This window comes from Micromonospora lupini str. Lupac 08 (assembly GCF_000297395.2).
GTDB classification, from domain to species: Bacteria; Actinomycetota; Actinomycetes; order Mycobacteriales; family Micromonosporaceae; genus Micromonospora; species Micromonospora lupini.
On sequence record NZ_HF570108.1, the window covers coordinates 205,883 to 263,553 of the forward strand.

A 57,671-nucleotide genomic window follows, 5' to 3' on the forward strand; every position below is an offset into this window, starting at 1 on the left:
CGGCCAGGCCGGCGGTGGCCAGGCCGCGGTGGCCAGGCCGGCGGTGGCCAGGCCGGCGGTGGCCAGGCCGGCGGTGGCCAGGCCGGCGGTGGCCAGGCCGGCGGTGGCCAGGGCGAGGGTGGCCAGGGCGCCAGCGGCCAGGCCGGCGGTGGCCAGGGTGGCGGTAGCCAGGGCGAGGGTGGCCAGGGCGATGGCGGTCGGGGTGGTGGTGGCCGGGGTGGCGACCAGGGTGGCAATGGCCAGGCTCGGGGCGGGCAGGCCGGTGGTGGCCAGGGCGGTGGTGTTTCGAGTGGGGCGCAGGCTGCGGCTCAGACCGCGGCACAACTCGCCGAGCAGGCGGGGGAGACCCTGCGGCAGGCCGGGCGCAGCGTGTGGGAGGCGATCCAGGGCGGGATGGCCCAGCACCGTCAACAGGGCCGCCGCGACCAATGACCATCGCCCAGCGCGACCGACGCGGATGATCGACTCGGGTTCAGTGAAACCGCGGTATCGCAGCGACCGGGACACCCCGATTTCACCGAACGCGAGTCGATCAAGGACGGGCTGGACGATCACAGGCCGGCGCCGAGCAGGCCGGGCGGGCGGGAAAAGCAGAACGCCGACCGCGTTTCCGCTGGTCGGCGCTCCTGTAGCCCGGCGAAAGGCTATGTGGCCAGGGGCGGGGTCGAACCGCCGACCTTCCGATTTTCAGTCGGACGCTCGTACCAACTGAGCTACCTGGCCGTGTTGCTCGGCTCATGCTACCCGCCAACCGGATGAACCGCTGGCAGGGTCACCTGCGCCGATACGCAGAACGCCGCGCGAGGCGCGGCGTCAGCGCTGCGGTCCTGACGGGACTTGAACCCGCGACCTCCGCCTTGACAGGGCGGCGAGCACTCCAACTGCTCCACAGGACCTAGCTTGTGTTGCTCCGGCTTGCGCCGGTCGTGCCCCCAACGGGATTCGAACCCGTGCTACCGCCTTGAAAGGGCGGCGTCCTGGGCCGCTAGACGATGAGGGCGGCCCCGCCATCATTGCACATTCGCAACTTCAAGCGGACTTGCTCCCATCCGGCCCCGCCGGAGGCTTGGAAAGCATACGTGATGCCTGGCTGGTCAACAAAATCGGTATCGCCGGAGCCGTTGTGAACCGCATAACCGCAGGTCAGAGCCCCCATCTAGCGAAGTCGGGTGATGCCGAAGCGGTGCTTCAGGTCGGCGATCAGGCGCGGGCAGGCGGCGAGCGTCGCTCCCCGGTCACCGCCTCCGTCGTGCAGCAGCACGATGGAACCCGGACGTGCGGCGTTGTGGACCCGCCTGGCGATCGTGTCGGCGGTCGGCTTGTCCCAGTCCTGCGGGTCGACGGCCCAGTGCAGCGGGTGCATGCCGAGATCCTTGGCCACGGCCAGGACCTCGGGTGTCCACCGGCCGCCGGGTTGCCGGTAGAAGGACACCTGTGTGCCCGGGGAGGCCGCCTGGATGGCCTTGTTGGTGCGGACCAGGTCGGCCCTGATGTCGGCCTCCGGCCGGCGGGCGAGGTCGAGGTCGTGCCGCCAACTGTGGTTGCAGAGCTGATGCCCCTCCCGGACGATCCGTCGGATCAGCTCCGGGTGTCGCTGGGCTTCGAGGCCGACGACGCAGAAGGTGGCCGTCACGTGGGCCGACTTCAGTTGGTCGAGCACCTTCGGGGTCCAGGCCGGGCTGGGCCCGTCGTCGAAGGTCAACGCCACGGGGCGTACGCCTGTGGTGCGCCGCAGCCCGGTGGGGAGCTTCGCCGGCAGCGGTCGCAGCGGCGGCTTCGGCGCCTTAGTGTGGGTCGGGCTCGGCTTCGGGCTGGGCGTCGGGGTGGGCGGGGTGCTCTGGGTGGTCGACTCGACGGGTTGCGGGCCGCCAGCGGCGTGGACGGTGCTGTCTGGCTGAGCGCAACCGGACAAGACCAGCACCACGGCGAGGACGGACGCCAGGGCGGCGCGGGCTTGCATCTGTTCGCTCCCGGGGGTCGGGGCAGGCGGACCTCCCCGACGGTAGTGGAAGTGGCCCAGCTACCGACAGGCCGGTCACGCCTCCCGCGACTGGTCCAGCGAGTCACGGACCGCCACCGCGAGTGAGACGGCCTCGGCCAGGTCGACCGGCCGGACCACCCCGGCGGGCAGCGTGTCGGCCCGCCAGCCGGGGCCGGCGGCGAGGATCAGCAGTGGGCGGCGGGGTGCCGCGAGCAGTGCGCTGAGCTGGGTCGGGTCGGCCGTGGCCCGGGTGTGTGACCAGAGCACCACGGCGGCCGGGCCGGTGCGGTTGACCGCCTCGACGAGGGCGGCCACCGGCACCCGGGCACCCAGCATGCGATAGCTCACCCCGGCCTCGGCGAGCGCGGCGGCCAACGCTTCCAGGGGGAGGGTGTGCTGTTCCTCATCGGCGCAGGAGAGCAGGATCCGGGCCGGGCCGGCGGGCGCGTTGGCCTGGCTCGCTGCCGCGAAGGCCTCCGACACGCACCGGGAGACCAGGTGTTCGACCTCGATCAGGCCGGCGGTGGCGGCGTGCCGGTCGCCGATGCCGGCGAGCACGGGGCGCAGCAGGGTCTCCCAGGTGGCGATGATGCCGCTGGCGGCGATCGTGTGGGCGATGGTTTCGTTGATCGCCGCCGCGTCCAGGCGCATGGCGGCGCGGGCCAGACCCCGGGCGGCCGGGCCGGCGCGGCCCACCGGGATGGCGCCGCCGCCGTCGCGGCCGGGCGGACGGATCCGGCTCCGGCTGATGGTGTCGACGGGTGTGCGGTCCGGTGCCTGCCGTGCCCACCGGGCAGCCTCGGCGGGGCTCACGCCCTCGGCGGTCAGGCGCCGCATGGTTTCGAGGCGGGCCAGATCGGCGGGGGTGTAGCGGCGGTGGTGGCCGGGCACGTGCTCGCTGGGCCCGAGCCCGTAGCGCTGGTGCCAGGTGCGCAGCGTGGTGACCGCGACCCCCAGCCGGCGCGCGACGGCGCCCGCGCTCAGCGCCTCATCGGCCACCCGACCGCTCCGCCGCGTCATCCGCCGACGATCCGGACGGGGTCATGGTCGAGCCGGGGGCGCCCGACGAAGCCCCCGAGGGGCGCAGCAGACGGTTCACCACCCCGCCCAGCCAGGGTGCGTACGACCGGGGGTCGCGGTCGAGTTCGGCCTCCAGGGCGGCCGGGTCGGCCCAGCGCAGCTCGGCCACCTCGTCCGGGTCGGGTCGCAGCGGGGCGGCGGGCAGGAACTCGCCGCGCAGCACGTGGTCGTACTCGAACTCGACCCGGCCGGAGGTCGGATCCTCGGCGTAGTAGACGTAGACGCCCACCTCGGTCAGCTCGACCGGGCCGGTGCCCAACTCCTCCTTCAGCCGCCGGTTGGCCGCCTCGGTGAGCGATTCGCCGGGTCGTGGGTGGCCGCAGCAGGAGTTGGCCCAGCGCAGCGGGAAGCGGGTCTTGACCGCGGCCCGTCGTTGCAGCAGCACCTGGCCGTCCGGGTCGATCAGCAGCACCGAGAAGGCCCGGTGCAGTTGCCCCGGCGGCTGGTGGGCGGCGGCGACTGTGGTGTCGCCGCGGGCCTGACCGGCGTCGTCGACCAACTCGACGAGGTGGTCCTCGCGGCTGGTCATCGGCCTTCTCCGGTGATCCGGCCGGCGGCGAGCTTGCCGGAGATCAACACCATCGGTACGCCCACACCGGGTTGGGTGCCCGAGCCGACGAAGACCACGTTCGACAGGTCGCGGTGCAGGTTCGACGGGCGGAACGGCCCGGTCTGGAAGAGGGTGTGCGCGGCGGCGAACGGAGTGCCCGCGGCCATTCCCTGCTCGGCCCACTCGGCGGGGGTGATCGCCTGCAACACCTCGACCCCGGCGCCGAAGCCGACGTACCCGCGCTCCTCCAGCGTGCTGATCAACTGGTCGCCGTAGCGCCTGGTCAGGTCGCCCCGCCACTCGAACGGCGCCCGGTGGAGGTTGGGCACGGGCGCGAGCACGTAGTAGGTGTGCCGGTCCGGTGGGGCCACCGACGGGTCGGTCCGGCTGGGATTGGTCACCAGCAGCGACGGATCGGTCATCAGCTCGCCCCTGCGGATGACCTCATCGAAGGTGCCCTTCCACGCGCGTCCGAAGTGGATGTTGTGGTGGGCGATCTTCGCATATCCCTGTCGCGAGCCGACGTGCAGGACGACGCAGGAGGGTGAGTAGGTGAGGCGTCGCGCGGGCGCGGCGGGGAGCAGGTCCCGGTAGGCGACCGGCAGGTCCGGGTTGAGCACCACGACGTCCGCCGGCACCAGCTCGCCCTCGGCGGTGAGCACGCCGGTGGCCCGGCCGTTCGCGGTCTGGACCTGGGTCACCGTCGTGTCGTACCGGATCTGCACGCCGTGCTTCTCGGCCGCGCCGGCCATCGCCCGGGAGACCGCGTGGATCCCGCCGCGGGGGAAGTAGACCCCGGCCACCGAGTCGAGGTACGCGATGACCGCGTAGATGGCCAGCGCGTCGTGCGGGGCGAGCCCGGCGTACATCGCCTGGAAGGAGAAGATCCGCTGGGTACGCGGGTCCCGGAAGAACTGGTTGATCTTCGTTTGGAGGCGGCGGAAGGCCCCGCCGGTGAGCAGCTTGAGCAGGTTGCCGGTGATGAGGTCGGTGGGCGCGTCCAGGTTGCGCTCGATGAAGTCGGCCCGCTCCAGCCGCCACAGCTCCCGGGCGTAGTCGACGAAGCGCAGGTAGCCGTCGGCCTCCCGGGGCCCGCAGACCCGGGAGATCTCGGCCGCCATCCGGGTGGTGTCGGTGAGCACGTCGAGGGTCGAGCCGTCGGGGTAGTACGCCCGGTAGGCCGGGTCGAGCGGCGTCAGGTCGAGCCAGTCGTGCAGCTCCTCGCCGACCGCTCCGAGCGCCTCGGCGATGAGGTCGGGCATCGTGAGCACGGTCGGGCCGGTGTCGAACTCGTACCCGTCGACGGAGAGTCGGCCCGCGCGCCCGCCGGGGACCGGCTCGCGCTCGAGCACCGTCACCTGTCGGCCGCTGCCGGCCAGGTGCAGCGCACAGGCGAGCCCACCCAGGCCGGCGCCGACGACCACCACCCGGTCCGTCCGTCCCGTCACCGTCCGCACGTGACCACCTCCTCGAGAAGAACGCTCATCAGGCCCGCCGGCTGGTGGCGGCGGTGGCCAGCCCGGTCAGCGCGGTACGCGCCGTCCGGTCCACGGGCGCGCTGTCCAGCGCGGCCAGGGCGTCGCCCACCCGCTCGGCGATCATCCGCTCCACCCGGGCCACCGCGCCGGTCTCGGCGACCAGGTCGGCGAGCCGGTCGACCGGCTCGCCGTCGGCCTGCTCCAGCGCTCGGAGCTGACTGGGCGTGGCCAGTTGCCGCGCCAGCATGAGCAGCGTGGTCGGTTTGCCGGTGCGCAGGTCGTCGCCGGCCGGCTTGCCCGTGGCCGCCGGGTCGCCGTAGACGCCGAGCAGGTCGTCGCGGAGCTGGAAGGCCTCGCCGACGGCCAGGCCATAGCGGGTGTACGCGGTGACCAGCGCGGCGTCGGCGGTGACCCCGGCCAGGAACGCCCCGAAGAGCAGCGGTCGCTGCACCGTGTAGCTGGCGGTCTTGTAGCGGGCCACACGCAGCGCCCGGTCGACCGACCAGTTGGTCGGGTCGTTCTCACCGAGCACGTCCAGGTACTGCCCGGCGACGGTCTCGACGCGCATCTGGTCGTAGCAGCGGCGGACCTCGAACAGTCGGGCCGGGGTGATGGTGGCGCGGGCGAGCAGCTTGTCGGCCCAGACCATGCAGAGGTCGCCGATGAGCACGGCGGCCGCCTCGCCGAACCGGCCGGGGTCGCCCCGGTGGCCGGCGGCGACATGCTGCGCGGCGAGCGCGACGTGTGCGGTGGGCCGGCCGCGGCGGGTGGTGGAGGCGTCCATCACGTCGTCGTGCACAAGCGCGAAGGTGTGCAGCAGTTCGAGGGCGGCCAGCGCCGGCAGGACGGGTGGGAGGGGCTCGGTGCCGCCGACCGCTCCGCGCCAGCCCCAGTAGGCGAACGTGGACCGGATCCGCTTGCCGCCGGCCAGTACGGCTTCGCGCGCCGCGGACGCGAAGCCGCCCATGGCCGCGTCGATCTCGGTGAGTGCGTCGACCTCGGCGGCGAGGAAGGTGGAGAGGGTCTCGTCGACCGCCGTGATCAGGTCCTGGGTGTACGCGGCCAGGACGGCGCGGACCGGATCGTCCCTGTCGCTCGGGCCCGTCGGTGCCACACGGGTCGCGTTGTCCGCAACTGCGTCGTTGGCCATGTTGGCGAGCGTACCCTAGGGTACGAGTTGCGTCGATTGGTGCGTCGATAATTGAGGAGGGCCGGTGGACACGGATCTCACCGCTGCCTATGACCGGTGTCGTGAGCTGCACAAACGTCACGGTCGTACCTACTATCTCGCCACCCGGTTGCTTCCCGCGTGGAAACGACGACATGTGCACGCCCTGTACGGATTCACGCGGTACGCCGACGAGATCGTCGACCGCACCGAGGACCTGCCGCCGGCCGAGCGGGCCGCCCTCCTCGACGACTGGGCCAGCAGGTTCGTGGCCGGTCTGCGCGGCACGCCTGTCGACGACCCCCTGCTGCCGGCGGTGTTGCACACGATCGCCGTCTTCGATCTCGACCGGGACGACTTTGCGTCGTTTCTGAAGAGCATGGCGATGGACCTGACCGTCACCTCGTACGCGACCTACGACCACCTGCTCGACTACATGGAGGGCTCGGCGGCGGTCATCGGCACCATGATGCTGCCGATCCTGGGCAGCAGCGATCCGGCGGCCGCCCGCGAGCCGGCCCGGCAGCTCGGGTTCGCCTTCCAGCTCACCAACTTCATCCGCGACGTCGCCGAGGACCTGGACCGGGGTCGCACCTACCTCCCCGACGAGGACCTGGCGAAGTTCGGCGTCACCCGCGACGACCTGGCCGAGGCCAGCGCGCGCGGACGCGGTACGCCCCGGACGCGCGAGCTGATCGAGTACGAGGTGACCCGGGCCCAGGCGCACTACGCCGCCGCCGCGCCCGGCATCACCATGCTCGCGCCGGCGTCGCAGGCGTGCATGCGCACCGCGTACGCGCTCTACGGCGGCATCCTCGACGAGGTGGCCGCGCAGGACTACGACGTCTTCACCCGCCGGGCCCTGGTGCCGCAGCGGCGGCGGATGGCGGTGGCCGCCCGCGCTCTGCTCACCTCGACGGGTACCCCGGTCACGATCCCCGGGCCGACGGTCCAGCCGGCGGCCCGGTGACGGCGGGCACCGCGATCGTGCTCTTCACCCGCGACCTGCGGGTGCACGACCACCCGGCGCTGGCCACCACCTGCGCGGCGTTCGACCGGGTGGTGCCGCTGTACGTGCTCGACCCGGCGCTGGCCGGTCTGTCGGCCAACCGCACCCGGTTCCTGCACCAGGCCCTCGCCGACCTGCGCGACGCGCTGCGCGAGCGCGGCGGTGACCTGGTGGTGCGGCGCGGCGACCCGGTGGCCGAGACGATCCGGCTGGCCGGCGAGGTCGGCGCGACAGCCGTGGCGCTCTCCGCCGACGTCAGCAACCACGCCCGTCGGCGCGAGCGGCGACTGCGCGCCGAGTGCGAGCGGCACCGGCTGCGCCTGCGGCTCTTTCCGGGGCTGACCGTGGTCGAGCCCGGCGCGTTGCGCCCCGGGGGCGGAGGCGACCACTACCGGGTGTTCAGCCCGTACCACCGGGCGTGGGCGGCCGCGCGGTGGCGCGACGAGTTGGCCGCGCCCCGCCGGATCGCACTGCCCGACGGGGTACGCGTGGGTCGGGTGCCGGCGCCGCCGGCCGGGGAGTCACCGGACGCGGCTACCGGTGGCGAGCGGATCGCCCGGCAGCGGCTCACCGACTGGCTGCCCGAGCTGGGCCGGTACGACGACCAGCACGACGACATGGCCGGCGACGACACCTCCCGGCTCAGCCCGTACCTGCGCTTCGGCTGCGTGTCCCCGCTGTCGGTGGCCAACCGGGCCGGCGACCGGTCCGGGCCCTTCGTTCGGCAGGTCTGTTGGCGCGACTTCTACTACCAGGTCACCGCGGCGTTCCCGGAGATCTCGACGGCCGCCTACCGGCGGGGCGCCACCGAGCAGTGGCGCTACGACGACGACGCCCTGACGGCCTGGGCCGAGGGGCGGACCGGGATGCCGATCGTGGACGCCGGGATGCGGCAGATGCGGGCGCAGGGCTGGCAGCACAACCGGGCGCGGCTGATCACCGCCGGCTACCTGACCAAGCACCTGGGTCAGGACTGGCGGGCCGGGGTGGCTGTCTTCTTCCGCTGGCTGCTCGACGGGGACGTGGCAAACAACTCCGGCAACTGGCAGTGGGTCGCCGGCACCGGCAACGACACCAAGCCGTACCGGGGGTTCAACCCGGTCCGGCAGGCCGAGCGGTACGACCCGGCCGGCGACTACGTACGCCGCTGGGTGCCGGAGCTGTCGGCGGTGCCGGGCAAGGCGATCCACCAGCCGTGGAAGCTGCCCGAGGACGTCCGCCGCACGCTTGACTACCCGCCGCCGCTCTCCGTGCCGGGCACCGACCCGGTCTGGCTGCGCTGACCCCGACGATTGTCAGAGCACCGAGTGCAGGGCCTCGGCCAGCTCCTCGACGCGGTCGTGGTCGGCGAGCTGCGCCGTGACGTACCCGAGGGTGTAGCCGCGCTCCGGGTCGGCCCAGGCGCTGCTGCCGCCGAGCCCGCCCATGCCCCAACTGCCGTCGGGCTCCCACTGCATGCCCAGCGTCCACCGGACCTGGCGGTCCAGCAGCACGTCCGTCCCGTCGTACTGGACCCGGGTCGCCTCGGCCACCAACTCCGGGCTGAACAGCCGTACGCCGTCGAGGACGCCACCGGCCAGCAGGCCCGCGTAGAGCCGGCTCAGGCCGGCCGCGGTGGCGTGCAGGTTGACCGCAGGCATCTCGGCGCCCCGCCAGAGCGGGCTGTTCAGCACGGCGAGGTCGAGCCCGCCGGTCGGGTTGCCCATTGCCCGTGCCCGCAGCGAGCCGGGCTCGCCGAGCTTCCGGACCGGCCACTGCGGGTCGCCGTAGCGCAGGTCCGCGCAGCGGCGTTGGTCGGCGTCGCCCAGCCCGTAGGCGAGGTCGAGCTGCCACGGGCCGGCGATCTCGTCGGCCAGGAACCGGCCCACGCCGCGGCCGTCGACGCGGCGGACCAGCTCGCCCACCAGGTGCCCGTACGTCCAGGCGTGCTCTCCGGCCAGCGACCCCGGCGTCCACTCGGGGTCGGCGGCCGCCAGGTCGCCGGCGAGCAGCGCCCAGTCGGCGACCGCGGTGGCCGGCCGGGGCACCGGGAAGGCCGGTAGCCCGGCGGTGTGCGACAACACCTGCCGCACGGTGGCCGGGGTGCGGAACTCCGGCCAGTACCGCTCGACGGGCGAGTCGAGGTCGACCCGCCCCCGGTCGACGAGCAGCAGCAGACAGAGCGCGACCACCGGCTTGCCCACCGAGTAGACGTTGGCAAGCGTGTCCGGCCGCCACGGCTGGCTGGACGGCTCGTCGGCGGTCCGGGAGCCGCCGACCAGGTCGAGGACCGGTCGGCCGTCGTACCAGACGGTCAGGCTGGCGCCGGACTCCCGGCCGGAGGCGAGGAGGTCGTGGAAGCAGTCCCGGACGGGGTCGAAGCGTGCGTGCATCGGATCACCGTAGGCGGTGGGGCGCGGTGACGGTGCCGACTTTTCCGGACCCCGGTGGTCGGGGCGAGGCCGCTGGGGGATGCTGTTCTGATGGCGGAGCCGGAGCTGGTTGACGTGGTCGTGGTGGGGCTCGGGGTCGGCGGCGAGGAGGTGGCCGGGCGGCTCGCCGAGGCCGGCCTGAGCGTCGTCGGCATCGAACGGGACCTCGTCGGTGGCGAGTGCCCGTACTGGGGCTGCATCCCGAGCAAGATGATGATCAGGGCCGCGAACGCGCTGGCCGAGGCGCGTCGGGTCGACGGGCTCGCGGGCACGGCGCAGGTCCGTCCGGACTGGGCGCCGGTGGCGAAGCGGATCCGCGAGGAGGCCACCGACAACTGGGACGACAAGGTCGCGGTCGAGCGGTTCACCGGCAAGGGTGGCCGGTTCGTCCGGGGCAGTGGCCGGCTCGACGGTCCGGGGCGTGTCCGGGTCGGTGACCAGGTGTTCCAGGCCCGGCACGGCGTCGTCCTGGGCACCGGCACCCGGGCTTCGGTGCCGCCGATCGACGGCCTGGCCGGCACGCCGTACTGGACCAACCACCAGGCGATCGAGGTCGAGCAGCTGCCCGGGTCGTTGCTGGTGCTCGGCGGCGGCGCGATCGGGCTGGAGCTGGCCCAGGTCTTCGCGCGCTTCGGCGTCCGCGTCACGGTGGTGGAGGCGCTGGACCGGGTGCTGGCCGTCGAGGAGCCGGAGGCGTCCGAGGTGGCCGCCGCGGCGCTGCGCGCCGACGGCGTCGAGATCCACACGGGTGTACGTGCCGAACGGGTCGCGCACGACGGCGACCGGTTCACGCTGCACGGCGTCGGCGGGGCGCAGTTCACCGCCGAGCGACTGCTCGTGGTGACCGGCCGCCGGGCGCACCTGGAGGAGTTGGGGCTGGACACCGTAGGTGTGGACGCCACTCAGCGTTACCTGCCGGTGGACGACCGTCTGCACGTCACCGACGGCATCTGGGCGGTGGGTGACCTGACCGGTCAGGGCGCGTTCACCCACATCGCCATGTACCAGGCGGGGATCGTGGTGGCCGACGTGCTGGCCCACGCCCGGGAGGCGACGGCGGGGGCCGACGCCAGCGGGACCGCAAGTGTCGTCGGCGGTGCGATGGGGGCGTCCAGCTCGCTTGCCGCAAGCGGGTCGAGTGGGTCGGCCGGCACCGTGCCGCGCGCCGACTACCGCGCGCTGCCCCGGGTGACCTTCACCGATCCGGAGGTCGGTGCGGTCGGCCTCACCGAGCAGCAGGCTCGCGAGCGCGGCATCAACGTGCAGGTCGGGTTCACCAAGCTGGGCAGCTCGACCCGGGGGTGGATCCACCAGGTCGGTGACGAGGGCTTCATCAAGCTCGTCGCGGACGCCGACCAGGGCGTGCTGATCGGCGCGACGTCGGTCGGCCCGGCCGGCGGTGAGGTGCTGTCCGCGCTGGTGGTGGCGGTGCACGCGGCCGTGCCGCTGAGTCAACTGCGGCACATGATCTACGCGTACCCGACCTTCCATCGGGCCATCGAGGACGCGCTGCGCAACCTGTCCTGACGCGCGGGACGGCGTCAAGCCACAGCAGGCGGGACAGCAAGATTTAGCCGTCCGGCTGTTCATTTCTTTCATTCTGGTGACGTACGATTGCGACCGTGACCAAGCGGTTGACTGAAGTTGCCAAGAAGGCGGGCGTCAGCGAGGCCACCGTCAGCCGGGTGCTCAACGGTCGGGACGGTGTCTCCGAGACGACCCGGACGGCGGTGCTGACCGCGCTTGACGTGCTCGGCTACGAGCGGCCGACCAAGCTGCGCGGCGAGCGGGCCCGGCTGGTCGGGCTGGTGCTGCCCGAGTTGCAGAACCCGATCTTCCCGGCGCTGGCCGAGGTGGTCACCGGCACCCTCGCCCAGCGGGGCTACACGCCGGCGCTCTGCGCCCGCACCATCGGCGGCGTGTCCGAGATGGACTACGTGGAGATGCTCCTCGACCACCAGGTCTCCGGCGTGATCTTCGCGGGTGGCTCGTACGCGCTCGCCGACGCCCGGCACGACCACTACCGGCGGCTGACCGACCGGGGCCTTCCCGTGGTCCTGGTCAACGCCGGTGTGGACGAGTTGGGCTTTCCCCGGGTCTCGACGGACGACGCGGTGGCGGTGGAGCAGGCGTACGGGCACCTGCGTTCGCTCGGCCACGAGCGGATCGGGATGGTCCTCGGCCCGGAGGGGCACGTGCCGTCCCGGCGCAAGTTGGACGCGATGGTCCAGGTCGCGGGCTGGGGCGAGGCCGACGCCGAGTGCGTCGAGCGGTCCAGCTTCTCGATGGAGGGTGCGCGGGTCGCCGCGACGAAGCTTGTCGAGCGCGGCGTGACAGGCATCATCTGCGCCAGCGACGTGCTGGCGCTGGGCACCATCCGGGCCGCCCGGCGCCTGGGTCGCGCGGTGCCGGCGGACATCTCGGTGGTGGGCTTCGACGACTCCGCGTTCATGACCTGCACAGACCCGCCACTGACCACCGTCCGGCAGCCGATCGAGACGATGGGGCAGGCCGCGGTGGACCTGCTTGTCACCCAGATCGAGGGTGCCGGCGTCCTCCAGGACGAGCTGCTGTTCGAGCCGGAGCTGGTGGTTCGCGGCTCCACCGCGCCCGCACCCCGCCGCTGACCGTGCCCCTGCCGTACTGACCGACCGCCTCGACCGGCCGTCGACCGCTTCCTGCGGTCGGCGGCCGTTTTTTCGTGGTCGCCCGCAGCTTTTCGCGGTTGCCCGCACCGCGCGGACACCGCCGGATCGCCCGTGGACCAGATAGGACGGAAAGCCGTCAAACCCGGCGCGAATCACATCACTGTCGGTGTCTGCCGTAACTATGTCGTGTCTTTTCAAAACGCCGTCGACACCTTGCTGAAATGAGTCGCCCTCGTTACAGTGACTCCACTCACACCTGGCTCCGGCGCAGCTACAGGGCGTCAGGTCGCATCACCGCAGATCAGCGCATCTCATGGAGACACCCGTTCCCGAAGGGATGGACAGATGTCCGTACCGCAATACCGAAGGGCTGCGGCGCTGGCGCTCGTGGCCGGCCTGGGGTTCAGCCTCACGGCATGCTCCACGAAGAGCGACGACAAGGGCACGACCGCCGGCGGCAAGGTCACCATCACGGTCGACTGCCAGCCGGTCGGCGCCCAGAAAGAGCTGTTGAAGAACTGGAACGACGACGTCGTCGAGTTCCAGAAGCAGAACCCGGACATCGTCGTCAAGAGCGTGAGCGTCGGCGAGCAGTGCAACAACCCGCCGGACTTCACCGCCCGCCTCGCCGGCGGCACCGTGACCGACGTGTTCTACGGGTACATGACCGATCTCCAGCAGGTGCTCGACTCCGGTCAGGCGATGGACATCACCGGGGTCGTCAACAAGGACACGATCCCCACCTGGGACAGCGTCGACCCGGCGCTCAAGGGGGCCTTCACCGACGGCGGCAAGCTCTACGCCGTCCCGGTGAAGAACTACTCGATGGGCCTGGTCTACAACAAGGTCCTGTTCCAGAAGGCCGGGCTCGACGTCAACAACCCACCCAAGACCTGGGCCGACGTGCGGGCCGCCGCCAAGAAGATCTCGGCCCTCGGCAACGGCATCGCCGGCTACTCCGAGTACAGCGCCGGCAACACCGGCGGCTGGCACTTCACCTCGCTGCTCTACTCGCAGGGTGGCCAGGTGTTGACGCCGGACGGCAAGAAGGCCGACTTCAACAACGCGATGGGCAAGCAGGTCCTGCAGAACATCAAGGACATGCGGTACGGCGACAACAGCATGGGCTCCCGCCAGCTGCTCCAGTGGGGTGACCTGCTGACCAACGCCGGCGCGGGCAAGGTCGGCATGTTCATCGGCGCGCCGGACGCCACCCAGGCGATCGTCAGCCAGTTCCAGGGCAAGTTCCAGGACTGGGCGATGGCGCCGCTGCCCGGCCAGGACGGCCCGGCGAAGGGCACGCTCGGTGGCGGCGAAGGCTACTTCTTCAAGAAGGACCTCTCCCCGGAGCAGGTCAAGGCCGGTCTGAAGTGGATCGCGTACCAGAAGCTCACGCCGGGCAAGGGCCAGTTCGACTACGTCCGGGCCAAGCCGCAGAACTACCCGGTGGGTCTGCCCCAGCCGCTGCTGTTCGCCAACGGCAGCGAGGCGCAGAAGCAGGAACTCGAACTGCGCAAGGCGAACGCGAACGTCGACACCACCAACTTCGCGATCTTCGAGGCGACCCCGGTGCCGATCAAGGGTGAGCCGCGCAACGCGCAGGCGATCTACGCCGTCCTCGACGCCGCGATGTCCGGGGTGCTGACCAACCCGAACGCGAACATCGACGCGCTGCTCAAGACGGCCGAAGAGAAGGTCAACCAGCTCCTGGCCGCCGAGAAGTGACCGGCAGGTGTGGGGGCCGGCCCGACGGCCCCCACACCCCGCGTCGCACCGTCCGCGTCACTGACTTCCGCAGGAGTTGCCTTGGCGATCACCGCCGTCCCCCAGGCCCCCAGGAAACCGGGTCGCCCGATGTCGCCGTACGCGACAGGGCCGCAGCGCACCAGCCTCGGCCGCAAGGTACGGGACAACCTCACCGGGCACGCGTTCCTGATCGGCGCCGTGCTCTGCTTCGTGGTCTTCTCCTGGTACCCGATGATCCGCGGCATCGTCATGAGCTTCCAGCGGACCAGGCGCGGCGAGACGACCTGGGTGGGCTGGGACAACTACTCCCGTCTCATCGCCGACCCCAGCTTCTGGCCCGCCTGGAAGAACACGCTCTACTTCACGGTGCTCGCGCTCGTGCTCGGGTACGCGGTGCCGTTCTTCGTGGCGATCCTGCTCAACGAGTTCCGCCACGCCAAGGGTTACCTGCGGGTCCTGGTCTACCTGCCGGTCATGCTCCCGCCGGCCTCGGCGCTGTTCCTCTTCAAGTTCTACGCGTACGACCCCAGCGAGGCCGGGCTGTTCAACGCGATCCTCACGGCGCTGCACCTGCCCACGTCGCAGTGGATGCAGTCGCCGGACATGACGATGCCGGCAATGGTGATCGCGTCCACCTGGATGAACATGGGCGGCGCGGTGCTGATCTACCTGGCGTCGTTGCAGAACATCCCCGGTGAGCTGTACGAGGCGGCGGAGCTCGACGGCGCCGGGATCTGGCGGCGGATCCGGCACGTGACCATCCCGCAGACCCGGCTGATCCTCGCGCTCCTGGCGATGCTGCAGATCGTCGCCACGATGCAGCTCTTCATCGAGCCGCTGATCCTCGCCAACGGCGCGGGCGCGGAGGACTCCGCGACGTCGGTGGCGTACCTCATCTACCAGCACGGGTTCTTCCAGAACGACCTCAACGGCGCCGCCGCGCTGGGCGTGATCATGCTCGTCGTGCTGGCCGGCTTCTCCGCCGTGTACGTGCGGCTGACTGCGAAACAGGACTAGGACGGCGAGGAATGGCACAGGATTCCGGAACCCGGACCCTCATCTCCCACTCTCAGCTCAGCCGGGGGCGCGGCAAGGTCATCTACTGGACGCTGCTGATCGTCGTCGTCACGGGCTTCACGCTCGTCTTCCTCGGGCCGCTCTACTGGATGGTCACCGGCGCGCTCAAGTCCGGCCAGGAGATCGCGCAGACCCCGCCGTCGCTGTTCCCCAAGGACCCGCAGCCGCAGAACTACATCGACGCGTGGAACAACCTGGCCCTCGCCAAGCTGCTGTTCAACACGTTCTACTACGCCATCGGGGCGGTGCTGTTCCAGCTCGTCCTCGACAGCGCCGCCGCGTACTCGCTGTCCAAGCTGCGGCCGATCTTCGGCAACGTGATCCTCGGCCTGATGCTGGGGACGCTGATGATCCCGGCGATGGTCCTCATCGTGCCGCAGTACGTGACGGTGCTCGACCTGCCGATCCTGCACATCAACCTGCTCGACTCGCCGTTCGCGATCTGGCTGCCGATGGTCGCGAACGCGTTCAACATCTTCCTGTTGAAGCGGTTCTTCGACTCGATCCCGGAGGAGCTGATGGCCGCCGCCCTCATGGACGGGGCGTCGTCGCTGCGCACGCTCTGGTCGATCATCCTGCCGCTGTCGCGTCCCATCCTCGGCGTCGTCTCGATCTTCGCGGTGACCGCGGTCTGGAAGGACTTCCTCTGGCCGAAGCTGGTCATGCCGTCGCCCGAGACCCGGACGGTGAGTGTCGGCATCTACACCTTCGCGGGTGGCACCCCGATGAACGTGGTGATCGCCGCGTCGGTCATCGCCGCCATCCCGACTGTCATCATCTTCCTGATCTTCCAGCGGAACATCATGTCCGGTCTGACCACGGGCAGCATCAAGGGATAGCCCACGACCGCATACGACCGCGCGGCGAACAACGACCGTTCGCCCCGACACATAACCAGGTCCGGCGAACCCGCCGACGTACTGACGCAGAAAGCAGGTGCTCGTGTCCACAGCTGACAGAAGTCCGTGGTGGCGTGGAGCCGTGATCTACCAGGTGTATCCCCGGAGCTTCGCCGACGGCAACGGCGACGGCATCGGTGACATCGCCGGCATCCGGTCCCGGCTGAACCACCTGTCCGCGCTCGGCGTCGACGCGATCTGGTTCAGCCCCTGGTACCCGTCCCCGATGGCCGACGCCGGCTACGACGTCTCCGACTACCGCGACATCGACCCGGTCTTCGGCACCCTGGCCGAGGTCGAGGCGCTGATCGCGGAGGCACACGACCTCGGCATCCGGACCATCGTCGACGTGGTGCCCAACCACTGCTCCGACGCGCACCCGTGGTTCCAGGCCGCGCTGGCCGGCGGCCCGGGAGCGCCCGAACGGGACCTGTTCTGGTTCCGACCCGGTCGGGGCCCCAACGGCGACGAACGGCCCACCGACTGGATCGGCGAGTTCGGCGGCGAGACCTGGACCCGCACCACCAACCCGGACGGCACCCCCGGCGACTGGTACCTGCACCTGTTCGCCCCCCAGCAGCCCGACTTCAACTGGGAACACCCCCGGGTGCGGGCCGAATTCGAGGACATCCTGCGGTTCTGGTTCGACCGGGGCGTGGACGGCATCCGGATCGACTCCGCCGGCCTCCTGGTGAAGGACGGAGAGCTGCCGGAGGTCCGACCGGACCACCAGCACCCGTTCCACGACCTCGACGGGGTGCACGACATCTACCGGGGCTGGCGGCGGGTCGCCGACTCCTACCCGGGCGAGCGGGCGCTGATCGGTGAGGTGTGGTTGCCGGACCGGCAGCGGTTCGCCAACTACCTGCGCCCGGACGAGCTGCACGCCGCATTCAACTTCGACTTCCTTGGCTGCGCGTGGGACGCCGCGGCCCTGCGGGAGAGCATCGACGGGACGCTGAGCGCGCACGCGCCGGTCGGCGCGCCGGCCACCTGGGTGCTCTCGAACCACGACGTCACGAGGCACGTCACCCGCTACGGCCGGGCGGACACCACGTTCAGCTTCGCCGCCAAGCGCGAGGGGATCCCCACCGACCTGGAGCTGGGCACCCGCCGGGCGCGGGCCGCCGCGCTGCTGTCGCTGTCGCTGCCCGGCGCCGCCTACGTCTACCAGGGCGAGGAGCTGGGGCTCTGGGAGGTCGAGGACATCCCGTACGCGCTGCGTCAGGACCCGATGTGGGAGCGGTCCGGCCGGATCGACCCCGGTCGCGACGGCTGCCGCGTGCCGCTGCCCTGGGCCGGTGAGGAGCCGCCGTTCGGGTTCAGCCCGGACGGCGCGGCGGCGCCCTGGCTGCCGCAGCCGGCCGACTGGAAGGACCGGACCGCGCTGGCGCAGACCGGCGACGCGGCCTCGATGCTTGAGCTGTACCGGGCGGCGATCCACCTCCGGCGTGCCGAGGCGGCGCTCGGTGACGGTGAGCTGACCTGGCTGCCCGCCCCGGACGGTGTGCTGGCCTTCAGCCGGGGCAGTGGATTCCGCTGCCTGGTCAACCTCACGAACGCCGCGGTGCCGCTGCCCGCCGACGGGGAGTTGCTGCTGGCCAGCGGCCCACTCGACGACGGTCTGCTGCCCTCGGACACGGCCGTCTGGCTGCGTACCCCCGAAGCGGTGGACGGGCCGCGAGCGGACGCCCCCGCCCTGACCTGATCCGACCGACGTGGTGCCGGCGGTCCCGTCCCGGCCGCCGGCACCACCCACCCGCGCACCGCGCACCCCGCCCGACGAAGGAGGAACGAGGGAGAGACCGCTACACCGCACCGAAACGGGGGACCTGGCCTGCCTGACGAAAGGGAGAGCGCAGCTCATGGCCAACCACACCACCGCCACCCCGCACCACCTCCGACACCCGGCACGCGTCGGGCTGGCCGCGATCGCCGCCACCCTGCTCGCCGCCACCACGGTGACCGCCCTCGCGGTGACCGGCACCGCCACCCCGGCCTCGGCTGCCGGGTTGTCCCCCTTCGACATCTCCGGCCGTGGCGCGACAGTCCCGTTCGTCGAGCAGGAGGCGGAGAAGGCCGCGCACAACGGCACGAAGATCGGCCCGGACCGTCGCTACGGCACGCTGCCGTCGGAGGCGTCCGGCCGCGAGGCGGTCACCCTCGACTCCGTCGGCGAGTACGTCGAGTTCACGCTCACCGCACCGGCCAACGCGGTCACGTTCCGGCACAGCCTGCCGGACAGCTCGGCCGGCACCGGTCGGGACGCCGCCCTCGACCTGCGGGCCAACGGCACCCTGCTGAAGTCGGTGCCCGTGACGTCGCGGTACGGCTGGTACTACGGCGGATACCCGTTCAACAACAACCCGGGCGACACGAACCCGCACCACTTCTACGACGAGACCCGGGCGATGTTCGGCACCACCTACCCGGCCGGTACGAAGATCCGTTTGCAGGTCTCCTCGACCGCCCAGTCGCCGACGTTCACCATCGACCTGGCCGACTTCGAGCTGGTGGCCCCGGCGATCAGCAAGCCCTCCGGTGTCATCGACGTGGTCACCGACTTCGGCGCCGACCCGAGCGGCGCGACGGACTCCACAGCGAAGTTCCAGGCCGCGGTCGACGCCGGTAAGGCCCAGGGCCGGGCTGTCTGGATCCCGACCGGCACGTTCACCCTCTGGGACCACGTGGTGGTCGACGGGGTGACCCTGCGCGGCGCCGGTCCCTGGTATTCGGTGCTCGGCGGGCGGCACCCCACCGACCGCAAGCGGGCCGCCGGCATCTACGGCAAGTACGTCCCCGGCGGCGGCTACACGGGTGAGATCCGGTCGCACGAGGCCGGCGGACCGAGCCGCAACGTCACGCTGCGGGACTTCGCCATCATCGGCGACATCCGCGAGCGGGTGGACGAGGACCAGGTCAACGCCCTGGGCGGGGCGATGACCAACTCGGTGGTGGACAACCTGTGGTTGGAGAACACCAAGGTCGGGGCGTGGATGGACGGCCCGATGGACAACTTCACCATCCGCAACAGCCGGATCCTGGACCAGACCGCGGACGGGGTGAACTTCCACACCGGCGTCACCAACTCGACGGTGACCAACACGTTCGTGCGCAACACCGGCGACGACGCCCTGGCGATGTGGGCGCAGAGCGTGCCGAACGTCAAGAACTCGTTCACGCACAACACCATCGGTGTGACGCTGCTGGCGAACCACCTGGTCAGTTACGGCGGTCGGGACATCACGATCTCCGACAACGTGACCGCCGACTCGCTCACCAACGGCGGTGGCATCCACGTCGCCAACCGCTACCCGGGCGTGCAGGGCGACACCGCGGTCCGGGGCACCTGGACGATCGCCCGGAACACGTTGATCCGCAACGGCAACTCGGACTACAACTGGAACTTCGGCGTCGGGGCGATCTGGTTCTCCGCCCTCAACGAGGCGATCCAGCAGGCCACCATCAACATCACCGACACCGACATCCTGGACAGCTCGTACGCCGCGCTGCACTGGATCGAGGGCCAGAGCAGCGGGATCAATCTGAACAACGTACGGATCGACGGCGCCGGCACGTACGCGCTCCAGGTGCAGGCGCCCAGCCAGGTGTCCTTCACCAACGTGCGGGCCACGAACATCGCGCAGAGCAACCCGATGCACAACTGCGTGGGTGGCGGCTTCCAGATCACCCAGGGCAGCGGCAACTCGGGCTGGTACACGTCCACCCCGTACTGCGGGCCGTGGCCGGAGCCGCAGTGGGGTGGTGGCCCCAGCACCCCGCCGACCACCGGCCCCACCACCGCGCCGCCCACCACGGCACCCCCGACCACGGCACCCCCGACCACCGCGCCCCCGACCACGCCGCCACCCAGCGGCGGGAACCTGGCGCTGAACCGGTCGACGAGCGCGACCAGCACCAACCAGAACTACACGGCGGGCAACGCCGTGGACGGCAACGCGGGCACCTACTGGGAGAGCGCCAACAACGCCTTCCCGCAGTCCCTGACCGTGGACCTGGGCTCGGCCCGCCCGGTCGACCGGGTGGTGCTCAAGCTGCCCGCCGGCTGGGAACGCCGTACCCAGACCCTGTCGGTGCTGGGCTCCACCGACGGGTCGTCGTACGCCACAGTGGCGTCGTCCGCCGGCCGGGTCTTCGACCCGGGCAGCGGCAACACCGTCTCGATCGGGCTGCCCTCCGGTGACCGCCGCTACATCCGGGTCACGGTCACCGGCAACACCGGCTGGTCGGCCGCCCAGCTCAGCGAGATCGAGGTGTACGGCGGCACCGCCACCACGGCACCGCCGACCACCGCACCCCCGACGACGGCCCCGCCGACCACCGCCCCGCCGACCACCGCCCCGCCGACCACGCCCCCGCCCAGTGGCAACCTCGCGGCCGGACGGTCGGTCACCGAGACCAGCCACTCCGACGTGTACGCCGGGACCAACGCGGTGGACGGCAACGCCAACACCTACTGGGAGAGCGCCAACAACGCCTTCCCGCAGTCGCTGACGGTGGACCTCGGCGCAACCCGATCGGTCTCCCGGGTCGTGCTGAAGCTGCCGCCGTCGTCGGCGTGGCAGACCCGTACGCAGACGCTGGCGGTGCTCGGCTCCACCACCGGCTCGTCGTTCACCACCCTGAAGGCGGCCGCCGGGTACACCTTCAACCCGGCCAGCGGCAACACGGTCACCGTGACCTTCACGGCGACCAGCCAGCGGTACCTGCGGCTGACCGTCACCGGCAACACCGGCTGGCCCGCCGGTCAGCTCAGCGAGTTCGAGGTCTACTCCAGCTAGGCCGACGGCCCCCGCCCGAGCCGGGCGGGGGCCACCGGTCGGGCGCCCGGCGCAGCGCGGCACCGGGCCCGCCCGCACCCGTCCCACACCGCACCGTCCCCCACCTGTCGCGGCACGACGGGCGTACCCCTGCACCCGTCACCGGGCAACGCACCCACACCACCCCCGAAAGAGGTGTAGCCACCCATGTCGAGAAACGGCCCCACCCGAGGCACCCCGCGTACCGGCTCGCCCGGTCCCGCCCCCCGAGCCGACCGACTGCCGGTCCGTCGACGGATGCTGGCCGGCGCGCTCGCCGGACTGCTCCTCGCCGCCGTTCCCGCCCTCACCCCCGCGAGCGCGGCCCCGGCGGCGAAGCCGGCTCCGGCCCCGGCCGGCTCCGCCCGCGCGGCCCTGCTCGCCGGGCTCTCCGCCACCATGAGCGCCAGCAGCTACAACCAGAACTACGTGGCGAGCAACGCCAACGACGGCAACGCCTCGACCTACTGGGAGAGCGCCAACAACGCGTTCCCGCAGTGGATCCAGGCCGACCTCGGCGCCACAGTCAACGTGGACCGGGTGGTGCTCAAGCTGCCGCCGGCCTCGGACTGGCAGACCCGTACGCAGACGCTGTCGATCCTCGGCTCCACGAACGGCTCGACCTTCACCACCCTGAAGGCGTCCGGCGGCTACACGTTCGACCCGGGCACCGGTAACACCGCGACAGTCAGCTTCACCGCGGCCAGCACCCGCTACGTACGGGTGCAGGTCACCGGCAACACCGGCTGGCCGGCCGCCCAGCTCTCCGAGGTCGAGGTGTACGGCGCCAGCGGCAGCACCGACACCCAGGCCCCCAGCGCCCCCGGCAACCTGGCCTACACCCAGCCGGCCAGCGGCCAGATCCGGCTCGCCTGGTCCGCGTCCAGCGACAACGTCGGCGTGACCGGGTACGACGTGTACGCGAACGGCGGGCTGCGCGGCAGCGTCGGCGGCTCGACGCTGACGTACACCGACAGCCAGTCGGACAGCGCCACCGTCTCGTACTACGTGCGGGCCAAGGACGCGGCCGGCAACCAGTCGTCGAACAGCAACACGGTGACCCGGACCGGCACCGGCACCCCGCCGACCGGCACCAACCTCGCGGTCGGCAAGCCGATCACCGCCTCCGGGTACGTGCACACGTTCGTGGCCACCAACGCCAACGACAACAACGTGGCCACCTACTGGGAGGGCAACGGCAACCCGAGCACGCTCACCGTGCAGCTCGGTGCGAACGCGAGCCTCAGCCAGGTCGTGCTGAAGCTCAACCCGGACTCCTCCTGGGGCACGCGCACGCAGAACATCACAGTGCTGGGCCGGGACCAGGGCTCGTCGACCTTCACCACCCTGGTCGGCGCGGCGAACTACACCTTCAACCCGTCCAGCGGCAACACGGTGACCATCCCGGTCTCCGGCGCCGCGGCCGACGTACGGCTCTCGATCGCCTCGAACACCGGCGCACCGGCCGGGCAGGTGGCCGAGTTCCAGGTCATCGGCACCCCCGCGCCGAACCCGGACCTCACCGTGACCGGCATGTCGGTCAGCCCGTCGGCGCCCGTGGAGACGAGCACCATCACGCTCTCAGCCACCGTGCGCAACGCCGGCTCGGCAGCCTCCGGGGCCACAAACGTCAACTTCTACCTGGGCTCCACCCGGGTGGGCACCGCGTCGGTCGGCGGCCTGGCGGCCGGCGCCTCGACCACTGTCAACGCGAGCATCGGCACCCGCGACGCGGGCAGCTACCCGCTCAGCGCGAAGGTCGACGAGGCAAACGCCGTCGTCGAGCAGGACGACACCAACAACAGCTACTCCAACCCGAGCCCGCTGGTGGTGAACCCGGTCGCCACAAGTGACCTGGTCGCCTCGGCGGTGGCCTGGTCGCCGGGCAACCCGTCGGCCGGCAGCACCGTCAGCTTCTCGGTGTCGATCCGCAACGCCGGCAGCGTGGCGTCCGCCTCCGGGTCGCACGGCATCACGCTCACCGTGCTCAACGAATCGGGCACCGTGGTGCGTACCCTGACCGGCTCGTACTCCGGTGTGATCAACGCCGGGGCCACCGTCGGCCCGGTCAACCTGGGCACCTGGACGGCCGCGAACGGCAAGTACACCGTCCGGGTCGTGCTCGCCGCCGACAGCAACGAACTGCCTGTCAAGCAGGGCAACAACACAAGCGACCGTCCGCTCTTCGTCGGGCGCGGCGCCAACATGCCGTACGACATGTACGAGGCCGAGGACGGCGTGGTCGGCGGCGGCGCGGCGGTCGTGGGCCCGAACCGGACCGTCGGCGACGTGGCCGGTGAGGCGTCCGGTCGGCGCGCGGTGACTCTCAACTCGACCGGCAGCTACGTCGAGTTCACCACCCGGGCCAGCACCAACACGCTCGTCACCCGCTTCTCCATCCCGGACGCGGCGGGCGGCGGGGGCATCAACTCGACGCTCAACATCTACGTCAACGGCACGTTCCACAAGGCCATCGACCTGACGTCCCGTTACGCCTGGCTGTACGGCAACGAGACCGGCCCGGGCAACTCGCCGAGCGCGGGCGGGCCGCGGCACATCTACGACGAAGCCAACGTCATGCTCAACTCGACGGTCCCGGCCGGCAGCAAGATCCGCCTCCAGAAGGACGCGGCCAACACCACCAACTACGCCATCGACTTCATCAACACCGAGCAGGTCTCGCCGATCGCGAACCCGGACTCGGCCCGCTACGCGACGCCGGCCGGCTTCACCCACCAGGACGTGCAGAACGCCCTGGACCGGGTGCGGATGGACACCACCGGCAACCTGATCGGGGTGTACCTGCCCGCCGGCACCTACTCCACCTCGTCGAAGTTCCAGGTGTACGGCAAGGCGGTCAAGGTGACCGGCGCCGGGCCCTGGTACACCCGGTTCACCGCCCCCTCCGGCCAGGAGAACACCGACATCGGCTTCCGGGCCGAGAACTCGGCGGCCGGATCGTCGTTCGCGAACTTCGCCTACTTCGGCAACTACACCTCGCGCATCGACGGGCCGGGCAAGGTGTTCGACTTCGCCAACGTGTCGAACATCGTGATCGACAACATCTGGGCCGAGCACCAGGTCTGCCTCTACTGGGGCGCCAACACCGACTACATGACGATCAAGAACTCGCGGATCCGCAACCTGTTCGCCGACGGTGTCAACATGACCAACGGCAGCACCAACAACCTGGTCAGCAACAACGACGCCCGGGCCACCGGCGACGACAGCTTCGCGCTGTTCTCGGCGATCGACGCGGGCGGCGCGGACATGCGGGACAACATCTACGAGAACCTGTCTTCGACCCTGACCTGGCGGGCCGCCGGTGTGGCCGTCTACGGCGGCTACGGCAACACGTTCCGCAACATCTACATCGCGGACACGCTCGTCTACTCCGGCATCACCATCAGCTCGCTCGACTTCGGCTACCCGATGAACGGCTTCGGCGCGAGCCCGCCGACCCGTTTCGAGAACATCTCGATCGTGCGGGCCGGTGGGCACTTCTGGGGCGGGCAGACCTTCCCGGCGATCTGGGTCTTCTCCGCCTCGAAGGTGTTCCAGGGCATCCGGGTCAGCGACGTGGACATCGTCGACCCGACCTACAGCGGCATCATGTTCCAGACCAACTACGTCGGTGGGCAGCCGCAGTTCCCGGTCACCGACACGGTCTTCACCAACATCTCGATCAGCGGCGCCCGCAAGAGCGGTGACGCCTACGACGCGAAGTCCGGCTTCGGCATCTGGGTCAACGAGATGCCCGAGTCCGGGCAGGGGCCGGCCGTCGGGTCGGTCACCTTCAACAACCTGCGGTTGAGCAACAACGCGGTGGACATCAGGAACACCACCTCGACCTTCACCATCAACCGCAGCTGACCCACCCCGCACCGGATGCCGCCGGGAGGGTCACCCTCCCGGCGGCATCGCGCCGTGTCGGCCCTCGCCGGCCGCGAACCGGGCCGCCCCGGCCGCCGCGTCGGTGGCAAGCGAATCCATCCCGTACGCCAGCTCGGTCGCCAGCGCCTCCGCCTCGGGTCGGCCGGCGCCGGCGAGCACGGCCGCCCGGTCGTTGCGCAGGCAGGTCTGCGGATGCCTGGCGATCGCCGCCGCCAGTTCCTCGGCCGCCGCCCGCGCCTGGCCCGGCGGCACCACCCGGTTGACCAACCCCATGGCGTACGCCTCGTCGGCGGGCACCGCCCGCCCGGTGAGGATGAGGTCCAGGGCGCGGCTCTCACCGATCAGCCGGGGCAGCCGGACCGTTCCGCCGTCGATCAGTGGCACTCCCCAGCGTCGGCAGAACACTCCGAGCGTGGCGTCGGACTCGGCGACCCGCAGGTCGCACCAGAGCGCCAGCTCCAGGCCGCCGGCCACCGCGTACCCGGAGATCGCCGCGATCACCGGTTTGCTCAGCGCCATGCGGGTCGGCCCCATCGGGCCGTCGCCCTCCGGCTCGACCCGGTTGCCGCTCGGCGTGCCGATCGCCTTGAGGTCGGCGCCGGCGCAGAACGTGCCGCCGGCTCCCCAGAGCACTGCCACCGCCGCGTCCGGATCGGCGTCGAAGGCGCGAAAGGCGTCCGCCAGCGCCCGCGCGGTAGGCCCGTCGACGGCGTTGCGCGCGGCCGCCCGGTCGAGCACCACCGTGGTAACCGCACCAACCCGTTCCACGCGCACACCCATCGAACCAGCATGCCCGCCGGGCCCCACACCCCCACAATCCCCGCCGATCTTGCACTTCTGGTCGCCGGTTCGCGGCTTGTGCCCCGGATTGCCGGAGCAGAAAGTGCAAGATCGGCGTGGGTGGGCGCGGCAGGTTTGTCGTCGCCGACCGGTTTGCGACGGCGATCGCCGGGAAGTCGGTACCCGTGCGAGCACTTTTGACGAAAGTCGAGCAGGACTCCCGGCTGGACCGCGCGGGTGACCGGTTGCAGAAGGTCGTCCTCGGCACGCTGCGTCCGCGGCGGCTGCGGGACCTGCTGCACGGCGTGACGTTGGGGCATCCGCTGCACCCGGCGATGGTGCAGGTGCCGGTCGGCGCCTGGATCAGCGCCGCCGTGCTGGACCTGATGCCGGGCCAGCGCCGACCGGCCACCGTGCTTGTCGGCCTGGGCACCGTCAGCGCGTTACCGGCCGCGGTCGCCGGCCTGAACGACTGGGCGGTGCTGTCCCGGGACCAGCGCCGGGTCGGCCTGGTGCACGCCGCCGCGAACACCGTCGGCGTGGGCCTCTACGCCGGCTCGCTGGCGGCGCGGCTCTCCGGGCGACACGGCGTCGGTCGGGCACTCGGATTCCTCGGCCTCTCCGCCGTCAGCCTCGGCGCGTACATCGGTGGTCACCTGGCGTACAAGCAGGGCGCTCAGGTCAACCAGAGCGTGTCTGAGCTGCACCGGATGACCGACGGCTGGCACTCGCTTGCCGACATGGCGACCCTGCCGCAGCGCACCCTGATCACCCGGGAGGTCGACGACGACATCTCGGTGATCCTCTACCGCCACGGTGACGAGGTCACCGTGATGCTTGAGCGCTGCCCGCACCAGAGCGGACCGCTCGGCGAGGGCGAGGTCCAGGAGATCGACGGCCACGCCTGCGTGGTCTGCCCGTGGCACGGCAGCGCGTTCCGACTCAACGGCGGCGAGGTCGTGCAGGGGCCCTCCGGCAACGACCAGCAGATCCTGCCCACGCGAATCCAGGACGGCGTCCTCCAGACCCGCCTGCCCTGACACGCTCCGCCAAGCCCGACCGGTCGGCTTCGTCGGTGCCGACCAGTCGGCAGCTCTCTCGGCACGCGCCGTCGGCTGACAGGTCAGCCGCGTCGGTGCCGACCGGTCGACGGCTCGTCCGACGCGGCATCCCAGCCGGGCCCGCCGGCGGCCAGTCCGCGCTGGTCACCGCCGGTCCAGCCTTCCTCGCCGGTCCAGCCCTCGTCGCGGGCCCAGCCTTCGTCGCCGGTCCAGCCTTCCCTGCCGGCCCAGCCTTCGTCCCCGGTCGGGCCCGGCGCGCCGCTGACGGCTGGGCCTCCGGTCGGTGCTGCCGTGCTCTCGGTGGCGGCTGCCGCGCGGCCGGCGGCCCACGCGGCGCCGCTGCTCCGACGACCGCTGCGGGAGCTGCCACTGCTCCGACCCGCGCCGCCTCGGGGCACGCGGGTGTTCGTCGTCAACCGAGGGGCGGCACCGGCGGTGGCCGGCCGGCGGCGCAGCCCGAGAACCGCGCCGATCTGCGCGCCCACGATGCTCGCCACGGCCAGGACGGCGGAGACCGCCAGCGGTCGGTTCACCCGGTCGGTGGCCCCGGCCCGTGCCGCGCCGACGGTCATCGTGGGTTCCTGACCTGTCGACTCCGTACCGCCGGGGGGTGCCTGCTCCGTCCGCTCCGGCGCGGTCCGCTCCGGCGCCGGCCGCGGGGCCGGCGGCTTGGGCGCGGCGGGACGGCGGACGAGTTTGCCGGTGGCGTGCGTGCGGGCGCCCTGGTCGGTGGCCTCCGCCGGCAGCCGGAGCAGCTGGCCGGGGCGAATTCGATCCGGGTCGTCCAACCGGTTCAGCTTGGCGAGCTGTCGATAGTCGCCGAACTCGTCGAGGTACCGTTCGGCCACCTCGCCGAGATAGTCGCCCCGCGCCACCCGATACACCGGAGCGGCCTGGTCACCGCCGCCCGGCCCAGGTGGCGCGACCAGTCCGAGCGGCCCGCTGCCGGCCGCTCTGACCGGCCCGCTGCCGGTCGTCGCGAGCGGCCCGCTCCCGGCCAGTCCGAGCGGGCCACTTCCGGGCAGTCGGGCCGCGCTTGTCGACGCGCTCGACTGGGCGTACGCCGGACCGGTGTAGACCGCGGCGGCGCTGGCGGCGGCCGGGCTGGCCGCGAGGATCAGCGCGACCGAACTGACAAGCGCGGCGGCGGCCTTCTGCTGGCGGCTCATCCCCGGCAGCTTCGGCGCCGGCCGACGCAGGCTCTGCGCACCCAGTTCGACCACGACGGAGAAGGCGAACGTGGCCCAGCCGAACCAGCCGGCCAGCGCCAGGGCCCGCAGGAAGAGCTGCCCGTCGTCGCGGCTGGTCAGGGCGGTGCCCATCTCGGCGAGGGAGGGCAGATGGTCGGGCAGGGGATTGCCCGCGAAGGCGAGCAGCGCGACGGGCGCGCCCACCACCAGAGCGCAGAGCACGACGAGCGCGCCGACGCCGGTGAGGACGCGTCCGGTCCGCCGTACGACGGACCGACCCGATGCGGACATGGCGGCCTTCCTTCCTACGGTCCTGCGGTGATGGCCCGCGCGGTCGCCTCGCCGCTGACGGTGACCCGGTCGGCGAAGCCGAACAGCCCGAGCATCGAGCGGCGGTAGGTGATCGTGACGCGTACCCGGACGACGGTCTCCCCGGCGATCTGCGGGAAGCTGACGGTGTGGCCGGTGGTCCCGGCGGTGGAGAGGTAGTTGGCGACCGCGATGCGGGCCTGCCGCTGGTCGATCCGCGTCGGCCCACCCTCGATCGCGGTGGCCCGGTCGATGGCCTGCCCGCCCGCGCGGGCCGCCTCGGCGGCCAGGTTGTCGGCGTGCTGCAGCGTGCGCAGTTGCCCGGCGCCGTCGAAGGAGAGCCCGACGATGGCCAGTACGCCGACCATCGCCACCGCCAGGAAGATGCTGACCCTCCCGTGGTCGCCGGACAGCGGACGGCCGTTCATCCCCGGCTCCGGTAGCGGTCCAGTGGCGAGGTGAACCGTGCCACGATGCGGTTCTCGCTTGGCATCCCGGGCACGGCGGCGAGCCGCAGGTCGCGGAACGACACCTGACAGACGATCTCGACGGTGACCGTGGCGTCCTGCCCGAGCGCGCTGCGGTAGGCGTCGTCGAAGCTGGTGGCCGTGCCGCCGACCGAGCCGGTGAACCTCAGCGTCGGAGCGCCGGTGCAGGCCAGACCCCGCCAGTCCAACTGTTGGCGGGCCGCGTCCCGGGCCGCCTTCCGGGCGTCGCCCGCAGTCCGGGAGATCGAGGCGGCCCGGGACGCGTCGTGAGCGGCGGTGTCGAGCGCCTCGGCCGCCACCGCGCTGCGCCCGGCCACGCCGGCCAGCACCATCAACGCGATGAAGGCGGGCGCGAGCACCGCCACCTCGATGGAGACCGAGCCCCGCTCGGCGGCCCGGTTCACGGCGGGGTCACCCGCTCCACCGTCCCGTGCGCGGTCTGCCGCACCGCGAAGTCCACGCCGGGCACCACCGACAGGGACCGGCCGGTCACCGTGCAGGTCACCTCGATCGCGGTGGTCACACAGGCCGGACCGATCTTCTCCCAGCCCACCAACCAGCTGCCCGCGGCGGTCAGGAACCGGGTGGCGCTGGCCTTCCCGGCCTCGTCCGACGCGTTGTACACCCGCTGGGCGTTGACCCCGCTCTGCGCGGCGTTCAAAGCGGTGGAGCGGGCCAGGAACACGGCCGCGACCTGGATCGAGGCGAACAGGAGCACCAGGATCAGCGGCATCATCACGGCCAACTCCACCGGGTTGGCGCCCCGCTCCCGGTCACCGGCCGCGAGGCGGCACCGGACGGCGCGAACCGTCCGGCGCCACTTCGGGAACGCGGCTCGGCGCATGTCGGCTACTTCGGGTTCGCGTGGCCCGGAATGGCATTCATCCAGTCCCTGGCCTTGGTGAGGGCCAGGCCGGTGACGATTGTCGCCACGAAGACCAGACCGAAGATGATCACGGCGGTGGGTACCGGGCTGTCGCCGCGCTCGGCGTCCCGCCGCAGCTCGGCGAAGCGCGTCGTCACCACGACGTGCAGGTAGGTGAGGATGGACATGGCGTACTCCTTCTCGGGGTCGGATCAGACACGGGCGATGAACGGATAGACGACGAAGCCGAGCAGCACGAAGACGAGCAGCGCGCCCGGGATGTCGAGTCGGCTGGTCACGCCCTCGGCGCGGGCCAGGTTGTCGGTGCGGATCTGGTCGCGCAACGAGTCGGCCCGGCTGCGCAGGGTCTCGTGCACCTGCGCGCCCTCGCTGCCGGAGGAGCGCATGATCGCCCCGACGTCGCCCAGCTCCGGGATGCCGATCTTGTCGGCGAGGTCACGCAGCTCGTCCCAGGGCGCGTGCATCTGCATCTGGGCGATCTTCAGCGACTCCTGAAGCCTGTCGAACACCCAGCCGTCGCAGACCGCCGCGGCCCGCTCCAGCGACTGCACCGGCCCGTGCGCGGCGGAGAGTTGCAGGGCCACCAGATCCAGGTACGTGCAGACGGCCTGGCGGAACTCGTCGCGGGCGGCGTCCGCCTTGGCAAGCACCGAGCGGTGCGCCAGCAGGCCGGCGATCAGCGCCATGCCGAGGCCACCCAGCACCGGTACGACAAGCGGCAGTGACACGCCGAGCACGAACAGCGCCACCCCGAGCAGGGTCGGCGTGGCCAGTCCGATGAGCGCGGACAGCAGCACCGACAGCGCGTACTGCTCGGAGGTCTGACCGATCAGGGCGAGCTGCCGGTGCGGTGGTCGCAGCCAGCGGGACGGTCCGGTCAGCCAGTCCAGCCGGCGGGAGGCGGGAGCGGCCACCCGCCCGGTGCCCGGCGGCTGGTGCAGGCGGCGCAGCGCCGGCCCGAGCGCGGGGGTCGCCGGCACCAGCTCCCGGACCACCAGAAACAGGCCCAACCCGATCGTCGCCCCGCCACAGACCGCGACGGCGAGGTACCAGTTGAGGATCATCGCGACCGCCTTCCGGTGCCGCGCCGCACCGGGCTGCTCGCGCTCACGCGATCACCTCCTGGGGGTCGGGCGCCGGCAGGAACCGGGCCGGCCGCTGCGGCTGGCTCATCGACCGCACCCAGGCCAGCAGACCGATGAAGGCGGCGCCGAGCGCGGCCATCACCACCTGACCCGTCGGAGTGCCGTACGGCTTGATGTATTCGGTGTTGACCAGCCCGTACGCAAGCGTCGCCAGCGTCATCCCGGTCAGGAAGCGGACCGCGAACCGGGGCTGGGTGCGCTTGGCCTCGATCTCCCGGCGGGTCGCCACCTCCGCGGCCGCCGCGCCGGCGATCGAGCCGAGCACGTCGCCCAGCCGTTCCCCCCGGTCGGTGAGGTGCAGGATCAGGGCCGCCACCACCTGGTCGCAGACCGGGTCGGCGATCTCGTCGGCGAACGCCAGCAGCGCGGAACGGGCCAGCCAGCCGGCCTGCAACCGGGCGGCGAGCAGACGTACCTCGTCCTCGATGCCGGGTGGCACGCTGCCGATCGTGCTGATGATCGCCTGTTGCAGGCCCTGCCCCGTACCGGAGACGTCCTTGAGCCGGCGGGTCCACTCGCCGACGGCCTCGATCCGGGCGATCGCCCGCTGCTCGGCCTTGCCCACGGCGAACAGCCACGGCGCGCCGGGCACCGCCACCGCCACCAGCAGGCCCACCACCGGCAGGCCGGTCAGCAGGAACGCCAACGCCCCGGCGACCACCGCGGCGAGCAGCAGCGTCTGGTAGGCGTGCCGCTCGGCGGGGGTGGCGCCGGAGCCGCGCCAGAGGCGGCCCAGGCCGGGCCCCGCTCCCGGGCCGGGTCCGGCGGGCCGACGGGTGCCCACCAGCGCGACGACCGCCAGCAGCAACCCGGCCACACAGGCGGCCCCGGAGACCACCGCGATCAACTCCAGGCTGTTCCCCATCAGGTCACCGCCGGGCCAGTCGGGTCTGCCGGGGACGCCGCCAGGCGCCCGTGCCGGCCTCGATCCAGCGGGTCAGCAGCCGGACGTCGTATCCCACCCGCAGCAACTGGTCGCGGACCCGTTCCGGCAGGTGGCGGGGGACGGCGCGGCCGTCCGGACCGGGACCGAAGACGGTGGTGGTGGTGATCCGTCCGGCCTCACCGGCACCGATCACCTCCTCCACGTGCGAGACGAACCGGTGCTTACGGCCGCCGATCGCGCTCTCGTCCTCGATGGTGACGTAGACGATCAGGTCGAGGGCGTTGCCGGCCATCCGGCGGGCCTGGTCGACTGTCATCTCCCGGCCGTGCGCCAGCGCCAGCTCGACGATCCGTTCACCCACCCCCGCCGCCGTACGGGCGTGAATGGTGCACATCGAGCCCCGGCTGGTGGTCATCGCCTGGAGCATCGGCACGATCTCCCGGGACCGCACCTCACCCACGATGATGCGCAGCACGCCCATCCGCAGCGAGAGCGGGATCAGGTCTGCGATCGTCACCTCACCCGCGGGTCGGCCGTCGAAGCCGCGCTCGCCGTGCCCCTCCCGCGCCTCGAAGCTCATCACCGCCCGGTGTCGCTCGCGGCGGCGCGCCGGCAACAGTTCCCGGCTCTCCTCCAGCAGCACGTACGGCTCGTCCGGCGGGATCTCGTTCATCAACGCCCGGATGATCGTGGTCTTCCCGGCACCCGCCAGCCCCGCGACCATGATGTTCAACCCGGCGCGCATCGCCGCACGCAGGAAGTCGCGCAGCAGGGGGTCGATCATCTCGTCCAGGTCACCCCGGGCGCCGGCCACGTCGTCGAGGCTCACGTCCAGGGTGTTGTGCTTGCGGATCACCGCGTACGGGCGGTGGCTGACCAGGAACACCGCGGCCAGTCGACTGCCGTCGGGCAGTTGCAGGTCCAGGGTGGGCTTCACCGTGGACAGTGACCGTTCGGTCGCGCCGGCCCGCCGCGCCGCCGCCTGGAGGATCTCCACGAGTTCGGCGTCGCTGTCGGCGATCGGCTCGGCCCAGTCCACCCCACCGCCGTGCCGGGTGATGCGCACCACGTCACAGCCGAGGATGTGCACCTCCTCGATGGTGTCGTCGACAAGCAGGGTCTGCAGCCGGCCCAGCCCGACCAGCTCGGCGGTCACCTGGTCGAGCAGCAGGCGCTCCTCGCCTGCGGCCATCGGTGTCCCGGCGCGACGGACCGCGTCCGCGTACTCCGCGACCACCGTGACGGCCAGTCGGGCCCGCTCGGTGTCCTCCTCGTCGACCGTGAACTCCCGGCCGCGCTGCCACAGGGTGAGCCGTTCGGTGAGTTCCCGACGCAGTTCCCGGACCACCTGGAAGTCGATCCGGGGTCGCGGCGCCACCTCCGGCGGTGGCGTGGCGGTGGGCATCGGCTGCGGTACCGCAGCCGACTGGTGGTGCCGCCCGTTCGGCGGGGCCAGCGGCGGCGCCGTGGACGTCGCGCCCGGCGGCTGCTGACGGGGGTCGGTGGAGACGGGCTCAAACCGCATCCGGCACCCCCTGCTGCACCGGCCACGCCAGCCGTGCCCGCCGACGTTCCAGCAGCGCACCGACCGGGACCTCAAGCGCGGCGGCCGCGCGCAGCAGTGGCCGTCCGGATCGGACGGTCCCACCGAGGGCGAGCACCCCTGCGGTACGCGGATCGTGCGGCAGTCGGGCGATCACCGGCAGTTTCAGCCCTCGACTGATCTCCGCGCGTCCGTGCCCGTCGCCGACCAGCAGCAGCCGTAGGGTGCCCGGCGGCACCCGGTGTTCGGCGAAGTCCCGCTCGATCGTGGTGACCACCGCCCGGGTGCCGGACAGGTCGGGCAGGTGGGCCCGGGTCACCAGCAGCACCACCGAGGCGGCCCGCAGCAGTGGCCACGGCGGGCCGGTGACGTGCAGCCGGCCGCAGTCGACGAGCACGTCGTAGCCGGGGGTTCCCCGGTCCAGGGCGTTGAAGTAGTCGGCGAAGCGCTGCCAGAGCGGGTTGACGCTGCCGGACTGCGCCGGGTCGACAAGGCCGGGCAGCAGCAGCCGTTCCCGGCGCGGCGCGTCCAGGTCGACCAGCTGGGACCAGAACGCGGTCTCCAGGTTGCCGTCGCGCAGCTCCCCGACGGCCAGCTCGCCGATGCCGCGCGGCCCGTCGAGCTGACCGCCCAGGTAGCCGGCGAGGATCGACCCGCCGGCCGGGTCGCACTCGGCGAGGACCAGCCGGCGGTGCCAGGTCAGGGCGCAGGCCAACGCCGAGGTGGTCACGCCGGGCGAGCCCTTCGCGGACACCAACGCGATGATGGCCATGCTCAGGCCGCCTCGGTCAGCACGACGGCGATCCGCTCCTGGGCGGCCAGCGCCACCACTGCGGGTACGTCCCGGACGAGCAGCGCCAGGTACAGCACCTTCTCGTCGTCCGTCGGGCTGACCATGTCGATGACGGTGGCCGCGAACCGGGTGCCCGCACCGGCCGCCGCCCCGGTGGCGTTCTCGTCCGGGGTGCTGACCAGCAGCACCTTGTCTCCGGGGTGCAGCTCGCGGGCCGGCACCTGGGCGGTCTTCAGGCCGAGCGCGATCTGCTGCTGACCCGGGCCGAGCATCGGGTCGTCGGTGACCTGCCCGAGGGTGAGCAGGGTGCCGGGCACCAGCGCGACGGCGGCCCGCTTGCCGACCACCTCGTCCAGCCGGCCCGCGGGCACCGGGTGCAACCCCTGGCCGCCGGCAACCTGCACGGTGATCAGATCGGCGGCGCTGACCTCCCGACCCACCTCCACCGGCCGGGCCACCGCGAGGTAGCTGCCGGTGGCCCGGACCGAGGTGACCGCGAACGCGGCCCCCAGCCCGCCGAGGGCGATCAGGAGGACGGCGAGACCCAGCAGCCCGGGGCGGACGCGGCGCTGCCGGACCACCTTGGGCGGGCTTACCGGCGCGTCCACCGGCCCGGTCGCGTTGCGCGTAGCCAGACTCACCGTTCGATCTCCATTCCGGACTGTGGGGCTCGCTGAACCGGCTCACTCACCTGGTCACCACCTGGAGTTCTTTGATCTGGACCGGCACGGTGCCGCTGGTCCGGGTCTGCGCGATCGGGTCACCCTCGTCGCCGTCGCCGGTCCACCAGCGCACCGTCCAGTACGTGGTGGCGCCCACCCGGTAGGTGTCGGCCTTCCGGTAGCCGCTGTCGTAGCCACAGTCCGGGGAGGTCTTGCCGGCGCGCTTGCCCTTCGGGTCGTACGGGGTGCCGGCCTTGGTGCAGGTGACCGTGTCGCCGTTGCCCATGCTCCAGACGATCCGGTCGACCTTCGCCTCGATGGAGACGGTCAGCCCACGGTCGCTCGCGGAGGCGCGCAGCGGCCCGAAGTAGCTCGGGCTCGGGGTGGCCCACATCCACACCGGCAGGCCGACCAGGCCGGGGCCGATGTCCTTGCGGGGGGCCACCCTGAGCCGGGCCGGCAGCAGCTTGATCGACGCGAGGGCGCGGCGGGCCAGCTCCTCCGGGTCCGGCGGCGCGCCGAAGCCGGCCGGTGGCCCGTCGAGCGGCACCGTGTCCTGGGCGCCGAGGTCGCCGCCGTTGCAGGTCTGCACGTACCACTGCTGACCCTCGGGTGCCGGCGGCTGCGGCACGGCGAGCTTGTAGTAGCACCCGTCACCGTTGTTGAACCAGCCCAGCACATCGTCGTAGCAGGGGATCGTCCGCCCGCCCCACTGGCAGACACCGCCGCCCCCACCGCCACCGGAGTCGCCACCGCCGTTGTCGCCGCCGCCGCCGGGGCCGCCCGGCGTGCCGGGTTCGTCGTCCCAGACGTTGCAGTCCGGCTGGCCGGGCGGGCACTCGACTCCCGGGTCGGCACGGCGGGCGGCGGCGGCCGGCAGGGTCGCGCCGATCACCACCAGCAACGCCAGACCGACCCCGACGAACATCCGCCGGGCCTCGCGAATATGGGCCGTCCGCCCCCGGGTCAGCACGGCTGGTCCGGGTGCGCCGAGCCGGAGCTGATCAGCCAGCGACCGTCGGGATAGCGGGTGGCGGTGGCCGTGGCCAGGTGCCTGCCGCCGCCACTGCCCGGCACCACGCGCTGGTCCTTGGTGTAGACCAGCCGGTAGGCGGTCGCGTCCAGGCAGTCCTGGATCTCCACGGTGGCCGGGTTCGAGTCCAGGCTGACGATTGTCACGCTGGGGTCGGACGCCAGCGTCCCGGTGCGCATCGCGCCGTGCTCCTTCGCGTCGCGAATGGACAATTGCACGCGAGTCAGCAGTGGATCAGCGAGAAACCGGGACAGTTCCGGCGCGTGTGGATCGCTGCGCCGACTCGCCGTGCGCGAGGCCGCGAGATATCCGGAGTACGCCTCGAGCGCCGCCTTTTCGGCCGCTTCCCGTTCGGCGTCCGAAGCCGCCCGCACTCCTTCGCTCCGCGCCGTCGCCGGCCGATCGACCGCCTCCTGCCCGCTGCCGCAGCCGGTGACCGGCACCGTCGCCACGACCGCCAGCAGGCAGATTGCCGCTCGCCTGAGCTGCCGTCCGCGCACCGTCGAGCCCTCCTCGTGATCGCCCGACGTGGCGACGAGGCACCGCCGTCGGGCATGCGGAAGCGCGCCCGGATCAGTGCGTCCGGAGCTGTTCATTGCGCTTCTGCATTCACCGTTACGGATCTTCTACAAATGCAAGGTCCCGTGTCTTCCGGTTGGTGCGGTGAGGCTTGCGTCACACCCAAAGGGGGAGCATAGGCTGACGGTCGCCGATGCAACAGAGGCAAGTCAAGTGAACACTCTGAGTGATGATGGGTGGTGGTGGCGGGTGTCCCTACCGCACTCCGGACGAGAGGCCACCGAGAGGGCGCCGACGGTCTGGCCGCGCCGGCTCGGGCCGATCCGGCGCCGCCCCCGCTTCGGTCCCGAGAGTGGGACATCGTGCCCCCATCCCGGCATCCGGACCGCGTCCCACAGTGGCGGGCGTGCGGTCTCGGTCGTCGTGCCGGCCGGCCCGGTGCCGGGCGAGGAGATCATCCTGCGGCCGGCAGCGGACGTCGCTTTCCGCGCCATCCGCTACACCCGAGCGAACGTTCAGTCACGATCCGTGTTCACCTTTGCGGGGGGCGGCCGACGTCCGGCGTGGTCGACGTGGCGCTGACCGGCCCCCCTGCGGCGGCACCCGGTCGGCCCAACCCGACCGATCGGGCACAGGAGGGGCCTGCCGCGGGTGCTGACCGTTCCCGGCCCGCAACTCGCCGCCGGGCGGGGTCGACCCGCCGGACGAACGTCGGCTCCGTGCTGGCGACCCTGACGGTCAGTCCGCTGCTGCGCCTGGCCGTCCTGCGCCACGCCGTACCCACGGGCACCCCCAGTCGGACCGGCTGCGACGCCTGCGGCGCGGCGGTCGGCCTGACCCGGCCCTGGCCGGCGCTCGGCCCGACCGGCCGGTGTGGCCGGTGTCGGGCCCGGGTCGGGCCGCCGCCCGGCACGGTCGAGGCGGCAGTGGTCGCCGCCGTGGCGTTGCTGGCGCTGGTCGGCCCGTCGGGTGGAGGGTTGCCGGCGTTGGCCTGGTGGCTCGCCTGGACCGTGCCGGCGGTCCTCGTCGACCTGACCGTGCACCGACTGCCCGACCGGCTCACCCTGCCTGCGGCGGCCGGGACCTGGCTGCTGCTCGGCGCGGCCGCGCTCGCCGCCGCCGAGGCGGGCCCGTGGCTGCGGGCCGTCGCCGCCGGTGCGGGGCTGGCGCTGTTCTTCGCCACCACCACCCTGCTGCTCGGCCGCCGGGGCTTCGGGTTGGGTGACGCCAAGCTGGCGCTCGGCGTGGGCGCGCTGCTCGGCTGGTACGGCTGGTCCGTCCTGCTCCTCGGGCTGCTGCTCGCGTTCGGGCTGTCCGCGCTGGTGAGCGTGGGACTGCTGATCGCCCGACGGGCCCGGTGGAGCACCCACCTGCCGTTCGGCCCGTTCCTGCTGCTCGGCACGGTGGGCGCCCGCCTCCTGATCCTCTGAGGCCGCCCACCGCTCGCCGGCCGCCGCCCACCGTCTGCGGGGCAGCCGCGCAGCAGCGGGCGAGGTCAGGGGCGGGGTCGACTGGCCAGGTCGGGCACCGGGCGTCGGGCATCGGTGCGGCGGCGCAGCGCCTCGGCGGTCGGGCGGGCCAGGAGCGGGGTCGCCACCACGGCGACCAGGGCGCCGAGCAGCAGGCCGGCGGCCACGTCGTGCGGGTAGTGCACGCCCACGAAGACCCGGGAGAAGGCGGCCAGCACGGCCAGTGGCAGCGCGACCAGCCCGAGCCGGCGGGAGAGCAACAGGGTGGTGATCGCCAGCGCGCCCGCCAGGGTGGCGTGGTTGCTGGGGAACGACCAGTCGCCCGGTGGCGGGCAGGTGCCGGCGATGATCGCTCGGCCCACCGTTCGGCACGGCCGGTCCTCGTCCACCACGGTCTTCAGCCACTCGCTGCTCGCGTACGCCAGCAGGGTCGGCAGCGGCGCGACCAGGGCGAGTGCCCGGTCGTGCGGGCCGCCGGTCAGGCGGCGCAGCGCGGCCACCACCAGCAGCGCGCCGAGCAGCAGGATCACCCCCTCGGTGGCGTGTCCGACGAACCACCGCACCGGGTCGGGGCTACCGGCGGCGGCATCGACGATGTCGCGGTACCACTCGGCACTGATCTCTGGAACGTCCGTGCTGCCGTAGTCGGCCATGAATCACCTCACTACATGTTCATACCTCGTTCATCTTGGAGACACCCTAGGAACGCCGCAGGGGGCAGCACAGGAGTCGAAGGTCGAGCCGGCCGCACGACCTTCGTCAAGCGACCCCACAGGCGCCTCTGCTTGGCTGGTGAGAGCTGTCGGCACCCACAGGAGGCTTCGTGCACACCGGTTCGGCCACCGACCAACCGCCACCCGCCGCTGCGACGGTCCAGGACGAGAGCTGGCGGATCCGGCGTACGGCGGCCGACCTGGAACGGCTGGGCGAGACCGAGTCGGTCTTCGCGTTGAGCAACGGGTGGGTCGGCTGGCGTGGTGTCCTCGACGAGGGTGCGCCGTGCGGGATGCCGGGCAGTTACGTCAACGGCTTCCACGAGCGGCGGGAGCTGAGCTACCCCGAGGAGGGGTACGCGTTCCCGCAGGCCAGCGACACCGTGATCAGCGCGCCGAACGCCGCGCTGATCCGGCTCTGGGTCGACGACGAGCCGTTGGACATCCGGACCGGGACGCTGCGCGGTCACGAGCGGGTGCTCGACCTGCGCGCGGGCGTGCTGCGCCGGCAGACGGAGTGGATCTCGCCGGGCGGGCGGAGGGTGCTCCTGCGCAGCACCCGGCTCGTGTCCCTGCCACGCCGCCCGGTCGCCGCCGTGCACTACGAGGTCGAGCCGCTGGACGGCCCCGCCGAGCTGCGGGTCTGCTCCGACCTGCTGGCCAACGAGCGGGTGCCGGAACGCTCCGAGGACCCGCGCGCCGCGTCGGTGCTCACCGACCCGCTTACCGCCGAGGCGCACCGCACGACCGGTCTCGACGGGGTGCTGGTGCACCGCACCGAGCGCAGCGGACAGCGCGTGGCGGTGGCCGTCAGCCACCTGGTGGATGCTCCGGACACGGTGACCGCCACCAGCGACGGCACCCCGGACCGGATGCGGCTGACCGTGGCCGGCCGGCTGCACCCGGGTGAGCGGCTGCGGCTGACGAAGTTCGCCGCGTACGAGTGCGCGCCGGTCGACGGAACGCCCGCCGACGAGTTGGCCGACCTGGTCGTTGCCGAGGCGGACGCCGCCCGCGCCGACGGCTTCGACGCGCTGCTGGCCGACCAGCGGGCCAGTCTGGACGCGGCCTGGCAGGTCGCCGACGTGCGGCTCGACGGCGACCGGGAGCTCCAGCAGGCGGTCCGGTTCGCGATGTTCCACCTCATCCAGGCGGGTCGTCCCGACGGCGACCGGACCATCTCGGCGAAGGGGCTGACCGGCAACGGCTACGACGGGCACGTGCTGTGGGACACCGAGACGTACGTGCTGCCGGTGCTCACGTACCTGGCGCCGGCGGTGGCCCGCTCCGCGTTGGCCTGGCGGCACGCCCACCTGCCCGAGGCGCGGGAGCGTGCCGCCGAGCTGCGGCTGACCGGCGCCACGTTTCCGTGGCGGACCATCGGCGGCCGGGAGTGTTCCGGCTACTGGCCGGCGGGCACCGCCGCGCTGCACGTCAACGCCGACATCGCCGACGCGGTGCTGCGCTACGTGGCGGCCACCGACGACAAGCGGTTCCTCGCGGAGGCGGGCCTGGAGCTGCTGGTGGAGACCGCCCGGCTGTGGCACGGCTTCGGCCACTGGTCCGACACGGGCACGTTCCACCTGCACGGGGTGACCGGCCCCGACGAGTACGCCGCGCTTGTCAACGACAACGTCTTCACCAACCTGATGGCCCGCCGCAACCTGCGGGGCGCCGCGGACGCCGCCGAGCGCCATCCGGACCTGGCCGGCCGGCTCGGTGTGGGCCCGGCCGAGATCGCCGGCTGGCGGGCCGCGGCCGACGCGATGTTCGTCCCGTACGACCGGGAGCGTGGGGTGCACCAGCAGTCCGCGGGGTTCACCACCCAACCGGAGTGGGACTTCGCGAACACCGACGAGGACGACTACCCGCTGCTGCTGCACTTCCCCTACCTGGAGCTGTACCGCAGGCAGGTGGTCAAGCAGGCCGACCTGGTGCTGGCCATGCAGCTGCACCCGGGGGAGTTCACCGCGGACGAGAAGGCCCGCAACCTGGCCTACTACGAGGCCCGCACGGTCCGCGACTCGTCGCTGTCGGCCGCGCCACAGGCGGTGCTGGCCGCCGAGGTCGGGCACCTCGACCTGGCGTACGACCTGTTCGCCGAATCCGTCTCGCAGGACCTGGCGGACCTGGGGGACAAGACCGCCGACGGGCTGCACCTGGCCTCGCTGGCCGGGGCGTGGCTGGCGCTGGTGCAGGGCTTCGGCGGCCTTCGCGACGACCGCGGAGTGCTCTCCTTCGATCCCCGCCTGCCCCGGCGGATCGACCGGCTGGCCTTCAGCCTGCGGTGGCGGCGGCACCGGCTGCGGGTCACGTTGACGTCGGCCGAGGCCCGCTACGAGCTGCCCGACGCCGCCCACGACGCCGAGGTCGAGCTGTGGCACCACGGTGAGCGCCTGCGGGTCACCGGCGCCGAGCCGGTCACCAGGCCGATGCCGCCGGTGCCCGACCCCGGACCCGAGCCGTCGCCCCCGCCGGGCCGCCGCCCCACCCGCCGCTCGGCCGACTGACCGGCCGATCCCAGCTCAGATCGGCGCGGGGCCACCGCCAGGCTCGCAGGTCGGCGTGGGGCCGCCGCCAGCCTCTCAGGTCGGCGCGGGGCCGCCGGCCATGCGCTCGCGGACGGCCTCCAGCTCTTCGAAGGCGTACGCCCAGTTGTGGCACTTGAAGCTGCGCAGGCCCTCGATGGCGGTGTGGCAGTCGGCGCAGCGCACCCCGGCGATGGCGTCCGGCACCTCGGTGTTGACGTACCGCTGTTCGCCGAGGATGACCGTGGCGATCATGTTCTTGTCGTGCAGGCCGGTGAGTGCCGACGAGACGATGTCGTACCAGGTGATCCGCCGGCCGCACTTCGGGCAGTCCGGTTCGTCGCCGCTGACCCACAGCGGGGCGCCGATGCTGCGCGCCGGCATCCCGAGCAGCTTCTCCAGACGCCTGACATCCGCCTCCGGTGTGGTCCACCGGTGCCGACCCGGCAGCGACGCGGGTGAGTCGTACACGGCGCGGAACAGGTCATCCTCGACCCGCACGGTTTCCCGCTGACCGGTCATCGCGTCCCCCTCGGTGCTTCGGTGCCCCCACCGTGGCCGGCCATGACCAGGGGTGCAGCCGGATCAACGACACGAGGGGTCAGCGGGTCGTCGCCCCGGGGTGCTAGACATCGAGATCCGACCGCGGCGAAGGGACCCCTCGTGACCGACCAGCCGGCACCCGACACCACAGACGTCACCGCCCGACCCAACGTCGCCCGGATGTACGACTACTTCCTGGGCGGCAGCAACAACTTCGCCGCCGACCGCGCCGCCGCCGAGCGGGTGTTGGAGATCTTCCCCGGCACCGGGTTCGCCGCCCAGACCAACAGGCACTTCCTGCGCCGAGCCGTCCGGTACGCCGCCGCGCAGGGCGTCCACCAGTTCCTGGACATCGGGGCGGGGCTGCCCACCCAGGGCACCGTGCACGAGGTGGTGCGGGCCGTGGCGCCGGACGCCCGGGTGGTCTACGTCGACTACGACGAGGTGGCAGTCGCGTACGGCCGGCGGTTGTTGACGGACGTGCCCGGCACGGCCGTCGTGCAGGGCGACCTGCGGCGGCCGGACGACCTGCTGGCCCATCCGGAGGTGCGGGGCACGCTCGACCTGGACCGCCCGGTGGCCGTGCTGCTGCTCGCGGTGCTGCACTTCGTGCCGGACGACGACGACCCGTGGGCCGCCATCGCCCGGCTGCGCGACGCCACCGTGCCCGGCAGTCACCTGGTGCTGTCGCACCTGACGTTGGACGGCGTTCCGCCGGAGGTGGCCGAGCGCGGGCAGGCCGTGTACCGCACCAGCAGCGCCCCGCTGGTGCCCCGCACGCACGCCGAGGCGCTGCGCTTCTTCGACGGGTACGACCTGGTGGAGCCCGGCCTGGTCGAGACCACCCGGTGGCGACCGGACGGCGAGCAGGAGGTCGGGGATTCGCACGGCTACGCCGGGGTCGGTGTCCGCCGCTGACGCGCTTTCGCCTCCGGTGGCGGGCCTCGGGTGGTACGACGGACCCAGCGCCGGCCACCGGGAGGAGCGCCGATGGCGAGCAGACCCGAGCGGCTGCTGCGGGGAAGCGACGCGCCGCTGAGCGCGTCGTTCCTGGAACTCTTCTTCGACCTGGCGTTCGTTCTCGCGCTCAGCCAGCTGACCGGGCACCTGCTCCACGACCTCACCCTGGGCGGGACGCTGCGCACCGCGGTGCTGCTGGTCGGCGTCTGGTGGATCTGGGTGACCACCACCTGGACCGCCGACTGGTACGACCCGGAGAGCCCGGCCATCCGAGCGGTGCTTGTCGCCGCCACGCTCGGCAGCCTGCTGGTCGGGGTGGCGATCCCGCAGGGGCTGCACGGACGGGCGGGGCTCTACGCCGGCGCGTACGTCGCGGTCCATCTCGTCCGGGGCGTCGTCACCGTCTCGGTGCTGCGCGGTCATCCGCGTCAACGCCGGGCGCTGCGGATCCTCTGCTGGTACACCGTCACCGCCGTGCCGTGGCTCGCCGGCGTGCTCGTGCCGGAGTGGCGGATCCCGCTCTGGGTGTTCGCCCTCGCGGTCGACCTGTCCGGACCACGGCTCGGCTGGCCGACGCCGATGCTGGGTCGCGCCCGTCAGCAGGAACTGCGCCTCGCTGGCGCGCACTTCGCCGAGCGTTACCGACAGATCATGATCATCGCGCTCGGTGAACTCGTGCTGGTCGCCGGTCTGTCGTACGCCGGCACCGACCTCGACCCCGCCGAGACCGCCGCCTTCCTGCTGGTCTTCGCCACCGCCGTGCTTGTCGGTCTGCTCTACGTGACGCCTGCCGGCCGGCATCTGGGCTCGGCCATCGAGCACGGCGACCCCTCGCGGCTCGGCGTCGTCGCCGCGTACCTGCACCTCGTGATGATCGCCGGCATCGTGGTCACGGCCGTCGGGGCCGAGCTGAGCATCGCCCACCCCACCGAGGCCGGCGACATGAGGGCCATCATGGCCATCCTGGGTGGGCCGATGCTGTTCCTCGTCGGGCGGATCCTCTTCTCGCTGGCGATCCACCGGCGGTTGTCCTGGCCCCGGGTGGGTGCCCTGTTCGTGCTGGCCGGCGCGGCCGCCGCTCTGCGGTTGCCGCTGGTGGCGGTGAGCGCGGTCGCCACCTTCGTGGTGCTCGTGGTGGCCGTTCTGGACCACGCCGCCCTCTTCACCTATCGCCGCCCCGGAACGCCTGACTAAAGTCAGGCAGATGGACTCCACCCTTCTCGCCGCCGTGCGGCGGTTCAACCGGACGGTCACCCAGCGGGTGGGTGCGCTCGACGACGAGTACATGGCGCAGGGCCGGCCCCTCGGGCAGGCCCGCCTGCTCTGGGAGATCGGCCCCGCCGGCACCGAGGTCGCGGCACTACGGGCCCGGCTCGGGCTGGACTCGGGCTACCTCAGCCGACTCCTGCGCACCCTGGAGAACGACGGGCTCGTCACCGTGGGCCCGGCCGACCAGGCCGGCGGCGACGGCCGGGTACGCGTCGCCCAGCTCACCGCCGCCGGCCGCACCGAATGGGCCGAACTCGACAAGCGCTCCGACCAACTCGCCGCCTCGATCCTCGAACCGCTCACCGAGCGACGCCGGGAACGACTCGTCGCCGCCATGGCCGAGGTCGAACGCCTGCTCATCGGGTCGATGGTGGTCATCGGACCGTGCCCGCCGAGCGACAGACGGGCCCGGGCCTGCCTGCGGGCGTACGCCCGGGACATCGGGCGACGGATCGACGGCGGGTTCGACCCGGCGCTGAGCAAGCCCGTCGACGACGAGGCGCTCGTCCCGCCCGCCGGGGTGCTCCTGCTCGCCACTCTCCATCTCGAACCCGTCGGCTGCGGTGCCGTCAAACTCCACCGCGACGCGCCCGCCGAGATCAAGCGCGTCTGGGTGGCGGACACCGTACGCGGGCTGGGCGTCGGGCGGCGGCTGCTGGGCGAGCTGGAACGCTACGCCGCCGACCGGGGCGCGAGGGCGGTCCGGCTCGACACCAACCGCAACCTCACCGAGGCGATAGCCATGTACCGGGCCGCCGGCTACCGGGAGATCGAGGCATACAACACCGAGCACTACGCGCACCACTGGTTCGAGAAGGAACTGCGGCAGTGACGTGTTCCTACTCCATCAATCCTATTTGATGTAGGATTGCTGTCGTGGCGTCGTCGAATCAAGCCGTCCCCGCGTTTGTGCGCTTGGCGGCCCATCCTCTGCGGTGGCGGCTGCTGACCGAGCTCACCAGAAGCGACTACCGGGTCCGTGAGTTGGTGACGCTTATCGGTGAGCCGCAGAACCTGGTCTCCTACCATCTGCGGCTGCTGCGGGACGGCGCACTGGTCACCGCCACGCGCAGCAGCTTCGACGGCCGCGACAGCTATTACCACCTGGAGTTGGACCGCTGCGCATCCGCGCTTGCCGAATCCGCAGCCGCGCTGCACCCGGCGCTGCACAGGGAACATGCGCCACGCACAACGCCTGTCGACCTGCGGCGCTCAGCCCCCGTCGGCGTGCTGTTCGTGTGCACCGGCAATGGCGCGCGCTCACCGATCGCCGAGGCCCTGCTACGTCACCGCGCCGGCGGCCAGGTCGAGGTGGCCAGCGCCGGCAGCCGGCCCGGGCCCCGGCTTCATCCCAACGCCGTACGGCTGTTGCGCGACGACTTCGGCATCGACATCGCCAGCCAGCGCCCCCGGCACGTGGACACAGTGACCGGCCGCCGGTTCGACTACGTGATCAGCTTGTGCGACAAGGCCCGCGAGGTCTGCCCGGATTTTCCGGGCCAGCCTCGGCGGGTGCACTGGAGCCTGTTCGACCCCGCCACGGCCGGCGACACCGACCACGCCAGCTACCCCGCCTTCCAGCAGACCGCGGCCGACATCGACACCCGCATCAGGCACCTGCTGCCTGTCCTCGCGGCGGCCCGCCCCTGAAGGAGATTCAGCAGTGACGACACCTGATCAGCACGCCAGCGTCCGTTACCTGGTCGACGACGTCCAAGCGGCGGTGGACTTCTACACCATCCATCTCGGATTCACCCTCCAGACCAGCGCCGCGCCCGCCTTCGCGGACGTGGTGCGTGGCCCGTTGCGGTTGCTGCTGTCCGGGCCGGCCAGTTCGGGCGCCCGCGCCACCCCCGACGACGCGACGACCGCGGGTGGCAACCGTATCCACTTGAGCGTCGACGACCTCGATGCCGAGATCGACCGACTACGCCGTGCGGGGTTGTCGTTCCGCAGCGACGTGGTTTCTGGTCCCGGGGGCCGCCAGATCCTGCTCACCGACCCCGCCGGCAACCTCATCGAGCTGTTCCAACCCGCCCACCGGCCAGGCCCGCGCACGCCGACCGCCCCCTGACCGGGACTAGACGAGTAATTCCTAATCCTGGCTAGGGCGATGGGAGCAACCGGCGGCCGGCGACCGTCGGTCACCTCCATGAGGGCCGATGTGGTCATCAGCGGTATACCTCAGAGTCATATTCATACCTCCGAGGCATACCGCTCAACAGCACATCGACACGGCGGGCAGCCACAGCGAATGGCCAGCGCCCTTCGCTGCGGCCCCCCGCCCCCGGGTTGAGTTCGGACTTACTCGTCTGACTTTTGTCAATCAAGGAAGACGGCCGCGACGGCACCGGGGCCACGATCAGGGGACTCGCTACCGGCGCCCCAGCGGAGTGAGGAAGATTCGTCCTACCGTCGACACGTCCCAACCGGTGTGTCCGAATTTCTGACCAGGAAAATCGGGAGTGACCTCGGATCGTGGCGGCGGAGGGTGGCAGTGAGCGGTAACAAGCGAGCCGATCAGATGTATCGACGCCAGTTCGTCAAGCTGTCGGGCGTAGCCGGTGCCGGCGGACTTCTCGCGCTGGCCGGGGCGGACGGCGGGATGGCCGACGGTGGGCAGACCCCCGAACCCTCTCCACCTGGCCCGGGCGGGGCTAACTGCCCGACGCCGTCGGCCCTGTGTGGTTTTCCGAGCCAGTCCGGCGGCAGGTACGAACTCTGGGACAAGGTGCAGGTCTGCCTGGGCACGAGAACCGCGCCAGCGACCAACTGCCTGCGGACGACGTCCGACTACGTGGTGCTGAACGGCATGCCGCAGAACAGTCACAACTTCCTGCTGCTGCCGACCTGCCGGGTGAGTGGCATCGAGTGTCCGTTCATCGCGACCACCGCCGCGCCGAACTACTGGCTGGACGCATGGATCAACGCCCAGCCCGGTCAACCCTCACACGTCGTTTACCCGAACATCGGTCTTGGGGTCAATTCGGCCAACACCCGTGACCAGGACCAACTACACATCCACCTGGCGGGCATCCACAGTGGCATCCAGACCCAGCTCAACGCCTATGACAGTTCGATCACCAACAACCCGGCGAACTGGCGAAGCCAGATCGTTCCCATCTGGGGCCTGACGAGTACGGGAATGCCAGCGCCCCGCTCATACCGGGTCCTCCACGTCTCGAACCTGAACACCAACCTCTTCATGCTGCTGCGTGACAGCGTGGTGGGACCGACCGGGGCGAACATGGCCGACCAGGCGCTGGCAGTCACCCCTCGCCTGGTCGGCAACGGCGGGTTCTACCTCCTGAACAGCGAACCCGCCCTTCAGACCCCACCCGGCCAGCCGGGCGGTACGGGCACCGTGGACTTCCTGCTCGCCTACACCTGATGCACGTTCGCGCCTGCGAATCGGCGTACCCGGTCAGCCCTTCACTGCCCCGGCGGTGAGCCCTTCGGTCAGGAAGCGCTGCCCGAGGGCGTACATGATGACCACGGGGATGCTGACGAGCAGCGACGCCGCGGCGAGTTGTCCCTGCGGAACGACGTCTCCGGCGATCATCGACTGCATCCCCACCGGGAGCGTCTTGTACTCGTCCTTGGTGATGAACACGAAGGCGAAGAGGAACTCGTTCCAGGCGTTGGTCAGGGTGAAGAGCGCGACGGCCAGCAGCCCGGGCTTGGCCAGCGGCAGCACCACCCGGCCGAACGCCTGGATGCGGCTGCAACCGTCGACGAGCGCGGCCTCCTCCAACTCGACGGGGATCGACGAGAAGTACCCCACCAGCAGCCAGGTGGCGAACGGCAGCGTGAAGGTCGGGTACGTCACCACCAGGGACCACAACGAGTCGGTGAGCCGCGCGCCGATGAGCATCTGGTACAGCGGGATGAACAGCAGCGCGCCCGGCATCACGTAGGTGAGCAGCACCGTGACCGTGAAGCCCTGCGCACCCCGGAACCGCAGCCGGGCCAGCGCGTAGCCCGCCAGGGCGGCGCAGACAAGCGCCACCGCCGTGGACGCCGCGGACACCACCAGCGTGTTGAGGTACCAGCGGCCGAACGGCTGGTTGTCGAACAGGGCGCCGAACTGCTCCAGGGTCCACGGCGTCGGCCACAGGTCGTCGGTGCGCATGACGACCTGGCCCTCGGACTTGAAGGCCGTGACGGCGATCCAGTACAGCGGACCCAGCACGAAGAGGAGCAACCCGGCCAGCGCGACACCGGATCCCAGGCCCGACACCACCGACGACGACCGGCGACCGCCTCGCGACGAGAGGGTCGAGACCACCCGGCCGACCCCCGCCGCGATCAGCAGGATCACCCCGAGGACCACCGCCGCCTTCCAGAAGATCTGCGGAGAGGCCCAGGCCAGCAGGCCGGTCACCACCGCGGTGACGATCCACGGCAGTGCCCTGCGCGCCGGTGCGGCCCAGTTCCGCGCCCCGATCCACCGCGTTGCCCGGCCTCGTCCGGGCAGCTTGATGCCGCTGTCCTGACGCAGCAACCGCACCAGGACGAACACCAGGCCGCCGATGACCGGCAGCATGACGAGCGTGACGGCGGCGCCGGCGCCGTACTGCAACTGCAGGATCGCCTTCGAGTACGCGACGAGCACGTACGGCGCGGTCACGTCGCCCGGGCCGCCCTGGGTCAGCAACCAGACGAGGTCGAAGTTGTTGAACGTCCAGATCGACGACAGGGTCACCGTCACGGTGATGACGTGGCGCAGTCCGGGCAGCGTCACGTGGGCGAACCGGTTCCAGGACGAGGCGCCGTCGATTGTCGCCGCCTCGTACAGGTCCGCCGGGATGGCCTTCAGCCCCGCGAGGAAACACACGGTGAAGAACGGCACGCCCTTCCAGACGTTCACGAGGATCACCGACGGCATGGCCAGCGACGGGTCGGACAGCCAGCCCGCGGGCCAACTGTCGACCAGGTGCGCGTCGGCCAGCAGCGGCCCGATCCCGGTGGCGGTGAGCAGTGTGTTCACGCTGCCGAAGATGGGGTCGAGCAGGGCGCGCCAGCTGAACGCCGTCACGACCGTCGGCACCACCCACGGCACCAGGAGCAGCCCCGCCAGCACCGCTCGCCCGCGGCGTCGCTGGTGCAGCAGCAGGGCTGCGGCCAACCCCAGCACGACCTTGAAGACCTCGGCGTACGCGGTGAAGACGAACGAGTTCACCACGCCGGTGTGGAACTGGTCGTCGCCGACGAGCGCGAGGTAGTTGTCCAGGCCGACGAACACGGTGTCCTGGCCGTGCCGTTCGGTGGTGCTGGTGATGATCGACCGGGCGATCGGCACGAGGACGAGTCCGCCGACCAGCACGGCCATCGGTGCCAGGAACAGCGCCGCGAGCCGCCAGTCACGCCCCAGCCGCCGCTGGACCGCCGTGAGAGAGCCGGGTCCCGACGGCAGGGGCTTCCTCGCCGTCGGGACCCGCGCCGGACGGACCGAGCTCACTGCCGCAGCCCCTGCTGGTTGAAGATCTGCACCATCTTCGCGTGGGCGTCCGTCACGGCCTGTGCCGGCGCCGCGCCCTGGACGACCTGCTGCATCATGTCGGTGAGTACGTAGGCCGAACCCACCGCCTGCTGGCCCGCGCTTGCCTTCTGCGGGAAGGTCAGGCCGTTCTTCGTGTTCAGCGGCAGCTTCAGTTCAGTGATCTTGCGAAGCATGGGGAACGCCGGGTCGCCGCTCGTGAAGAACGGGTCGGCGTCCCAGACCTTCTCCCAGGCGGGCATCACCAGGCCGGGTGCCTCCTTCGCCACCCCGAGCAGCGCGGGCGCGCTGACCAGGTACTGCGCCAGGAGCTTGGCGAGCGCCGGGTTCTTGGCGCCCTTGAAGACGACGAAACCCTGCGACTGGCCGAGCAGCAGCGGATTGTCCGTCGCCGGCCCGATGCAGTCGGAGAACACGTGGGTGTTCGCGTGCACCGGGTTCTTCTTGGTCCGGGAGTCCGCGTAGACGCTGAACTGGTTGCGGGTGTAGCCGAGGATCCCGGCGAGCCAGTTCTCGTTGTTGCTGGTGTCAGTCCAGCTCGCGATCCCCGGTGGCAACATCGGCTTGTACTTGGAATTGGTGTAGATGTCGCCCAGGAAGGTCACCGCCTGCACCGTCTCGGGAGAGTTGAACGTGACCTTCCGGCCGTCGTTGGAGGCGATCGACCCGCCGTAGGCGTTGATCAGCGCCTCGATCATGCCGTTGCCGTCACCGGACCGGTTCACCGTCATGCCCCAGCCGAAGCGGCGCTTGGTCGGATCGGAGATCTCCAGGCACAGGTCCCGCAGCTCCTCCCAGCTGTAGATGTCCTTGGGGGAGATGCCCTTGTCCTGCATCCAGTCCTTGCGCAGGAACGACCCGATCCCGATGAAGTGGTACGGGATGGCGAACCATTTGCCGTCGAAGACGCAGAAGTTCGTGGCCTCGGCGGAGGGTTGGCCGTACTTTGCCGTCAGCGCCTGGACGACGTCCGTCACGTCCTCAAGGTCGCCAAGCGCCTGGAACTGCGCGACGAACCGCGAGTCGGTCATGAATGCCAGGTCGCGCGCCACACCGCCCTTGACCTCAGCATCGATCTTGGCCACCACGTCACCGGCGTCGGCCTGGACCAGGCTGTTCTCGATCTTCGTTCCGGTGGTGTCGGCGAACTTCTTGACCGAGCTGTCGAGGGCCTCGTTGGCCGCAGTCGAGTACAGCTTCTGCGACAGCATCCCCATCGAGGAGCCCTTCATCGACGCCGCGGCGTCGATCAGCTCCTGTGGAACTTCGGGCTGCACCTTGCTGGGTGATTCGGAGCTGTCCCCACAGGCGGCCAGACCGGCCGCGCCGAGCACCCCCACCCCCATCCCCAGAAAGCCGCGTCGAGACCAGGCTGGATTGTTCTCCATGGACATTCGCCTCCTCAGAGTCCCCGCACCACTGCACGCCGAAGGCGTGCCTGACGAACACCGCGATCCTTGTGTTCCAGGTGTGTCTCCATGCCGCGACCGCGAAGGGCCGCCCACACGGATCAGTGCGTTCGCAAACCCGTCGTGGGAGTTGGCGGGGTTGCGACGGCGCGCGGAAGCATCCGCGTGCCGCTCGCCGGGTAGCGCGACCAGGTTGAGGCGATCGGCGACCGGGCCGAGAGGGTGCCGCTGGCGTTCCAGGTCGGTCGGGTCACGGGACCACCGCCGTTCGAGATTTCGAACTGAGTTCGAGATACCGGATCGAGTGGACGCGACGCTAGAGCAGGATCGAGAGAAATGTCAATGTTTCGATGGCGTTTCGAGCCGAAAACAGGAGGCCGCTATCGAGGCTGGGCCCGGTACCCCATGCGGGCCGACAGCGAGGCGGCACCCTCGCGAACCAGCCCGGTCCACTCCACCTGCACCTGAGCCGTCCAGCGAATGATCGGCGCGGACAGGCTCATCGCGGCGATGACCGCACCCGAATGGTCCCGGATCGCCGCCGCGACGCAGCGCATCGCGCTGTCCGACTCGCCGACGTCGACCGCGACGCCCTCCGTCCGGACCCGTTCGAGATGTGCACGGAGAAGGTCCGGGTCGGTGATGCTGTCCGGCGTCATCCCCGGCAGGTCGCCCTTGGGCAGGACGGCGTCCAGGTCCGCCTGATCGAGGGCCGACAGCAGCACCTTGCCGACCGCCGTGCAGTGGGCCGGCAGCCGCAGCCCGACACCGGAAACCATCCGAACGGGGTGCGTACTGTCGAACTTGACGAGGTAGATGACATCGGCGCCGTCGAGCACCGCCACGTGAACCGCCTCGTCACACTTGGAAGCCACGTCCCGCGCGACGCCCTGCGCCTCGCGTACCAGATCAAGCCGGCCCGCGAACGCCGCGCCCAGCTGGAACAGCGGCATGCCGAGCCGATACTGCACCGGCTGGCCCGGTACGGAAATCAGGTACGAGCGAGCCTCGAGCGTGACGAGCAGCTCGTGGACCGTGGTGCGGGGCAGGTCGAGTCGCTCCATCACCTGGCGTGCCGACAGTTGGGGGCAGTCCAGGAACAGTTCGAGGACGTCGAGCGCGCGGATGACTGCCGGTACGACGCGAGGCATGTCGAAAGTCCCTTCGCAGTGCCGGACTCGTGCCAACGATCTCCACACGGACCAGCACCCGAAGAGGATAACTACGTCAACTTCGAGCGCGCCATGAATGCGGCCGGGCACTAAGGGGGGCGGGTGTGCTCACATCCGTTCGGGAGTCCGGATGCCGAGCAGGTGCAGGCCCTGCCTGAGCACCCGCGCGGTCAGGTCGCAGAGCACCAGCCGGCTCTCCCGGACCGGTTCGTCGGCCCGCAGCACCGGGCACCTCTCGTAGAACGTGCTGAACGCGGCGGCCAGCCGGTACAGGTATCCGGCGAGGTTATGGAACTCCAGATTATCGGCCACCTCGCCGACCACCCTGCCGAAGCCGACCAGTTCGAAGGCCAGCGCCCGCTCCGCCGGCTCGGCCAGCGAGACGGCCGCGTCGGGCCGGGCCGCCACCCCGGCCCGCCGGAAGATGGACCCGATCCGGGAGTACGCGTACTGGAGGTAGGGCGCGGTGTTGCCGTCCAGCGACAGCATCCGCTCCCAGTCGAGCACGTAGTCCCGGTTCCGGTCGTTGGACAGGTCGGCGTACTTGATCGCGCCGATGCCTACCGCCCGGCCCACCTCTGCCGCCTCCGCCTCGCCCAGCTCCGGATTCCGCTCCCGGGCCAGCGCGGTCGCCCGGGTGATGGCCTCCTCCAGCAGCCCGACCAGCTTCACCGACCCGCCGGCCCGGCTGCGCAGCATCCGCCCGTCCGACCCGAGGATCGAGCCGAACCCGACATGCTCGGCCCGGGCCGGCGGGGCCAGCCAACCGGCCTGCGCGGCGACGGCGTACACCATCTCGAAGTGCCGCCGTTGCGGCAGCCCGACCACGTAGAGCAGTCGGGTCGCGCCGAGCGCGCCGGTCCGCCGCCGGATCGCGGCCAGGTCGGTCGCCGCGTAGCCGTACCCGCCGTCGGACTTGCGGACGATGAGCGGCAACGGCTCCCCGTCCCGGCCCACCGAGCCGGGCGGGAACACGCAGGCCGCCCCGTCGCTCTCGCGCAGCAGCCGGAGCCGATCCAACTCCTCGACCACCGGGCCGAGCAGGCCGTTGTAGCTGCTCTCGCCGTGGAAGTCCCGCTCGCTGAGGGTCACGTCGAGCAGGTCGTACACGGTCATGAAGTACCGCTCGGACTGCTCCACCAGCAGCCGCCACAGCCGCAGCGTCACCGGATCGCCGCCCTGCAGGGCCACCACCCGCAGCCGGGACCGCTCGGCGAACGCCTCGTCGGCGTCGAACTTCGCCCGAGCCGCCTTGTAGAACGTGTCCAGGTCCCCCATGGACAGCTCCTGCGCCGCCTCGGCCTCGCCCAGATCGGCCAGATGCTCGATCAGCATGCCGAAGGGCGTGCCCCAGTCGCCCAGGTGATTGGCCCGCAGCACCCGGTGCCCCAGCCATTCCAGCAGCCGGGCCGCCGCGTCGCCGATCACCGTCGAGCGCAGGTGCCCGACGTGCATCTCCTTCGCCACGTTCGGCGCCGAGTAGTCGACCACCACCGTCTCCGGCTCGACCGCCACCGGCACGCCCAACCGCCTGTCGACGGCGAGCGCGGCGACCAGGCCCGCCAGCGCCTGATCGGCGACGGTCAGGTTGAGAAAACCCGGCCCGGAGACCTCTGCCCTGCTGCACACGTCGGCCAACTCGGCCTGCTCCAACACCTCCGCGGCGATGTCGCGCGGCGGCCGGCCGAGCCGCCGGGCCAACGCCAGCGCCGCGTCGGACTGGAAGTCCGCGCGCTGAGACCGCCGCACGACCGGGTCGACAGGCACGCCGGCCACCGTCGCGAACGCCGGCGCCAGCCGGTCGGTAAGCACATTCTCCAGATCCATGGGTACGCCGATCTCGCTCGGATCCGTCGCTCGCGGATCACCGGAAGGGGATGCGGGCGGACCGGGACGATCGGCGGTGACCGGCGGCTCGATCCGCCGGTCGCAGGTGAGGAATGCTCAGCGCGGGCGGTCGCAGGACCGCCGGCGTCGCAGCGCGCCGAACAGGACGTCGGGGGACGCCGTCGGGAACGCGTACGAGATGGGCATGGCGTCAGCCTAACCAGCCGACCCGGGGGCCGCGCAACGCCATTGACGCCCCACCGGCCGGCAGTAGTGACGGCGGTCACACCGACGCGGGACCCGATCGTGTGAGGGCCGTCGTCTTACCCCATGTGAGACGAAGTCTGGACGCGGCCGACGAGCAGGAACTCGTACGTCGCGTGGCCCACGGTGACCGGCGGGCCTTCGACGAACTCTACCGACGTACCGCACCCTGGCTGGAGGTGCGGCTGCGGCGTCGGTGCGCCGACCCGGACGTGGTCGCCGACGTCCTCCAGGAGACCTACCTGACGGTCTGGCGGGCGGCCGGCAGTTTCGCCGGCGACCAGGTCAGCGGCAGCGCCGTCGGCTGGCTGTGGACCATCGCCGCGCACCGCCTGGTCGACGCGTTCCGCCGTCGCTCCCGGCAGGCCCGGATGCCACAGGTGCACCCGGTCGAGACGGTCGTGCCCGCCGCCGAGGACGAGGTGCTGGCCGGCCGGGTCGGGCAGGAACTCGAACAGGCCCTGGCCGTGCTGCCGCCCGAGGTCCGCGCGGTGCTGCGGGCCACCGTCCTCGACGGGTTCACCGTCCGCGAGACGTCTGTGCTGCTGGGCGTACCCGAGAACACCGTCAAGTCCCGGATCCGCCGCGCCCGGATCGTCCTGCGGGAGGCCCTGTCATGACCACCCATCCCACCCTGAACGACATCGACCGCTACGCCGACGGCGACCTCGGCCTCGACGAGGCGACCGTCTGGTCCATCGAGGTGCACCTGGAGAGCTGCGCCGACTGCCGCGCCCGCCTGGCCGGCAGCACCACGGCCGAGTCGCGCGCCCTGGTCGCGGAGGTCGCGGCGGCCGTCGACAGCGGAATCGCCGCCGGTCCCACCCCACGATCCAGGGCCCTCTTCCGTACGCCGCTGCGGCAGCGCTGGTTCGTGGCGACGCTGCTGCCGTGGGTCGCCATGACCGCCGGCGTGCTCGGCACCGCCGCCCTGCTCACGTACTTCCTGTCCGAGTTGCCGTCGATCGTGCTGCTGCTCGCGCCCCTGGCGCCGCTGCCCGGGGTGGCGGCCGCCTGGAGCAGACGCGGCGACCCGGCCTGGGAGCTGGTCATCGGCACGCCCTCGGCCGGTCTGACGATGCTGCTGCGACGTACCGCAGCGGTGCTCGTCCTCGTGATCCCGGTGCTCGCCGCGTTCGCCGTCCTCGGGCCCAGCCGGGCGAACCCCGCGCTGCTGCTGCTGCCGTGTCTGGCCTTCACCGCCGCGACGCTGCTGCTCGGCTCCCTCGTCGGCGTCCGCCGTGCCGCAATCGGTCTGATGACGGCCTGGGCCGCCGCCGTGGTCGCGCCCAGCCTCGTCACCGCCGAACTGCCGGTGCTCCTGCGGCCGACGGCCACCGGCGGGTGGGCCGTCGTCACGGTCGTGCTGGCCGCCCTGACCCTCCTGCGCGCCAACAGCTTCCGGCGCCTCACCTCGTTCTGAAGGGAACCACCATGCGAGCGGTGAGCACCGCCGAAACGGCCCCCACCATCCACCCCTGGGCCATCCACGCCGAGGCCCTGAAGGTGCGGGCCGGCCGCCACCTGGCCGTCGACGGGCTCGACCTGAGCCTGGCCACCGGCGTCCACGGCCTGCTCGGGCGCAACGGCGCGGGCAAGACGACGCTGATGCGTGCCCTCGCCACGGTTCTCAAGCCGGCCGGAGGTCGACTCACCGTGCTCGGCAGTTCGGTAGACGGTCGCGCCGACCTGCGCCAGGCCCGCCGCTCACTGGGCTACCTGCCGCAGCACTTCGGCTACTACCCACGGTTCACGCTGCGCGAGTTCGTGTCGTACCTGGCCTGGTTGAAGGAGATGCCGAAGCGCGACATCCCGGCGGCCACGCAGCGCGCGATCGACCGCGTCGGGCTCACCGCCAAGGCAGATGCCCGGCTCAGGACACTCTCCGGCGGGATGCTGCGTCGGGCCGGCGTCGCCCAGGCCATCGTCAACGACCCGCAGGTGCTGCTGCTGGACGAGCCGACCGTCGGCCTCGACCCCGAACAGCGCCTCGACCTGCGCGAGCTGCTGCGTGACCTGGGCACGGACGCCTGCGTGCTGGTCTCCACCCACCTCGTCGAGGACGTGGTCGCCGCCTGCACCGAGGTCGTGCTGATCAACGAGGGCCGACTGGTGTGGCAGGGCACGCCCACCGCCCTGGCCGCCCAGGGCGACGAACGCCACCCCGGTGACAGCCCCGCCGAACGCGGCTACTCGGCGCTGCTCCGCGGCCACCACGCGGAGGTCGTCCGATGAGCGTCCTCCGGATCGAACTGCGGCGCTCCGCCGCGGCCGGCACCGCCCTGCTCGCGTCGGTGGTCGGCGTCGCCGCTCTCTACATCGCCCCCGGACGCTGGTCGGCGGGCTGGATGGACCTCGCGCTGTCCGTGAAGGAGTACATGATCCTGCTGTGGCCGATCGCCCTGGCCGCCGGAGCGTGGCAGGGCCGCCGCGAGCACCGGGCCAAGGTCGGCGAACTGTTCGCCACCACACCCCGCTCCCGCGCCCGACGGATGCTGCCGGTCCTCGTCGCGATGAGCGCCTCGGTCGGGCTCGCCTTCCTGCTCGTGGTCGGCGCGGGCGGCATGCGGATCGCCTCGACCGCCGCCTACTTCCCGCCGGACGTCGTCGCCATTCTGCTCGTCGGCGCGCTCTCCCTGATCGCGGCGGCCTGGCTCGGCCTGGGCATCGGGCGACTGCTGCCCGCTCCGGTGACCGCTCCCATGCTCGCCGTGGCAGGTGTGCTGCTGGTCTTCTTTACCGCGATCATGCGGCCGGACTGGATGGGCGCGATCCTGTCTCCCGCCTACGGCAGCAGCCCGTTCTACCCGTTCCAGACCATCGACCCGCGGGTCACCGCCGTACTCGCCATCTTCATGGGCGGGCTCGCGCTCACCGGCGTACTGCTGCTTGTCGCCCGAGGCCCACGGGCCTTTGCGGCCGCCGCGCTGCCGGTGCTGCTCGGCCTCGGCGCCGCGACGGCGATCGTCCCCCGCGACGAGGCAGCCCTCGTCGCACCTGTCGATCCGGTCGCCCGCGAACTCGTCTGCACCGACGACGCGCCGAAGGTCTGCGTCACCCGGGTCAACGCGAACGTGCTGGACGCGCTGACCCCACTTGCCCGCCAGGGCCTGGCCGTCCTCGCGAAGATGCCGGACTCCCCCACGCAGGCGCACGAGGACAGGCGGGCCTACCTCGTCGAGGACGAGCCCGTCCGCGACGCCGACGTCGTCACGATCGTCGTACGCATCGACGACCACGGCGGCCTGGCCCATCCCGACGCTGTGGTCCCCGAGATGGTGTTCGGCCTGGGCGCTGGATACGGCGACCCGGAGTGCGAGCGCGACGCGGCTGTCGAACGAGCCTCCGCCTACCACCTGCTCGGCCGCGAGCCGGTCTCCGACGTCGGCGTCATCCCCGGAATGATCGAGGAGGATCCGCAGCTCAACGCCGAGGCGGTAACCCTGTGGCAGGGCCTGCAGAAGCTGCCCGCACCCGAGGCGCTCTCCCGCGTGACGGCGGTACGCGACGCGATCCTGACCTGCCAGGACACCACCGGACTGCTGTCCCGATGACCCTCCACCTCCGCGCACGACGCGTACCCCTGGCACTGGCCGCGTCCGTCGGCGCCGCAGCCACGATCTGGGCGCTGTGGCTGACCCTCTCCAGCGAGCGCGACGCCATCCTCCTGCTCGTCGTGCTGACGGTCATGCTGATGGTGGCGGTCCTGTCGACCACGCTGGCCGCCCCGGACGAAGACCTGGAACGCACCGCCGCCCTGCGCTGGCCGTGGCGCCGAGCCGTGCATCTGCTGGCCGCGCTGGCGCTCGTACTCGTCGTGCTGCTCGCCACCGAACCCACCGGCGCCCGGTTCGGCCCCGCCGCGCTTGTGGTCCGCGACTCCGCCGGCCTGCTGGGCCTCACCGCCCTCTGCGCGACGGCCGCCGGCGTGACCCGCGCCTGGTTCCTGCCCATGGGCTGG

48 protein-coding genes, 3 tRNA genes and 2 pseudogenes (1 of these 53 cut by a window edge) are annotated in these 57,671 nt (G+C 71.7%); 24 read left to right on the forward strand and 29 right to left on the reverse strand.

The genetic code is table 11. The features are described from left to right. The 9 genes from MILUP08_RS02165 to MILUP08_RS02205 form a co-directional block, all read right to left on the reverse strand. A partial coding sequence (locus MILUP08_RS02165; RefSeq protein WP_039905216.1) for a hypothetical protein occupies positions 1–429 on the reverse strand: 429 nt, incomplete at its 3' end. Positions 430–649: 220 nt separating this feature from the next. Further along, positions 650–723 (reverse strand) — tRNA-Phe (locus MILUP08_RS02170). 99 nt (positions 724–822) lie between these two features. Then, positions 823–896, reverse strand: a tRNA-Asp gene (locus MILUP08_RS02175). Positions 897–927: 31 nt separating this feature from the next. Continuing rightward, a tRNA-Glu gene (locus tag MILUP08_RS02180) sits at positions 928–1,000 on the reverse strand. Between the two features lie 156 nt (positions 1,001–1,156). After that, positions 1,157–1,960: a polysaccharide deacetylase family protein gene (locus tag MILUP08_RS02185; protein ID WP_007454356.1), complete on the reverse strand. Its 804-nt coding sequence runs from the start codon at positions 1,958–1,960 to the stop codon at positions 1,157–1,159. 75 nt (positions 1,961–2,035) lie between these two features. Continuing rightward, on the reverse strand, positions 2,036–2,980 hold the full coding sequence (locus MILUP08_RS02190) for a MerR family transcriptional regulator (RefSeq protein ID WP_007454358.1): 945 nt from the start codon (positions 2,978–2,980) through the stop codon (positions 2,036–2,038). Beyond that, positions 2,970–3,590: an isopentenyl-diphosphate Delta-isomerase gene (idi, locus tag MILUP08_RS02195; protein ID WP_007454360.1), complete on the reverse strand. Its 621-nt coding sequence runs from the start codon at positions 3,588–3,590 to the stop codon at positions 2,970–2,972. The genes MILUP08_RS02190 and idi overlap by 11 nt, the downstream gene beginning before the upstream one ends. Continuing rightward, the gene (gene crtI / locus MILUP08_RS02200; RefSeq protein ID WP_007454362.1) at positions 3,587–5,068 is read right to left on the reverse strand and encodes a phytoene desaturase family protein; all 1,482 of its coding nucleotides are present in this window, start codon (positions 5,066–5,068) and stop codon (positions 3,587–3,589) included. The genes idi and crtI overlap by 4 nt, the downstream gene beginning before the upstream one ends. Before the next feature lie 28 nt (positions 5,069–5,096). Further along, complete coding sequence (locus MILUP08_RS02205) at positions 5,097–6,239, reverse strand: polyprenyl synthetase family protein (protein WP_007454364.1); 1,143 nt, start codon at positions 6,237–6,239, stop codon at positions 5,097–5,099. A 64-nt stretch (positions 6,240–6,303) separates the two neighbouring features. Between MILUP08_RS02205 and MILUP08_RS02210 the strand changes: the two genes are divergently transcribed. Beyond that, a complete protein-coding gene (locus MILUP08_RS02210) occupies positions 6,304–7,227 on the forward strand; it encodes a phytoene/squalene synthase family protein (protein ID WP_007454366.1) in 924 nt (307 codons plus the stop codon). Next, on the forward strand, positions 7,224–8,549 hold the full coding sequence (locus MILUP08_RS02215; RefSeq protein WP_007454368.1) for a cryptochrome/photolyase family protein: 1,326 nt from the start codon (positions 7,224–7,226) through the stop codon (positions 8,547–8,549). The genes MILUP08_RS02210 and MILUP08_RS02215 overlap by 4 nt, the downstream gene beginning before the upstream one ends. A gap of 12 nt (positions 8,550–8,561) precedes the next feature. On the opposite strand, the gene MILUP08_RS02220 is transcribed toward MILUP08_RS02215, so the two are convergent. Further along, positions 8,562–9,638, reverse strand: coding sequence for a serine hydrolase domain-containing protein (locus tag MILUP08_RS02220; RefSeq protein WP_007454370.1), 1,077 nt, complete (start codon positions 9,636–9,638; stop codon positions 8,562–8,564). Between the two features lie 90 nt (positions 9,639–9,728). Here MILUP08_RS02220 and MILUP08_RS02225 point away from each other — a divergent pair, with 90 nt between their 5' ends. The 8 genes from MILUP08_RS02225 (at position 9,729) to MILUP08_RS02260 (ending at position 24,740) form a co-directional block, all read left to right on the forward strand. Then, positions 9,729–11,204 carry a dihydrolipoyl dehydrogenase family protein gene (locus MILUP08_RS02225; RefSeq protein WP_007454372.1) on the forward strand — a complete coding sequence of 492 codons (1,476 nt, stop codon included), beginning with the start codon at positions 9,729–9,731 and terminating at the stop codon, positions 11,202–11,204. Positions 11,205–11,299: 95 nt separating this feature from the next. Further along, positions 11,300–12,304, forward strand: coding sequence for a LacI family DNA-binding transcriptional regulator (locus MILUP08_RS02230; RefSeq protein ID WP_007454374.1), 1,005 nt, complete (start codon positions 11,300–11,302; stop codon positions 12,302–12,304). A 366-nt stretch (positions 12,305–12,670) separates the two neighbouring features. After that, positions 12,671–14,050 carry an ABC transporter substrate-binding protein gene (locus MILUP08_RS02235; protein ID WP_007454376.1) on the forward strand — a complete coding sequence of 460 codons (1,380 nt, stop codon included), beginning with the start codon at positions 12,671–12,673 and terminating at the stop codon, positions 14,048–14,050. 81 nt (positions 14,051–14,131) lie between these two features. Next, the gene (locus MILUP08_RS02240; RefSeq protein WP_007454378.1) at positions 14,132–15,088 is read left to right on the forward strand and encodes a carbohydrate ABC transporter permease; all 957 of its coding nucleotides are present in this window, start codon (positions 14,132–14,134) and stop codon (positions 15,086–15,088) included. Positions 15,089–15,099: 11 nt separating this feature from the next. Next, a complete protein-coding gene (locus MILUP08_RS02245; RefSeq protein ID WP_007454379.1) occupies positions 15,100–15,987 on the forward strand; it encodes a carbohydrate ABC transporter permease in 888 nt (295 codons plus the stop codon). A gap of 142 nt (positions 15,988–16,129) precedes the next feature. Further along, positions 16,130–17,755 (forward strand): glycoside hydrolase family 13 protein, encoded by a 1,626-nt coding sequence (locus MILUP08_RS02250; protein ID WP_007454381.1) that lies wholly within the window; start codon positions 16,130–16,132, stop codon positions 17,753–17,755. Between the two features lie 157 nt (positions 17,756–17,912). Beyond that, positions 17,913–20,849, forward strand: a complete 2,937-nt coding sequence (locus MILUP08_RS02255; protein ID WP_007454383.1) for a galactose-binding domain-containing protein — start codon at positions 17,913–17,915, stop codon at positions 20,847–20,849. A gap of 186 nt (positions 20,850–21,035) precedes the next feature. Further along, positions 21,036–24,740 (forward strand): discoidin domain-containing protein, encoded by a 3,705-nt coding sequence (locus MILUP08_RS02260; protein ID WP_007454386.1) that lies wholly within the window; start codon positions 21,036–21,038, stop codon positions 24,738–24,740. Between the two features lie 30 nt (positions 24,741–24,770). On the opposite strand, the gene MILUP08_RS02265 is transcribed toward MILUP08_RS02260, so the two are convergent. Then, positions 24,771–25,541, reverse strand: a complete 771-nt coding sequence (locus MILUP08_RS02265) for a crotonase/enoyl-CoA hydratase family protein (protein WP_007454388.1) — start codon at positions 25,539–25,541, stop codon at positions 24,771–24,773. Between the two features lie 185 nt (positions 25,542–25,726). On the opposite strand from MILUP08_RS02265, the gene MILUP08_RS02270 reads away from it, so the two are divergent. Continuing rightward, positions 25,727–26,581, forward strand: a complete 855-nt coding sequence (locus MILUP08_RS02270; RefSeq protein ID WP_039907168.1) for a Rieske (2Fe-2S) protein — start codon at positions 25,727–25,729, stop codon at positions 26,579–26,581. 452 nt (positions 26,582–27,033) lie between these two features. Here MILUP08_RS02270 and MILUP08_RS02275 read toward each other — a convergent pair. The 12 genes and pseudogenes from MILUP08_RS02275 to MILUP08_RS02330 form a co-directional block, all read right to left on the reverse strand. Beyond that, positions 27,034–28,083: pseudogene (locus MILUP08_RS02275) on the reverse strand (LysM peptidoglycan-binding domain-containing protein); the annotation flags it as partial. A gap of 14 nt (positions 28,084–28,097) precedes the next feature. Beyond that, entirely contained in the window at positions 28,098–28,529 is a 432-nt protein-coding gene (locus MILUP08_RS02280; RefSeq protein ID WP_007454395.1) for a pilus assembly protein TadG-related protein, read from the reverse strand. Further along, positions 28,526–28,993 (reverse strand): TadE family protein, encoded by a 468-nt coding sequence (locus MILUP08_RS02285; protein ID WP_007454396.1) that lies wholly within the window; start codon positions 28,991–28,993, stop codon positions 28,526–28,528. The genes MILUP08_RS02280 and MILUP08_RS02285 overlap by 4 nt, the downstream gene beginning before the upstream one ends. Further along, entirely contained in the window at positions 28,990–29,433 is a 444-nt protein-coding gene (locus MILUP08_RS02290; RefSeq protein WP_007454398.1) for a TadE/TadG family type IV pilus assembly protein, read from the reverse strand. Before MILUP08_RS02290 ends, MILUP08_RS02285 begins: the two co-directional genes overlap by 4 nt. Positions 29,434–29,438: 5 nt before the next feature. Continuing rightward, entirely contained in the window at positions 29,439–29,642 is a 204-nt protein-coding gene (locus MILUP08_RS02295) for a hypothetical protein (RefSeq protein WP_007454399.1), read from the reverse strand. A gap of 24 nt (positions 29,643–29,666) precedes the next feature. Continuing rightward, complete coding sequence (locus MILUP08_RS02300; protein WP_039907173.1) at positions 29,667–30,536, reverse strand: type II secretion system F family protein; 870 nt, start codon at positions 30,534–30,536, stop codon at positions 29,667–29,669. A 46-nt stretch (positions 30,537–30,582) separates the two neighbouring features. Beyond that, positions 30,583–31,529, reverse strand: a pseudogene (locus MILUP08_RS02305) (type II secretion system F family protein). Next, a complete protein-coding gene (locus tag MILUP08_RS02310; protein WP_007454404.1) occupies positions 31,490–33,031 on the reverse strand; it encodes a TadA family conjugal transfer-associated ATPase in 1,542 nt (513 codons plus the stop codon). The pseudogene MILUP08_RS02305 and the gene MILUP08_RS02310 overlap by 40 nt, the downstream one beginning before the upstream one ends. Continuing rightward, on the reverse strand, positions 33,021–33,821 hold the full coding sequence (locus MILUP08_RS02315; RefSeq protein WP_007454405.1) for a CpaE/TadZ family protein: 801 nt from the start codon (positions 33,819–33,821) through the stop codon (positions 33,021–33,023). Before MILUP08_RS02315 ends, MILUP08_RS02310 begins: the two co-directional genes overlap by 11 nt. 2 nt (positions 33,822–33,823) lie before the next feature. Beyond that, positions 33,824–34,483, reverse strand: a complete 660-nt coding sequence (locus tag MILUP08_RS02320; RefSeq protein WP_007454406.1) for an SAF domain-containing protein — start codon at positions 34,481–34,483, stop codon at positions 33,824–33,826. 46 nt (positions 34,484–34,529) lie between these two features. Beyond that, the gene (locus MILUP08_RS02325) at positions 34,530–35,432 is read right to left on the reverse strand and encodes a hypothetical protein (protein WP_007454407.1); all 903 of its coding nucleotides are present in this window, start codon (positions 35,430–35,432) and stop codon (positions 34,530–34,532) included. A gap of 38 nt (positions 35,433–35,470) precedes the next feature. Then, entirely contained in the window at positions 35,471–36,037 is a 567-nt protein-coding gene (locus MILUP08_RS02330; RefSeq protein WP_007454408.1) for a hypothetical protein, read from the reverse strand. A 738-nt stretch (positions 36,038–36,775) separates the two neighbouring features. Here MILUP08_RS02330 and MILUP08_RS02335 point away from each other — a divergent pair. Then, the gene (locus MILUP08_RS02335) at positions 36,776–37,486 is read left to right on the forward strand and encodes a prepilin peptidase (protein WP_007454410.1); all 711 of its coding nucleotides are present in this window, start codon (positions 36,776–36,778) and stop codon (positions 37,484–37,486) included. Between the two features lie 65 nt (positions 37,487–37,551). Here the strand turns inward: MILUP08_RS02335 and MILUP08_RS02340 are convergent, their stop codons facing one another. Then, complete coding sequence (locus MILUP08_RS02340) at positions 37,552–38,178, reverse strand: phosphatase PAP2 family protein (protein WP_007454411.1); 627 nt, start codon at positions 38,176–38,178, stop codon at positions 37,552–37,554. Positions 38,179–38,348: 170 nt separating this feature from the next. Here MILUP08_RS02340 and MILUP08_RS02345 point away from each other — a divergent pair, with 170 nt between their 5' ends. Continuing rightward, complete coding sequence (locus MILUP08_RS02345) at positions 38,349–40,748, forward strand: glycoside hydrolase family 65 protein (RefSeq protein ID WP_007454412.1); 2,400 nt, start codon at positions 38,349–38,351, stop codon at positions 40,746–40,748. Between the two features lie 75 nt (positions 40,749–40,823). Here MILUP08_RS02345 and MILUP08_RS02350 read toward each other — a convergent pair whose 3' ends face one another. After that, positions 40,824–41,288, reverse strand: coding sequence for a hypothetical protein (locus tag MILUP08_RS02350; RefSeq protein WP_007454413.1), 465 nt, complete (start codon positions 41,286–41,288; stop codon positions 40,824–40,826). A gap of 141 nt (positions 41,289–41,429) precedes the next feature. On the opposite strand from MILUP08_RS02350, the gene MILUP08_RS02355 reads away from it, so the two are divergent. From MILUP08_RS02355 to MILUP08_RS02380, 6 genes are all read left to right on the forward strand, one after another. Continuing rightward, complete coding sequence (locus tag MILUP08_RS02355; RefSeq protein WP_007454414.1) at positions 41,430–42,227, forward strand: SAM-dependent methyltransferase; 798 nt, start codon at positions 41,430–41,432, stop codon at positions 42,225–42,227. Positions 42,228–42,299: 72 nt separating this feature from the next. Further along, on the forward strand, positions 42,300–43,463 hold the full coding sequence (locus tag MILUP08_RS02360) for a low temperature requirement protein A (RefSeq protein ID WP_007454415.1): 1,164 nt from the start codon (positions 42,300–42,302) through the stop codon (positions 43,461–43,463). A gap of 10 nt (positions 43,464–43,473) precedes the next feature. Then, positions 43,474–44,370 carry a bifunctional helix-turn-helix transcriptional regulator/GNAT family N-acetyltransferase gene (locus tag MILUP08_RS02365; RefSeq protein ID WP_007454417.1) on the forward strand — a complete coding sequence of 299 codons (897 nt, stop codon included), beginning with the start codon at positions 43,474–43,476 and terminating at the stop codon, positions 44,368–44,370. A 77-nt stretch (positions 44,371–44,447) separates the two neighbouring features. Continuing rightward, complete coding sequence (locus MILUP08_RS02370; protein WP_144057063.1) at positions 44,448–45,188, forward strand: arsenate reductase/protein-tyrosine-phosphatase family protein; 741 nt, start codon at positions 44,448–44,450, stop codon at positions 45,186–45,188. A 13-nt stretch (positions 45,189–45,201) separates the two neighbouring features. After that, on the forward strand, positions 45,202–45,612 hold the full coding sequence (locus MILUP08_RS02375) for a VOC family protein (RefSeq protein ID WP_007454420.1): 411 nt from the start codon (positions 45,202–45,204) through the stop codon (positions 45,610–45,612). 423 nt (positions 45,613–46,035) lie between these two features. Further along, positions 46,036–46,929, forward strand: coding sequence for a CDP-diacylglycerol diphosphatase (locus MILUP08_RS02380; RefSeq protein ID WP_007454422.1), 894 nt, complete (start codon positions 46,036–46,038; stop codon positions 46,927–46,929). Positions 46,930–46,962: 33 nt separating this feature from the next. On the opposite strand, the gene MILUP08_RS02385 is transcribed toward MILUP08_RS02380, so the two are convergent. The 4 genes from MILUP08_RS02385 to argS form a co-directional block, all read right to left on the reverse strand. Beyond that, positions 46,963–48,999 carry an ABC transporter permease gene (locus MILUP08_RS02385; RefSeq protein WP_007454423.1) on the reverse strand — a complete coding sequence of 679 codons (2,037 nt, stop codon included), beginning with the start codon at positions 48,997–48,999 and terminating at the stop codon, positions 46,963–46,965. After that, positions 48,996–50,426, reverse strand: coding sequence for an extracellular solute-binding protein (locus MILUP08_RS02390; RefSeq protein ID WP_007454424.1), 1,431 nt, complete (start codon positions 50,424–50,426; stop codon positions 48,996–48,998). Before MILUP08_RS02390 ends, MILUP08_RS02385 begins: the two co-directional genes overlap by 4 nt. Positions 50,427–50,827: 401 nt before the next feature. Beyond that, positions 50,828–51,709 (reverse strand): IclR family transcriptional regulator, encoded by an 882-nt coding sequence (locus tag MILUP08_RS02395; RefSeq protein ID WP_237747023.1) that lies wholly within the window; start codon positions 51,707–51,709, stop codon positions 50,828–50,830. Between the two features lie 18 nt (positions 51,710–51,727). Beyond that, positions 51,728–53,446, reverse strand: a complete 1,719-nt coding sequence (argS, locus tag MILUP08_RS02400; RefSeq protein ID WP_007454426.1) for an arginine--tRNA ligase — start codon at positions 53,444–53,446, stop codon at positions 51,728–51,730. Between the two features lie 332 nt (positions 53,447–53,778). Between argS and MILUP08_RS02405 the strand changes: the two genes are divergently transcribed. The 5 genes in view from MILUP08_RS02405 to MILUP08_RS02425 are tightly spaced (at most 11 nt apart) and all read left to right on the forward strand, a layout consistent with a single transcriptional unit that may run on beyond the window. Beyond that, positions 53,779–54,330, forward strand: a complete 552-nt coding sequence (locus MILUP08_RS02405; protein WP_167626029.1) for an RNA polymerase sigma factor — start codon at positions 53,779–53,781, stop codon at positions 54,328–54,330. Beyond that, a complete protein-coding gene (locus tag MILUP08_RS02410) occupies positions 54,327–55,133 on the forward strand; it encodes an anti-sigma factor family protein (protein ID WP_007454428.1) in 807 nt (268 codons plus the stop codon). Before MILUP08_RS02405 ends, MILUP08_RS02410 begins: the two co-directional genes overlap by 4 nt. 11 nt (positions 55,134–55,144) lie before the next feature. Further along, entirely contained in the window at positions 55,145–55,945 is an 801-nt protein-coding gene (locus MILUP08_RS02415) for an ATP-binding cassette domain-containing protein (RefSeq protein ID WP_007454429.1), read from the forward strand. Continuing rightward, on the forward strand, positions 55,942–57,264 hold the full coding sequence (locus MILUP08_RS02420; protein ID WP_007454430.1) for an ABC transporter permease: 1,323 nt from the start codon (positions 55,942–55,944) through the stop codon (positions 57,262–57,264). The genes MILUP08_RS02415 and MILUP08_RS02420 overlap by 4 nt, the downstream gene beginning before the upstream one ends. After that, positions 57,261–57,671: the 5' portion of a hypothetical protein gene (locus MILUP08_RS02425; RefSeq protein WP_007454432.1), read on the forward strand. The gene runs 162 nt beyond the window's last position; the window shows 411 of its 573 coding nt (coding positions 1–411); the start codon lies at positions 57,261–57,263; its stop codon lies beyond the right edge, outside the window. Before MILUP08_RS02420 ends, MILUP08_RS02425 begins: the two co-directional genes overlap by 4 nt.

Bases quoted from the DNA above. Each gene is read 5' to 3' on its own strand.
- MILUP08_RS02255 (WP_007454383.1), top strand. From the start codon at position 17,913: ATGGCCAACCACACCACCGCCACCCCGCACCACCTCCGACACCCGGCA.
- MILUP08_RS02360 (WP_007454415.1), top strand. From the start codon at position 42,300: ATGGCGAGCAGACCCGAGCGGCTGCTGCGGGGAAGCGACGCGCCGCTG.
- MILUP08_RS02245 (WP_007454379.1), top strand. From the start codon at position 15,100: ATGGCACAGGATTCCGGAACCCGGACCCTCATCTCCCACTCTCAGCTC.
- MILUP08_RS02340 (WP_007454411.1), bottom strand. From the start codon at position 38,178: ATGGCCGACTACGGCAGCACGGACGTTCCAGAGATCAGTGCCGAGTGG.
- MILUP08_RS02290 (WP_007454398.1), bottom strand. From the start codon at position 29,433: ATGCGCCGAGCCGCGTTCCCGAAGTGGCGCCGGACGGTTCGCGCCGTC.
- MILUP08_RS02310 (WP_007454404.1), bottom strand. From the start codon at position 33,031: ATGCGGTTTGAGCCCGTCTCCACCGACCCCCGTCAGCAGCCGCCGGGC.
- MILUP08_RS02260 (WP_007454386.1), top strand. From the start codon at position 21,036: ATGTCGAGAAACGGCCCCACCCGAGGCACCCCGCGTACCGGCTCGCCC.
- MILUP08_RS02225 (WP_007454372.1), top strand. From the start codon at position 9,729: ATGGCGGAGCCGGAGCTGGTTGACGTGGTCGTGGTGGGGCTCGGGGTC.
- MILUP08_RS02235 (WP_007454376.1), top strand. From the start codon at position 12,671: ATGTCCGTACCGCAATACCGAAGGGCTGCGGCGCTGGCGCTCGTGGCC.
- MILUP08_RS02420 (WP_007454430.1), top strand. From the start codon at position 55,942: ATGAGCGTCCTCCGGATCGAACTGCGGCGCTCCGCCGCGGCCGGCACC.
- MILUP08_RS02205 (WP_007454364.1), bottom strand. From the start codon at position 6,239: ATGGCCAACGACGCAGTTGCGGACAACGCGACCCGTGTGGCACCGACG.
- MILUP08_RS02390 (WP_007454424.1), bottom strand. From the start codon at position 50,426: ATGGAGAACAATCCAGCCTGGTCTCGACGCGGCTTTCTGGGGATGGGG.
- MILUP08_RS02350 (WP_007454413.1), bottom strand. From the start codon at position 41,288: ATGACCGGTCAGCGGGAAACCGTGCGGGTCGAGGATGACCTGTTCCGC.
- MILUP08_RS02280 (WP_007454395.1), bottom strand. From the start codon at position 28,529: ATGAACGGCCGTCCGCTGTCCGGCGACCACGGGAGGGTCAGCATCTTC.
- MILUP08_RS02315 (WP_007454405.1), bottom strand. From the start codon at position 33,821: ATGGCCATCATCGCGTTGGTGTCCGCGAAGGGCTCGCCCGGCGTGACC.
- MILUP08_RS02325 (WP_007454407.1), bottom strand. From the start codon at position 35,432: ATGTTCGTCGGGGTCGGTCTGGCGTTGCTGGTGGTGATCGGCGCGACC.
- MILUP08_RS02410 (WP_007454428.1), top strand. From the start codon at position 54,327: ATGACCACCCATCCCACCCTGAACGACATCGACCGCTACGCCGACGGC.
- MILUP08_RS02365 (WP_007454417.1), top strand. From the start codon at position 43,474: ATGGACTCCACCCTTCTCGCCGCCGTGCGGCGGTTCAACCGGACGGTC.
- MILUP08_RS02295 (WP_007454399.1), bottom strand. From the start codon at position 29,642: ATGTCCATCCTCACCTACCTGCACGTCGTGGTGACGACGCGCTTCGCC.
- MILUP08_RS02265 (WP_007454388.1), bottom strand. From the start codon at position 25,541: ATGGGTGTGCGCGTGGAACGGGTTGGTGCGGTTACCACGGTGGTGCTC.
- MILUP08_RS02220 (WP_007454370.1), bottom strand. From the start codon at position 9,638: ATGCACGCACGCTTCGACCCCGTCCGGGACTGCTTCCACGACCTCCTC.
- MILUP08_RS02185 (WP_007454356.1), bottom strand. From the start codon at position 1,960: ATGCAAGCCCGCGCCGCCCTGGCGTCCGTCCTCGCCGTGGTGCTGGTC.
- argS (WP_007454426.1), bottom strand. From the start codon at position 53,446: ATGGATCTGGAGAATGTGCTTACCGACCGGCTGGCGCCGGCGTTCGCG.
- idi (WP_007454360.1), bottom strand. From the start codon at position 3,590: ATGACCAGCCGCGAGGACCACCTCGTCGAGTTGGTCGACGACGCCGGT.
- MILUP08_RS02415 (WP_007454429.1), top strand. From the start codon at position 55,145: ATGCGAGCGGTGAGCACCGCCGAAACGGCCCCCACCATCCACCCCTGG.